The organism is Mesorhizobium sp. M6A.T.Cr.TU.017.01.1.1, assembly GCF_004023115.1.
GTDB classification, from domain to species: Bacteria; Pseudomonadota; Alphaproteobacteria; order Rhizobiales; family Rhizobiaceae; genus Mesorhizobium; species Mesorhizobium mediterraneum.
In genome coordinates, this window is the sequence record NZ_RZTA01000017.1 from 26,924 (window position 1) to 82,889 (window position 55,966).

Consider the following 55,966-nt stretch of genomic DNA (forward strand, 5'->3'; position numbering starts at 1 on the left):
TCGCCGTGGGGGCGGTCTTCGCCCCTTTGGAGCCAAAAGCACCGCCGATATAGGGACTGACGATCCGTACATTGGCCGGGTCGATCTTCAGTTGCCGTGCCAGTTCGGTCTTCCAGCCGGTGACGTTCTGACTTGGCTCGTGCACGGTGAGTTGGTCGCCCTGCCACCACGCCGTCGTGGAAAACAGCTCGATCGGATTGTGGTGCTGGGTCGGCGTCGAGTATTTCTGGTCGATCTTCACCGCAGCCGCAGCATAGGCCGCGTCGAAATCGCCGGCTTTAAGGTTCTCCTTGTACATCGGACTTTTGCCGGCGGCAGGCTCGATCCTGGTTCCCCGGGAATCGAAGCTGGCGCTGGGTGTTTCTTGCGCATAGTCGGCGCGGATCAGCATAGCTGCCTCCGCCGCCGCCTCGAATGTCTCGGCAACCACCAGAGCGATGATCTGGCCGTCATGGAAGATGGTCTTGTCGTGCAGCGGAGCGATCGAGCTTGCGCCGGTATTGCCGAATTCTGGCTTGTCGACCTCATCCATATCACCGACGCTGACGATATCGAGGACGCCGGGCACCGCACGGGCCCTCTCGAGCCGGAGGGCGGAAATGCTGCCCTTGGCGATGGTGCTGGTGGCAAGCACGCCATAGGCGACATTCGCGGTCGCAAGGTCGGCTGGGTAACCAGCCTGGCCGGTAACCTTCAGGCGGGCATCGATCCGGGGAACGGGATTTCCCATATTCTCTTTCGGCGCGGGGGCAGCTTGGTTCATGATGGGACCTTCATGTCGCGTGTTTCGAGCAAGGCTCGCACCAGAGTGCGTTTGCCGAGTGGCACCTTGAATGCATTGTGTTCCCTTGGCTTCGCCTCGGCGAATGCGATCTCGGCGGCGGCCTCGGCTGCATCGCGATCGAGCACCTTGCCGTGCAATGCCTCTTCAGCCGCCCTTGCGCGCCAAGGCACGGTCGCCACGCCGCCAAGCGCTATGCGTGCTTGCCTGACCTTGTCACCGTCCATATCGAGAGCGACGGCCGCCGAGGCCAGCGCAAACGCATAGGATTCGCGATCGCGGATCTTCAGGAAGCGCGAGCGGTGGCTCCAGGCCCTGATTGGAACATCGATGGCTACGATGACTTCGTCGGCTGCCAGATCTGTCTCTATGTTGGGCGTATCGCCGGGCAGGTGGTGCAGCTTGGCGAAAGGTATCCTGCGCAAGCCCTTCCTCCCCTCGGCTTCGATGACGGCGTCGAGCGCGATCAGGGCCTGGGCGAAATCGCCGTGATAGGTAGCTATACAGGTGTCGCTGGTGCCGAGGACCGCATGCTGCCGGTTCAAGCCTTCCAGCGCAGCGCAACCGGATCCCGGCTCGCGCTTGTTGCACGGCCAGGATGTCTCGCGAAAATACTCGCACCGCGTCCGCTGCAGCACATTGCCGGCCAGGCTGGCCATGTTGCGGATCTGGCCGCTGGCCGCCAATTTCAGGCTTTCGGCAAGCAGCGGGCAACGGCGCTTGATCTCGGCCCTGTCTGCCGCCTCGCCCATGCGAACCAGCGCGCCGAAACGGATGGTGTCGTCGCTGATCCTGATCTGCCGCAAGGCCGGTTCGGCCAGACCGTTGAGATCGAGCAGGCGCTCGGGCTGCGCCACGCCAAGCTTCATGTAATCGGCCATATTGGTGCCGCCGGCGATGAATTGGGCGTTGGCCTGTGTCGGGGGAACGCGCGCATCAGTAAAATGCGAGGCGGCGGCGACGGCCGCGGAAACGTTGGTCGGTCTTTCGTAAGCGAAGGGGCGCATCTCAGGCCCTCCTGGTCTCGTCTCGCGCCTGGACAATGGCGGCGACAATGTTCGGATAGGCGGCGCACCGGCATAGATTACCGCTCATATATTCGCGGATGTCGTCTTCCGAACCGGCGTGGCCCTCGTTGACGCAGCCGATGGCTGACATGATCTGGCCCGGCGTGCAGTAGCCGCACTGGAAAGCATCGTTGTCGATGAAAGCCTGCTGCATCGGGTGCAGACTCCCGTCGACGGAAGCGATCCCCTCCACGGTCGTGATTTCACGACCTTCATTCATGATGGCGAAGCTCAGGCAGGAAAGCACACGCTTGCCATCGACAAGCACAGTGCAAGCCCCGCACTGGCCGTGGTCACAACCCTTCTTTGTGCCCGTCAGGCCGACATGATCGCGCAGCGCGTCAAGCAGGCTCGTGCGATTGTCGAGGGCGAGATTGTAGGCTTGCCTGTTGATGCGAATCGAAATCGTCGACAGATCGCGCGGCCCGGCCAAACTTGCGGTTGATTGTTCAGCCGCTTTCACCGACTTCGCCAGCAGCGGCGCAGCCGCGGCCGCCGAAACGGATCCGGTCATGAAGCCGCGTCGGCTGAGGACGGGCAATGTGGGTTTGCTGGGGGATTTGGCATCGGACATGGCTGGCTCCAGGCTGGCTGCGTCTCAAGCCGGCCAAACCATCCGCTGAAGCCAAGGTTCCCTCCCTCACGCGCCTGTGATCGCGTCTCCTCCAGACGCGCGGTCCAATCGCCAGCTTCGAATTGGCATTCGGAACTCTCCAGCCGTCATTTCGTTCAAACTCAGTCGACTGAAAAGACGACAACGCAAAAGCCGACATGGCGTCTGGAGTGAAACCATGAAATCGCAGCTCGTCGCCGAAAGCGCCGGACAAAGGACATTCGTGGTGGTGCTTGATCCTGGCGAGGAAGCGTTCGCAGCGCTTACCTCTTTCGCGGTCGATCAGGACATCGGCGGCGCCTCGCTGACCGCGCTCGGCGCCTTCGAAAGGGCGACTGTCGGCTGGTTCGACCCCAGGGAAAAGACCTATCGGAAAATCCCGGTGCTGGAACAGTGCGAGGTGCTCAGCGCGATCGGCGATATTGCGATCGGCGACGACGGCAAGCCCAGCCTTCACGTTCACGCGGTGCTCGGGTTGCGCGACGGCAGCACGAAGGGCGGACATCTGCTCGAAGGCATCGTTCAGCCGACACTCGAAGTCACTTTGGTGGAAGCGCCTGGGCATCTGCACCGCAGGAAACGCCCGGAACTCGGTATCGCCTTGATCGACCTGGACGCCTGAAGCCGAATGCGGATCAGGCCAGGTCCGCTGAATTGCGATTCGGCCCGATTATCCCTTTTGTTTGACTTGCCTGACGTCCGCGGGCGCCTCGGGTGCGGGCTCCCAGCCGAACACGCTGCGACCGCCGAGCAGATGCGATTGGTCGAACTCTCCGGCAATAATTTCCTTCAGGCTGGGGCCCGTGACATAGCGCTCAACCTGCCGCGATTGGTCGTCCAGCCGCTTCAAGGCACCTATTTCTTCGTCGCGGCCGAGCCTGGCCTTGTGGACGGCGGACTTCAGCACGCCGATCGTCTCGTCATAGACCTTCAGCGGCACAGGAAACGGATGCCTGTCCTTGCCGCCATGCGCCAGCGAGAAGCGGCCGGGATCGGAAAACCGGCATGGCGCGCCATGCAGAACCTCGGCCACCAGCGCCAGCGCCCGCACCGTGCGCGCGCCGACGCCGGGGACTAGGAGAAGCTCGGAGAAATCAGCGGGGCCACGCTCCGCAGCCGCCGCCATGTTCCCATGAAGACGGTGCATGACGACATCGCTTTCGCGAACGTCGTGGTGTGCCGGCATGACGAGGTGCGGCAGCATTGGCTGGTCCGGTTCCGGCGCCGTAGCCACGTCACGCTCGAGCGCGGCGAATTCCCTCAGAATGCGATCCGGTCCGAGGTCCTGCAGGAGCTCCAGCTGCCCCTTGCGCGATGCGTGGGCCCGGCGGTCGGTCAGGTTGACGATCTCGCCCTGGTTGGCGCCCTCGATGGCGGCATGCGGCTGGTCGACGAAGCTCTTCAGGCCTTCGGACAGCCAATGATAGCGGCGCGCCACCTTGCTGTCGCCATTCATCCCCTGCTGGACCACGACCCAGTCGCCGTCATCGGTCACGATGAAGCCATGCAGATAGAGATCGAAGCCGTCCTGAACGGCGGCACTGTCAACCTTGGCGACGAGCCGGCTGGCCGTTGCCAGGCCTGCTCCGTCGAAGCCGACGCGCTCGCCGATGACCGCAAGCTCGTGCGGGGTCTTGCGCGAATGCGAGCCGCGGCCGCCGCACACGTGAATGCCGAGTTCGCCGGAGAGCGGCGCCAACCCGCGTTTCAAGGCGCCGATGACGCTGGTCGTGATGCCGGAGGAATGCCAGTCCATTCCCATCACGGCGCCAAACGACTGGAACCAGAAGGGATGCGCCAACCGGCGCAGCACTGCCCCGGCGAAGAATGGCGCCGCCGCCGATGAAGCCGACGCCTGTCAACACGCCCAAGGGAAAGCGCAGCACGTCCATCCGGGCAAAGGAATCCGGATCTTTGCCGCCGACCCCCAGCAGAATAGTGGCCTGTGTCATTGCGATCGCGGCGGCCAGCCCGACCAGGATCGTCGTCCTGAGGCCCGCCGCTTGTCCGCGCGCCTCCCGGTCGAGGCCGATCAGTGAACCGGCGAGCACGGTCAGAAGCAAGCGTGCCGCGATGTCTTGCCAAACCGGGATAAGAGACATCGGTAAACCCTGATCGCCGCTGGTGTTTGGATTACGAGCTGATCGCAATTCAATTCGGCTAGGGTCATTCGGGTTCCATCGGCGGCGTTTTGCCGGTTACCGATCGGCTGGATTTCCGATCGCCGGATCGCGCCGCCTTGAATATCTTTCCACACGCGGCAGATCGTCGGGAAATTCCACCCACGGCAGCTTCATGTCCCAATAGGCGTGAGCCTGCGGCGCAAAGCGTTCGGGGTGGTCGAAGAAGCCGATCGTCAGATAGAGTTCTTCGGGAAGCCCTTGGTCGAGATAGGCTATGGATGTGCCGCAATCGGCGCAGAAGGTGCGGAGCACGCCTTCAGTCCTTGAGAACGTCTTCGGCGCGCCGGTCAGCAATCTGAATTGCGCCGGTCGATAGCCGACCCAGACGGTCAGCGGGCTCCCTATGGCCTTGCGGCAATCGTCGTCGTGATCGGAGCAAATCCAGAACGGGTCGCCATGCATCTCAGCCGTTATCGAACCGCAAAAACAGGAGCCGGTCTCGATCCTTGTCATCGAACCACCCCTTTCGACGGAAGCGAACGTTGCGGCCGCAGGCTCCGCAAGGTGATCGAATAGCGGTGCGCGGCAACCGGAGGGATGCTGTGCTCCCATTCGGTGCGCGCCGGGCCCGTCATCAGGTAAGCAGACCTTGGCTCGACGATGATGGTCTCGCGATCCCATCTCGTGCCGTTCTTCCGGCGCAGCCGAAAGCTGCATGGCGCAAGAAGGGAAACGCCGGCCACGGCATCGAAATGCGGCTTGTCGCGATGCCATCCGATACCGGCGCCGGGTCGGTACTCGTTGATCAAGACCTGCACGAAAGCGTCGACGGGCAGCCGCGCAAATGCTGCCGCCTTCTCCCTAAGCGGCATCAGAAAAGCCGGGATCGGCGGCGCCGCGACGACTTTGCGTTGGTCGAAATCGTAGCGCAGGCCAAAACCGGCGACGCGCCGGTTTGCGAGGTGGCCATGAAAGTCGAAAGGCTGGAAGGCGAGACTTTCGAGCTGCCGCACCAGCTCAGCCTCTTCCTCCGCCGTGATCAACTCCGGCTGGTAGTGAAATCCCTCCGGCAGATCGTCGAGCGCACGAAAATCGGGCGCGCCAAACAGGTCGCCTTGGCCGGCGATTTCCGGTTGCTTGGTTTTGAGCGGTGGCATCAATCCTAATTGGTGAAGCCGCCCGGTGGCGGCAAGGTCTTGGAGGCGCCGAGCCGGCCGGATCATCGCCTCCTATCTTTACGAGGCGGAACCTGGATCGCCGGGGCGGGTTATTGCCCAGACGCGTCGAGTGTTGGGAAATGCCTTCAACTGCTATCCAAAGCATCAATTACGATCCGGCGACGAGGACCCTCTCCGTATGGTTTGTTCCAAGTGGGAATCGCTACGATTACGACGACGTGCCGCCGCAGACTTACACTGAATTCCGCAAAGCCCCGTCAAAAGGCCGCTTCTTCAACGCGTTCATTCGAGATCGGTATAGCTACCATTTGGTCGAGCAGAGCCGGTCGGGTTGAAACCCGGCGCCCTTGCGTCGAGAATGCATCCGGGAAGAGACGGCTTCCTCGTAGAACCGGTCGGTTGACCGGTTTCATTGCGCCGGCGGCGTACCGGGTTGATCGCCGCCCGTCGACGACTTGGGCGTAGGATCTTTGTCGACCTCGGGACTTTGCTCGACGGTGTTGGTGTTGCTCTGAGTCGGTTCAGTGCTGCTGGTGCTGCCCTGTGTCGGTTCGGCCTCGTTGCTGCAGCCCGCTAAAGCCAGAGCCGCAACCAGAGCCGACAAAAACGACAGTCTCGTCAATGATAGTCTCGCCATGGCCAACCGCTCCCTTCCTGCTCGACAACGGCGGGTCATGAATTTGGTTGCAGCGGAACGGTTTGTCTGTAGGCCAGGCATCCGATCATCGCCGTGTAGGCACCAAGGAACAAATCTGCGCGCCGCCACGTTGCATTTCCAGTGCAAACGCTTGTGACAGTGAGGCTGTTGTCTTGGCGCCGAGAGCAAATTGGAAGGGCTTCCTGAAAATTGGAGAACTTAGCTGTCCGGTGGCGCTCTATACGGCTGCCTCGACTTCAGAACGGATCGCCTTCCACACGGTAAACCGCGCCACGGGACATAGGGTGCATCGCGCGTTCGTCGACAGCGATAGCGGCAAATCCGTCGAGAAGGACGATCAGGTCAAAGGCTATGAGATCAGCGCGGGTGACTACGTCGTGCTCGAACCCGATGAGGTCGCAGCCGCCGTCCCCGAGAGCGACAAAACGTTGTCCGTCTCGGCCTTCATCGGCTGTTCCGATGTCGACGACGTGTATTTCGACAAGCCGTATTATCTGGCCCCGCCGGACAAACACGCGGAAGAAGCATTTGGGCTGATCCGCGAAGGCATGCGCAGGAAGAAAGTCGCCGCGATCGCCCAGACCGTCCTGTTCCGGCGCGTCCGGACCTTGCTCATCCGGGCCTATGACGAAGGGCTGGTCGCAACGACGCTGAATTTCGACTACGAGGTGCGCTCGGCAGAGGAGGCCTTCGACAACGTGCCCGACATGAAGATCACGGGTGAGATGCTCGAACTGGCCGAACACATCATCAAGACCAAGAAGGGCAAATTCGATCCGACCAAATTCGACGACCGTTATGAGGCAGCGCTGGCCGAGCTTGTGAAGGCAAAGCTCGAAGGCAAGAAGATCGCAGTTCCGAAGCAGCCCAAGCGGGAAAAGGTCGTCGATCTTATGGACGCGCTGCGCCAGAGTGCCGGCGGTGGCGGCAAGCCGCCCTCGACCAGAAAACCCGCGGCAAAATCAAAGCCGGCTCGTCACGCGAAGCCGAAGCAGACAGCGCCGCGTCGGAAGGCCGGCTGACCGATGGCGCTCGAGACCTACCGCAAGAAGCGCGATTTTTCCGTCACCCCGGAGCCGCAGGGCCGCAAGGCGCCGAGGACGGGGAACAGCTTCGTCATACAGAAGCATGATGCGACGCGGCTCCACTATGATTTCCGTTTGGAAATGGACGGCGTCCTGAAGAGCTGGGCCGTCACCAAAGGGCCGAGCCTGATCCCCGGCGAGAAGCGCCTTGCCGTTCATGTCGAGGATCATCCCTTGGAATATGGCGGTTTCGAAGGCACCATCCCGAAGGGCGAATATGGCGGCGGCACCGTCATCCTGTGGGACAGAGGCACCTGGACGACGATCGGCGACGCGCATCGCGGCTATGCAAAAGGCCATCTCGATTTCGAACTTCACGGGGAGAAGCTTGGCGGCCGCTGGCATCTTGTGCGGATGGCCGGAAAGCCGCGGGAGAAGCGCGAGAACTGGCTGCTGATCAAGGGCGACGATGACGCCGCGCGCACGGAAGGCGATCCTGACATTCTGGACGAGCGGCCGGAATCCGTCGCCACCGGCCGCAAGATCGAGGATGTCGCCGGAGAAGCGCCCGGCTGGTCGTCGAAGACGGGGCGCATTGGCAAGCACCGCGGCCGCACGAGGGCCGCTTCCCCGGAAGAGCAGCCCGCCACCGTTGGCGTTCCGGAGCCGTCAAAGATCAAGGGTGCCAAGAAGGCAGCGCTTCCCGATTTCGTCGAGCCGACGCTGGCGACCCTCGTTTCGTCCGCGCCGTCCGGAGAACGCTGGCTGCACGAAATCAAATTCGACGGCTACCGGCTGCAGGCACGGATCGAAGCCGGGCGCGTCAAACTGTTGACGCGCAGCGGTCTCGACTGGACGAAGAAGTTCGGAAAGGCGGTCATTTCGGCGCTGGCCGATATACCTGTCGGGACGGCGCTGATCGATGGTGAACTCGTGGTCGAGACATCCGCCGGCGCGTCGGATTTTTCCGCGTTGCAAGCCGACCTCAGCGAGGGCCGCAGCGATCGCTTTCGCTTCTACGTCTTCGACCTGCTTCATCTCGACGGGTACGATCTGCGCGACGTTGCGTTGATCACGCGCAAGCAATTGCTGGAAAAGGTCATTGGTAGTGATAACGGCATCATCAGCTACAGCGGACATTTTGAGGAGGATGGCACGCTGGTCCTGCGACACGCCTGCCGGCTGAGCCTGGAAGGTGTTGTCTCCAAGCTTCGCGATGCGCCTTACCGCGCGGGCCGCAGCAAGAACTGGGTGAAATCGAAATGCTCGGCGCGACAGGAATTTGTCGTGGCCGGCTACGTCCCCTCGACAACCTCGCGCAATGCGATCGGCTCGCTCGTCCTGGGTGTCTATGACGATGGTAAGCTTCATCATGTCGGACGCGTCGGCACCGGCTACACGGCAGCAGTCGCACAGGACCTGTTCAAGAAGCTCGAGCGGATACGCATTCCGTCAAGCCCGTTCGATGAGCGGCTGAGCGCCGAGGAGGCTCGGCAAGCCCGCTATGTCAGGCCTGAACTCGTCGCCGAAGTCGAGTTCCGGGCCTGGACCGCCGACGGCAATCTGCGCCACGCCTCGTTCCGCGGATTGCGAGAAGACAAACCGGCGAAGGAGATCATCCGCGAAACGCCGAAGACGAACAAGGCAGCACCCAAACCTCAGCGCCGGACCGTCAAGCTCACCCATCCCGACCGCCTCTATTGGCCTGACCAGGGCGTGACCAAGGAAGGTCTCGCCGACTATTATGCCGAAGTCTGGCGCCATGCATCGCCCTACATCGTCGGCCGGGCGTTAGCGCTGGTGCGATGCCCAAGCGGCATTTCGGGCGAGCAGTTCTTCCAGAAGCATGCCTGGAAGGGTCTCAATCCCAACATCGTGCTGGTCCACGATCCCAAGGACCCGCCCGACGAGCGGCTGATCAGCATCAATGATCTCGATGGGCTGATCGGCCTTGTCCAGTCGGCGGCGCTGGAGATCCACCCCTGGGGCTCGTTGGTGAGCGATTGGGAGCGTCCAGACACGATCATCATGGACCTCGATCCTGGCGAGGGCGTGAGCTGGGAGGCGGTGATCGAAGCCGCCGTCGAGACGCGCGACCGGCTGAAGGATGCAGGGCTTGTCCCCTTCATCAAGACCTCCGGCGGCAAGGGCCTTCACGTCGTGGCGCCAGTGAAGCCGAAAGCGCAATGGCCTGTCGTAAAGGCCTTCACCAAGGCGATTGCCGACTCCATGGCGTCCGACAGCCCAGGCCGTTACGTCTCGACCATCACCAAGTCCAAACGACGCGGAAAAATTCTCGTCGACTATCTGCGCAACCAGCGCGGTGCGACCGCAGTCGCCCCCTATTCGACAAGAGCACGACCGGGTGCGTCGGTGTCGATGCCGCTTGCCTGGGACGAACTCGGCCCCGGCATCGGACCGGCCTATTTTACGGTCGAGAACACACCAACCCGGCTTGCCTCGCTGTCGTCGGATCCCTGGCAGGATTTTCGAGCAGCAGCAGCGCCGATCGAAGAACCGGGAAGCCGGCGCAAGAAAGCGGCTTGAAAACCGTATACGGAGAGCACGCGCCGCAGGGACTCAGGCGATCTGCTCAAACGTGCATTGCTCCGGAGCCTTGTCCGGCCGCCAGCGCAGGAACTTGGTGCCGTGCCGGAAACGGTCGCCGGTGACATGATCGAAGCGTACTTCGACCACCAATTCGGGCCGGACCGGCTCCCATTCGCCGCTGCGCTCGGTGCTCCAGCGGCTCGGCCCGCCCGGCGCCTTTCCGGTGAAGCCGGGTGGCTCGCGCATGGCTTCGAGTTTGCGGGTAAGTTCGGCCCTGTCGTCCTTGGCGATGGTCGAGGTGAAGCCGACGTGATCGAGCTTGCCGGCCTCGTTGTACAGACCCAGCAGCAGAGAGCCGACCTGCCGGCTGTTGCTGAGATAACGAAAGCCGCCGACCACGCAATCGGCCGACCGCAACCGCTTTACCTTCACCATCGCGCGCACCCCCGGTTGGTACGGACCGTCCAGCCGCTTGGCGACCACGCCGTCTGTCGCCCCATGTCCGGCAGCCCCTAGCCAGGAGCGGGCTTCTTTCACATCGCGCGTACAGTGCGAAAGCACGATGTTCCTGCGGTTTGCCGAAGCGACGAAAGCCTCAAGGATCGCTCGCCGTTTTTTCAGGGTGCGCGCCAACCAGACGGTTCCGTGCTCGTCGCAGAGCATATCGAACAGGACGATGTGCGCCGGGGTTTCCGCAGACAGCTTGCGGATCCTGCTCTCGGCGGGATGAAGCCGCATCTGGAGGGCGTCGAACGATGGCTTGCCGTCGACCGAGATGACGATTTCACCGTCGACGACAAAACGGCGCGACGGCAGTTCCTTCAATGTCGCGACTAGTTCGGGAAAATAGCGTCCGAGCGGCTTGCCTGACTTTGCGCGCAACTCCACCGCATCATCCTGCCGGAACGCCAGGCAGCGAAAACCGTCCCATTTGCGCTCGTATTGCCATCCGTCTCCTTCGGGAATCGCATCAGCCGCCTTGGCTTCCATCGGAGGCGTGTCGAGCGGCAGGGGGAAGCCGCCGTCGCGGGGGATGACCTTCATTGTGCTGCCTTTGTCCCCCCCGACCAAGCCTGCTCCCAGGCACTATTTTCGCTTTCCGCCCTCCGAGCCGATGCTCTTGCGCAGCGCATCCATGATGTTGATCACGTTGCTGGGCGGTTGCTCGGCCTTGGCCTTGGCCGGACGCTTCTTGCCCTTCTTCTTCGAGGCAATGATCTCCAGCAGCCGCGCCTGGACGGGATCTCCGGTCATGGCGGGATCCCACTGCTTGGTTCGCTCATCGATCAGGGTCGAGACCAAATCCATCATTTTCGAGTCGGGTTTGGCTTCGCTGATCTTGCCAAAATAGTCCTCGGGATCGCGAACCTCGTCGCCATAGCGCAGTGTCCACAGCACGATGCCCTTGCCTCGTGGTTCAAGCATGACGGCGCGCTCGCGGCGATACATGACCAGTCGCGATATTCCGACTGTCCCTGTCGACTGCATGGCGTCGCGAATGACCGAGAATGCCTCCTCTCCGACCGGGTCGTCAGGAGTGAGATAATGGGGCTTGTCGTACCAAATCCAGCCGATGCTGTCGGCAGTGACGAACATATCGATGTCGATGGTGCGCGTGCTCTCCAGCCCGACCGCGTCGATCTCATCGTCCTCGAGCAGCACGTATTCGTCCTCACCGCGCTGATACCCCTTCACCTCGTCGTCTTCAGCAACGGGCTTGCCGCTAACGGCGTCGACATATTGGCTGACGACCCGATGCCCGCTCTTGCGATTGAGCGTGTGGAACCGGACCTTTTCGCTCTCGGTGGTTGCGGGCGTCATCGCGACCGGACAGGTCACCAGCGAAAGCTTCAGATAGCCTTTCCAAAAAGGACGTGGCGCCATCAAGGACCCCCGGGGCAGGTGTAAAACAGTCGAACGCGCCAGGGCGATCGATTGTTCCAGCAGCGTTTTTTTCGCGCGCCCAAGACTCGCCAGCAAGAATCCATCATTTTTCCGGCTCGAGACGGAACCGATGAGCGCAAGCGCAGTTCGGAACAGACAAACAGCTCGGCCTCAGCAAGGACCATTTCAATGTCGGAAGCGATCCGGATCGCAATCGGCGCTCCATTGTCGGGAAATGCCGCAGCGCTTGGCGCCGAGATGAAGCAGGCGATCGAGCTCGCGGTCGAGGAGCAGAACGCGGACGGTGGCATTGCAGGCCTTCCCATCATGGTTGAGGGTGCGGACGATCAGGGAAAGGTCGAGACCGGACGGCAAGTCGCGGACGACTTTTGCAACCGGTCGGATCTGCTTGGCGTCGTTGGCCACTACAACAGCAATGTCACCATCGCTGCGGCGGAGATCTATGCCGCCCACGACCTCCCGATGATCACGCCGATCGCTTCCGACACGGCGCTCACCGAGCGCTCTCTTCCGAATGTCTTTCGCTTCACCAACCGGGACGACCAGACCGGAGCAGCCATTGCCCGTCATCTCTACGACGTCTTGGGCAAGCGCCGCGCCGTCCTGGCCGAAACCGAAACCATGTACGGCCACAGCATGGGCATCGCTTTTTCGCGGGCATTTCTGTCGCTCGGAGGCCGCATCGCCGAGCGGCGAACGGTTCGCGAAGGCAGTCGCGATTTTGACCCGCTGGTCGCATCCCTGCGGGCCGATTTCGATCTGTTGTTCTACGGCGGGAGTTTCGAGGGTGCTTTCATTCTGCGAGCGATGCGGCGCGCGGGTCTCCATCAGCTTTTTGCGAGCGGTGACGGCTGTTGGGACGCGGTGAATTTCCTTGAGCCTGCGGGCGAAACGGCGACATTGGGTGAAGGCGTTCTCGTGCTGTCCGCCACGCCCGAAGTGGGTAGGGTCGCTGGTTCAAGCGATTTCGCCGCGCGCTATGCCGCGCGGTTTGGACCGATCGGCAACTATGCCGTGAATTCCTACGATTCAGCCCGCGTGCTGATCGCCGCAATCAAAAACGCGATCGCTGAATCCAAAGGAAATCCGAGCCGGCGCGACGTTCTGACTGCGATGCGAAAGCTACGCTTCAAAGGCATTGCGTATGGCGATCCCGTGCAGTGGGACAAAAAAGGCGACAACCTGGCCGCCGTCACGGCGCTCCATGTGGTGGAGAATGGCCGATTTCGACAAGTTGCCGAAATCCCGCAGATGCAAAGGGCCCGATAGACGCGGCTTCACGACGGCCGCGGCAATTTTTACCAAGGTGAGACGAAACAATTGCCTCCGATCGCCGTTTCGCCAGCAAGGTGAATTTTGGGCGAGGATGATGAGTGCAACCGGCCCGGATGTTTTCGACAAGACGCAGCAGACCGCGAACATCTAGACACGAGCTCTGCACTGATCCCAGGTCCCGTCCTTGGAAAGGTGAAGACAATGATCTTCGACGCGCCAAAATTCAGGGATCGAACGGATGCGGGGCGCCAGCTTGCCGCCGCTTTGACCGGGTTTGCGGCAAGCGATCCGCTGGTGCTGGCGCTGCCGCGCGGCGGAGTGCCGGTTGGCTTCGAAGTGGCGAAGGCACTCCGTGCCCGGCTCGACGTGCTGCTTGTGCGCAAGATCGGCGCGCCGGGCCATTCCGAATATGGCATCGGCGCGGTCGTCGACGGGGAGAATCCGCAGCTCGTCCTCAACGAGGAGGCGATGGCTCTGATCCAGCCGTCAGACGAATACGTCGAGGCGGAGAAACAACGGCAACTGCTTGAAATCGAGCGCCGCAGAAAGCTCTATCTCGGCAGCAGGCCCGCGGCTTCGGTGCTGGGCCGGACAGTCATCGTTGTCGATGACGGCATAGCGACCGGAGGAACGGTCCGAGTGGCGCTCAAGGCGCTAAGGAAGGATCGCGCCGCGCATGTTGTCTTGGCCGTTCCGGTAGCACCCCAGGACACGCTGGATCTGATAAATGCCGATGTCGACGAAGTGGTCTGTCTCGCCACGCCCGAGCCGTTCGGCGCCGTGAGCCAGTACTATGAGGATTTCGCGCAGACCACGGACGTGGAGGTGGTCCGGCTGCTGCAGCAGGCAGAGCAGTTCGAGAGGAAATCGTCAATGCGATCAGCCGGTTAGAGCGGGATGCCTTAGCTGGACCGGGCATCCCGCTCTAACCGTTTGTTTAGCCGCATTTCTGCGACGCCAGCCCTAGCTCATCGCCACCAGCCGAAGGAGCACGCCATGGCCAGCAAGGACCGACAACAGATGGAGATCGTCGAGCGCGGCGATATTTTCTTTCTCTACCGGCCCAGGGTGGGCCAAACCGATCCAGAAAGTCTTTCCGACGTGCAGCGCTTCTTCGTCGTGCTGCGGCCGGAGCACGCGACGAAGGCGCGGCTTCTCGTTGTCGGGCGCAAGCGGCTGCCCGATGCGCATGAGCACGAGCGTAACTGGGGTTTCGTCGGCGCGATTGCAGGTTCCGCCGCCGCGTTGGAAAAGGACCTTCGCGAAGAGAGGTATGACACCAAGACGCGCGGCCGCCAGCGCCTGCCCGCAGCACGCCCGGCGGGCGAAGGCCGTTATCTTGTCGCGCTGCTCAATGGACAATTGCATCTCAGCTACGCACTCGAGCTTCCAGAGCGACCATCCGAGGTGCAACGCGCCTTCAAGATCGCACCGCAGGCAAGCTTCGCGCTTTCGGTGAAGAATCCCGAAAAGCCGAGCCCTCCCGGTTTTGGATTGGGACAGGCTCAGGAGCCGGACTATCCAGACAGGCTTCAGCGGGAATTCCGCGGCCGCAGATTCGCTCGCGAGGACATAACGCTGCTCGACGTGCAGGGCGCCGAATTCATACTTGTCGGCGCGCGAACCGATCCGGAAAAGGCATACAATGTCGAGCTCGACGTCGAGAAGGAGGACGAGCGCCATTCAGAGATGCTGCGCGAACTCAAAATGGCCAAATCTCGCCATCCGCTAGAGCCGCTTTTCAGTGGCGAATGGGCCTGAACCGCACGGTTACCGTGCCCTCCCCTGGAGGGCAGACGACCGCGCCACACGGCGGATCAGCCGTCAGTCCCGCAAACGATTGGCAGCGTGATCCTGGCGCTGCTCAGTCGCGACCTGCTTGGAATCCAGACCGCGTTCCTTTGTGTGCTGGGCCTTGTCCCGGTTGGACAGGACTTGGTTTTCCTCGATCTTATCCTTGGGGGCCGTGGTCATGGCACCTGTACCAGAACCCTTCCCCTGCGAACCCACTCCGATGTGCTTCTTGCTACCTTTTGCCATGGGCTTTCTCCAATTCGTGTGAGACGACGCAGTGGCTAGCCGTCGGGGGTCAGTCCTCGGGACTCAGTCGTCGGGGCGGTTCTTGTGATGAACGCTCTCCTGATTTCTTCCGCGAAGGATGTTGCGGTCGTCAGGATCGACAAGATCGGGTGTGTCGGGCCTGATTTCCGATCCCTTGCGCAACGCTTCACGTTCTTCTGGCGATCGCTTCAGATCCGCCTCTGCGTCGAAATCCTTGTCGGCGCCCTTCGTGTTCTCCCGCTTTTCAATGATGCGCAATTGCTGCTCATGGGTTCTGCGTCCAGCCATTGGTTCCTCCAAAGTGCCTTGCGTTCGTTTTGATGCCCAGATCGCTGGCGGCAATCGTCGCTTTCCTGGTGATTACAGGCGCCACGGTCTTTGCCGAAGCGGACCAATCGGAGGCCGTCATAATCCGAGCCTGTCCTTATGGCGATAATGGCAGGGTGACGGGATCGTTCCGAAATGGCGGTCAAATAAAACTGTCCATTGCATATCGGCTCCAGTTGCTTATCCGCACCTGCCATGGTCCGTCAGTCTTCCTCCTCGCGGTACAAGCGCTCGGTCGCCTGCTTGCTCTCCCTACGTTCTGCGGGACCGCGGCGGCGTCGCGTGACGAGTGCGTAGGCGAGCAGGATTGCCAGTATCAGGGGCCCGCCTGCAACGACGAGCAACCACATGCTGTTCTCAAACATGGACCATCTCCTTTCCCTCACAACCGAGAAGGCGCCATAACCGTTCCTGGGTTCTGTGAAATGGCACGATGTTCGCTGCGGACGACGCTCGACAGGCGCAAGCAGAGAACGTGCACTCGGCCAAGGATAAGATGAGGAACGGGCCAAAACCGAAGCGATTGCCTGCGTTGCGAGCTCGCGGTTCGTTGCTTTGTGACGGCAGTTATGCTAGTAATTTGGCCATGGTGCTGATTTGCGCCAGCGACCCGCCGCCAGGCGGGTTTTTTGTTTCGGCGCCATCCCTCACAGTCTGCGAGTAGCCGTTGACGGCGCGACTTGGTCTCGCCGGGCAACTTCCGATCCGCTTCAGCTGCCCGGCTCGCAACGGCTGTCGTTCCGATGGAACAACAAGACATCTCCGTCGTTCGGCACTGATCGCCAATATCCACGTCTGACGCCCGACGCCGCAGCGAGAGCGTAAAGCCGCAGGCCCAGGACAAAAGCATACCAAACACAGGAGGCAACCATGCCCAACACTGCCGAGATCCTTGTCGACACATTGATCGCCTGGGACGTGCGCGTGATCTTCGGCCTGCCGGGGGACGGCATAAACGGCATTATGGAGGCGCTGCGCACAAGGCAGGACAAGATCCGCTTCGTACAGGTGCGGCACGAGGAATCCGCGGCTTTCATGGCGACAGCCTATGCCAAGTGGACCGGCAAGCTCGGTGTCTGCCTCGCCACCTCTGGGCCAGGAGGCACGCACCTGCTCACCGGTCTCTACGATGCAAAGCTCGACCAGGCGCCCGTCCTTGCCATAACCGGCATGCAATTCCACGACCTGATCGAGACGTTCACGCAGCAGGATGTCGATCTCACCCGCGTCTTCAACGACGTCGCCATCTTCAACACTCAGGTGACCGACGCAGCGCATATGGAAAACGTTGCCGGCCTCGCCTGTCGTTCCGCGCTTGCGGGACGCGGCGTTTCCCATCTCTCGATAGCCAGCGACGTGCAGGAGCAGACGTCGGCAAAGCGCTCGCTCCGCAACCTTCCAAAACATACGCCCGAACGGTGGTTCGAAGGGGACAAGCGACCCGACGAAGCCCAGCTCGCTCTTGCAGCGGACATCCTCAACACGGCCTCAAAGGTGGCGATACTCGCCGGGCGCGGCGCGCTGCATGCGAAGGCCGAACTCGAGAGAACGGCGGAGCTTCTCGCCGCGCCTGTTGCCAAGGCCTTGCTCGGCAAAGCCGTCCTGCCGGACGATCACCCGCACATCATGGGCGGAATAGGAATATTGGGCACGCTGGCCTCGCAGGAGATCATGGAGGAATGTGAGGCGCTGCTGATCGTCGGCTCGACCTTCCCCTACATCGAGTACTACCCCAAGCCCGGCAAGGCGCGCGGCGTGCAAATCGACCGCAACGCGCAGCGCATCGGCCTTCGCAGTCCCGTCGAGGCCGGTCTTGTCGGCGATGCGGCCATCACCTTGCAATTGCTCAGTGAAAGACTGAGGCCAAAGCAGGACAGATCATTTCTCGAGAACGCGCAGCAAAGTATGCAGCGCTGGCGCAAGATGATGGCCGAGGCGGAAAGCAGGGACGACGTGCCGCTCAAGCCGCAGCGCGTCGTCAGGGCATTCGGCGACCGAATGCCGGCCAACGCCATCCTCACTACCGATTCCGGTCAGAATACAGAACTTGCCGCCCGTCATATCGATATCAAGGCTGGACAGGATTTCGCCGTCTCCGGCTCGCTGGCATCGATGGCCTGCGGGCTGCCATATGCGATTGCCGGCGGGATTGCCTTCCCGGGCCGGCCGGTTTTCGCGGTGGTGGGCGATGGCGGACTGGCGATGCAGCTTGGCGAATTTTCCACCGCCGTGCGTTACAAGATTCCGCTCAAGCTTCTGGTGATCAAGAACAACATGCTCAACCAGATCGCCTGGGAGCAAATGATGTTCCTCGGCAACCCGCAATTCGCCTGCGAACTCCAGCCGATCGATTTCGCCATGGCCGCCGAAGCTATGGGAGGCATCGGCTACAGCGTCACGCGACCTGAGGACGTCGATGGGGTTCTTGACGCCGCCTTTGCCGCGGAAGGTCCGGTGATCATAGAGGCGGTCGTCGACGCGTATGAACCTATGCTACCGCCGCGCATGCCGGACGAATATCGCAAGAACATGCGCACAGCGCTGCGGCAAACGCCGGGCCGCAAGGAGATCGAGGCGAACCTCGCTCAGGAGCCGCTGAAGACGATGATGGGCTGACTGCAGGTTCCCTGGCCGGTCAGTCCTTGACGTAGGCGCCTGGCTGGCGGCCGCTCTTCGGAGCCTTGGCATCCTTGGAACGCTCGGCGATCGATGGCCCGGCGCCGGACGTCTTTTCTGTCGAGGCACTGGGGGTGGACTGTCCGGGCGGATTTTTCCCTTCGGACTGATGGGTTTTGTCCTCCACCTCGTCCCTTGACCGTGTCAGGCCCATCCCGCCGGCAGGTTTCTTGTTGCCGGCCGCCTCCTGGGAGAATTGATCCGACGCGTCCGCATCTTTCTTGGCCGGGTACTTGGTTGCGCCATGTTCATAACGGGTCTCGTTTTCAGTCATAGCGTCTCTCCGATTGCCTCATGCATGGCGGTTAAACATTCCTGCGACGGTTCCAACCGCCGCTAGCGCTCCAGACGGACGCCATATGCGACGCGCGCGGCACCGTGCCGTCAAACGGATGCCGCGCCCGCTGGCGCGGCAACGCTCAGGCGTCTCGCCAGTCAGGCCTCTTGCCATGGCGTGTGCAGGATGTCGGCGCCCGGCTGCTCGTCGAACAGGACCGCGCAGCCGCGCCCTAGCGCCACCGGCGACAGGGCATTGGCCACGGTTTCGTCCGGCGAGATGAAATCACCGGTCAGCACCCGCAACTCTTCCACGGCTTTGGCCATCGACACCAATCGCCCTGCGGCGCGGCCGGTCGTGCAGGCGTCGATGACAGAAATGAGATCGATCATATCGAAGTGGCCCATCATAGGCCTCCGCAAACAGCGTCCCTTCCCGGCTATGAACGCCGCAGCGATCGACAATGTTCCCGGCCGGGCCGAATAGAGTGAGCATTCCGAACTTGCCGTCAACCATTCGGCTTCAAGCGCGGTGCATCACATCGCCTTTCAGAATTGCCCGCGCATACGCTAAATCTGGTCTATCCCGTCCTTGAGCTTGCTCAGGAATGCCACCAGGGCATCCTCCGGCCGATCGGCCTCCTCGGTCAGCATGTCGATGCCCCAGCGTCCGAGAACGGCTTCCTGGACGACGCTCGGTTGCGGCATGAAGACGAACGATTTCGGACGGCTCTTCTCATAACCAGATCGGCGCCAGGTTTCCCAGAGCCGATACAGCAACAGACGGATGTTCATATCCGACATGCTGTAACCGATGAACAGGATAGTGCGCCCCAGCGCGTCAGCGCGAAATTTTACATCCAGCGGGGAATCGAACGACAGCCGCTCGAAATACTCGGACTCCGCCAGAACCAGCGATGCGTCGTCGTCGAAATCGCCGTGGTATTTGATGATCTGGGTCACCTCGTCGCTCGCCTTGGCGATGTCCTTGGCATTGGCCACTTTTACGAACGGGCGGTCGTGGATTTCGAACGCCACCTCAAGATTCCGATCATAATTGGTGGTGTAGATGATCGGGAAATCGAGCGCCACGATCAGCTTGTGGATCGCCGAACCCTTCACTTTGTCCCGCGAGACGCTCCATTCGCGATCCATCCAGCTGCGCAAGCGGCCGAGACTGCCATGCTTTAGCCGGCAATATTCGGCAAGCGCCTGGTAGCTGGATTCAGGCGTGTCGACCGTGTCGCGGTCGAGGCCGAGTTCATCCACCATATGTTCGATGAGCTTCTCCCAGGATGGCAGGCCGACGCTCATCGATACTCCCGCCCCAACGAACAAGATCGCTCGTCGCTCTTTCACGGATTGAGCCAGTTGTTCGAGGGCAGACGGCATGGCCAACTCACCAGGCAATGATCCAACACAACTGTCAAAAGCGTCCTCCGTTCCGGAGAGGCCAGGATCACCGCCAAATGTGTTCAGCAAATCAGGTGTGAGTTCAACAAATCGGGCGCAGACTGGAACCGCTGAGGCAGATCGAAGTTTGGTTGCCAGGGAGACCCGTGATGGCCGCACAACCAGATCAGACGCCTGCTAAGGCGAGAGGCGATATCCAGGCCGGGGCGACGCAGGATAAAACCCCGGGGTTCGACCCTGCCGCCGCACCTGAAGAGACCGACGCCGAAGCGGCAGATGTGCCAAATCCTGTCGCCGAGGCTCGTTCTCGTCGACAGCCAGAGTTCACGAATGAAGCCAGCTTCGCCGATGCAATGCGGCCGGTAGAAAGCGAGCCTGATCTTCAGCCTCGCAGGAGTTGGCCGGTGTTGGTGATCGCCGCAGTCGTTCTCGTAGCGGCCGCGGTTTTCGTGATAGCGGCCATGCTGCGCTAGCGAGGCACGTTTCCAGCGCTTATCGGCCCTCGAACATGAAACGGGCACAGATGTACGTGAGCCATCCCCCGTGAACTTCCGTAAGGATCTGGCCGGATCCCCGCGCTGCCATGTCACGCCCAAAAGCATAGCCCAGTTCGGTGAACGCCGTGATGAACCTAGCCGATCTTGCCGAAGATCAAGCCGATGATGCCGCAGGACAGCAGGTAGATGCCGAACAGCGCCGAGGCCATCACGTGGATGGCACCCAAATAAATCGACTCGGCGCTTCACACGCCACTCATAATCATTTTCCCGACCGCCAACTCGCTCGCGAGATAGCCGCTGTATTTGGGCACGCTATCGGGCATGTCCAGCACGCGACGGTGATAGAACATGTCGATCCGAACCGGCGGCAGCCGGGCCTCGGGCTCGAAATTGCTGGCCGGGATGAACATCACTTTGAACGGCCCGAAGCCGGCAACCTCCACAACCGGCTTGCCGCAGGTCCGGCAGACCCCGCGATTGAAGTTCGGCGGCGGGCGGTATTTCTTGAATGAGATGTTGCCGGCGTTTTTCAGCACGACATCCCTGCCACGAACGGCGACCACATCCGCGAACGGTTTGCCGTTGAACGCCTGGCAGATCAGGCAGTGGCACCGGAATCTGCCCTTTGGCGAAGTATGCACCTCGAACGAGCAGGCCCCGCATTCGCAGGAGCCGCGTAGCGGCAACGACGTGTCAGTGGTCATGTGCTGATACTCCTGAGCTGGATTTGATGACGGCATGCCGATCACCGGAGCATCATGTTGAGGATGGTATCGATCGGCTGTTTGAAGGGCGCGCGCAGAAGGTTTGATAGGTTCCAACGGCCCTGCTCATAGATCCCCTTGGCATGGCTGAGGGTACGGAAACCCTCGACGCCGTGGTAAGCGCCCATGCCGCTGGCCCCGACGCCACCGAAGGGCAAGTCATCCTGGGCGATGTGCATGATCGTCCCGTTGATAGTGACGTTGCCTGAGGTTGTTCGGCTCAGCACCATGCGTCGGTCTTCATCATCGGCTCCGAAATAGTAGAGCGCGAGCGGCCGGGGCCGGACGTTCACATAGGCGATCGCTTCTTCGATGTCGCGGTAGGGAAAAATCGGCAGGATCGGGCCGAAGATCTCCTCATGAGCGATGCGCATGTCTTCTGTGACGCCGAGGACGACGGTTGGCGGCAGCGTGTTGGCGCGCATAGACGCCTCACCGGGCCGATTGCCGACCTCGATGATCCGCGCTCCCTTGGCACTAGCATCCTCGATCAGGCCCTGAAGCCGGGCGTGGTGCCGCTCGTTGATGATGGAAGTATAGTGTTCACTCGTCGGCCCGTCCGCATAGAAGGACGTCACTTTCCGCCCATACGTTCCGACAAACGAGTCGACGTCGTTTTCGTGGACGAGTGCATAATCGGGGGCGATGCACGTTTGACCGGCGTTGAGCAGCTTACCGAAAGCAATGGACGCCGCCGCCCGGTCGAGGGAGTGGCCTTTGGCGACGATGACCGGTGATTTGCCGCCCAGTTCAAGGGTGACCGGTACAAGGTTATCGCTAGCGGCCCTCATCACCGACCGGCCCACCGCGGTGCTGCCCGTGAAGACGAGATGGTCGAACGGCAAGGCAGAGAATGCCGCCCCTGCGGCCGCATCGCCGGTCACGATCGCGAACTGGTCCTCGGGGAAGACCTCGGCCAGCATCTTCGCGAGCAGCGAATTGGTGACGGGTGTAAACTCCGAAGGTTTCAGCATCACCCGGTTTCCGGCGGCGATGGCCGTTACGACCGGCATTAGCGCGAGGTTCACCGGATAGTTCCACGGCGACATCACGCCGACGACGCCAAGCGGCTGATATTCGATGCGGGCGTTGCCGATCCGCATGTGCAGAGCAACGTGGCGGCGGGTCGGCGCCATGAATTTGCGGAGATTGCGGATCAGATACTTCGTGCCCTCGGCGACCGCTGCAACCTCCATGATCGCCGTTTCGTGCCTCGAGCGATGCCCGAAATCGGCATTGATGGCATCTTCGATCGTTTTGCGGTGCCCGATTATCGAGGCCCTGAACTTCGCCAGATCAGCGCGTCGCTGCGCCAGCGAAGGCGCTCCGTCATGCAGGAAGGCAGCGCGCTGGGCCGCGAGGAGACTGCCCAGCCGATCAGCGTCGGTAATTTTTGCGATTGCGTTCATGGTCCGCTCCGATGTAGACAGGAGAAACTTACGCCCTCGACATAGCCCCTTAAGTAGCCACTGTCAACAATGTATTCACAAGAAACTTTGAGGTACCATGCAGGATGCACCCAACCGCCCCTATCACCACGGTGATCTCCGTCGTGCGGTTATCGAGACGGCGTTGGATATGCTTCGGGAGGAGAAAGGCTGGCAGTTCACGCTGCGGGAAGTCGCCCGCCGGGCTGGCGTAAGCCACGCGGCACCCTACAAGCACTTCCCCGATAAGGCGGCGCTGCTTGCGGAGATCGCCATGATTGGGTTCGACCGGTTGCGCGCGTCCCTAGCGGCTGCGACGCCAAAGGCGGCCAAAACCCTGCGCGACGAAATTGCTCCGATAGCTCGTGCCTACGTCGCGTTCGGAACGGACAACCCCGCTCTCTACCGCCTGATGTTTAGCGCGGACGAGGGGAAAGCGGTGGGAATGCATCTCAATGAGCGGGCGCTGGCGGTATTCGATATTCTCCTCGAAATCCTCCGACGCGGCCAGGCCGCGGGGAGCATTCGCAAGCGGCCTATAGAAGGTCAGGCGGCAGCCGGCTGGGGGCTCATCCACGGCATGACCATGCTTGCGATCGATGGGCTCCTGGTGCCCGAGAAGGTGGGATCGGCCCCCTTGGATGCGGCATTGAGCACGCTGGTGGAAGGGCTGGGGAACCCAGCAACATGACACTAGCTGGCGCCATCCCGTTCGACCTATAATCCGCCTACCATACATCTGTGCCCCTTTATTCGTACCCGAGGGCAAAATCATTGTGAGCATCGGTCGCGGCTATCGCAGCCTGGCCGAAAGCCACTGCGATCTGGTTCAGGGCCTTGACGAGGTCGCCGATGGCATACACCCCCTCGACCGAGGTCCGCTGATGCTTGTCGACGACGACGTAGCCGTCGTCGCAGCATTTGACGCCCATTGCCAGCGCGAGTTCGGAACGCACTTGGCATCCCATCGCCGGATAGATGACGTCAAAATGGCGCACCTCGCCATCCTCGAGGAGGGCGTCGTAGCCGCTGTCGGCAGGAACAAACCTTTCGAACGCATCGCAAATGGCAATGTGTTCTTCCATCGCCACACGCCGTGTGCTGACGGAAAAATCGGGAAGGTAGCGAGCGAGCATTGTGACGTGCTGCGTATACTGCTTGAGGAACATGGCCTCTCGCAGTGCCTTCGCCTCCTCTCCGATGACAGCGATCCGGTGATCGATCACCTCGTAGCCGTCGCAAACCGGGCATAGGCGTACGCTGCCTCCGGCGATGGCCTCGCGCAGACCCGGAATTGCAGGCACAAGGTCGACGATACCCGTCGCCAGGAATATCTTGCGGGCGACGATCCGCCCTGTGTTTGTCTCGGCGCCAAACCCGCCCACGGTCGGCTCGATCGACGACACCTGACCCTGCACCAGTGTCGCTCCGTATTTGTCGGCCTGCGCACGAAGCCGGCGCAGAAGATCGGCGCCGCTGATCCCTTCCGGAAATCCCGGACAGTTGCGGCTTTCCCCAATCAGCATGGCGCGCGCCTCATTCGCGTCCACCACGAGGACCCGATGGCGGAACCTGCCGAGATAGATCGCGGCCGCCAGTCCGGCAGGTCCGCCGCCAACGATGAGAACATCCGCGTCAGTCACGGATGAGGCTGAATGTCGGCGTTTTCGCACGGATTGATCCATCCGCGCCGAACGGACTCATGGGATAGAAGTTCCAGCGCGGAAATCGAAAGCTGCGCGACATGTGCCGCGGCAAGGCGTTACCACTCGATCGTCGGTCGCGCGATCATCAGCCAGAAAATCCCGAGAACGGCAGCAAAGGCGGGAAAGCCAAAGGCGAACCACAGCCAGAAAAGCCTGATATACCGGGCCGGCAGCGGGTCCCCTGCTTTGGCGGCTTCGGACGCCAGATTGCGCATCTCCATCTGCATCCATACCACCGGCAGCCAGAACACACCGGTGAGGATGTAGAGCGCGATGGAAAGCACGATCCAGCCTTCGGAGAGCGAGTAACCCGCCAGCCAGGCGAGCGCGACGCCGGTTATCGGCTGCGCCACGACGGCGGTCGCCGTGAAGAGAAAATCGGCGATCACCACAATGCGCGCCACTGCCGCAATCGTTGCCGTGTTGCCGGTCCTGTGGGCGAGAAGCATGAAGAAGGCGATGCCGGCGCCGGTGCCAAGCAGCACGCTGGCTCCGATGACATGCAGGTACTTCAGCACGAAATAGAGCATCAGCGCTCCTCCAGGATCGCCAGGGCAACAAAATGAAGGACGATGATCGGCAAGACCTTCAGGAATGGCCCAAGCGGTTCGTTCCACAGGTCCGGGCGCAGGAAAGTGCCCACGATCAGATAGAACAGCGAGAGCGCAATACCAGCGTAGAGGCCTTTTCGCGCCGTTGGCCGCCAGGCTATGAGTGCGCCGACGACGATGTCGGCGAGAGCGCCGGCGACCACGGTTGGCACCGACAACATACCAGCCCCTGTGCTTTGCATGAGGCTGATGCCGTTGCCGAAGCCAGTGGTCAGCGACACAATCCCCGTCATGATCCAGAAGAAGGGCAGGACGACGAAAATCGCAGGCTTGGCGATATAAAGCCCGGCAAACCATTTTTCCTGTACCGTTGCCGGATTGAGCGCGAGGAATTGCGCCAAGCTCTGTGGCTGTATGCCGGTCAAGGAAATCCAGTCCGAGGGATCTCCGAGCGCCCCTCGTGTGATCTCCCTGGCGGCGTTTGTGCGCATTGGAGGCCGCCAGCCGAGCATCGCGGCAAGATCGCCGAGGCGGTAGACAAGCCGCGCAACCCATCCCGGCAAGACAAATCTGGCCGCTGGAGCCCAGCCGAGCCAGCTGCGGAAAGTGCCGACAATCTCGTCCATGCTCAGCTGTTGGGGACCTGCAAGTTCCAGCGCGATACGGGACGGACTGCCGGGATTGAGAAAGAAGAGGACCGTCGAGACCACATCCTCGAGCTGCACGACCTGTAGCCTGCCGGTATCGGGCATTGACGGCAGGATCGGCAGCGAGGCCAAACCGCGAAACAATGCACTGGCCCCAAACACAGGCCGGCCAAGCACCACGGACGGGCGAAGGATTATCCAGTCCAGATCAAGTGCCATCAGGGCCTGATCGCCGGCATATTTCGTCGCCGAGAATGACGACGGCTGTGCCCGATCCACACCCATTGCCGAGAAGTGGATCACCTTGGCAACGCCGGCCCGCGCGCAGGCGAGAAAAAGAGCCGCCGCCGCATCGCCATGAACTTGCCCCGTTTTTTCGCGAGGGCTGTCCTGCAAAACGCCGGCACAGTTCACGATGGCATCGATGCCGGCCAGATGCGGCAACCAATCTTCAGGGCGGAGCGCGGTCGCCACGTCCAGCACCAATGTCTGGCAATTGCGGGCCTCATTTGCCCGAGGGGTACGGACGACGCCGACCACCTCATGTCCTTCGGAAACGATGCGGGCGCAGACCGAAGCGCCGATCAGGCCGGTGGCGCCAACAACAAGGACTCTCATGGGATTCCGATCTCGGGTGCTGGAGGCATATTGTTCATTCTACTGTCCGGCAGCGCGGAACAAACCATCGATCGCGGGATTAGGACAGCACCAGGAGGTCTATCATGGACAGGGAAGAGCGTATCAGGCGGCGAGCCCATGAAATCTGGGAGCGAGAAGGCCGGCCGCAAGGGCGGGAGCGCGAACATTGGGATCAGGCCGTGCAAGAGATCGAGGCAGAGGGTTCCGAAACAGAACGTGGTCCGGTCGTTCCCGACCCGACCGCTGGAGCCGGCTCCGATCCTGCACGGGCGACGCCAATTCCCGGAGCTAACGGCAAGCCGAAATCTTGACCGGTTGCTCGGCACGGAAAGGAAAATGCCCATGCCTCGTCTTATCGCCTTGGGCGTGATCGTAGTGGCGGTACTCTTCATCGTTTGGCTATGGGTCGACCAGACCGGCCGGACCAGCGACGGGACACAGCCTGCGCCCCATGCAATAGACCAAGACGGATGACGACGGTACTCCATTCCGAACAGGACCTGCTAGGTTCGCAATTAACGCGATCCTCGCCTAGTTCGAGGGCGCTGGATCCTCATTCCTGTACTCGTGAATGAGGCCAAGGATTTGCGACCGGACCAACTCACGAGCCTCGGGCTGAACGAACGGCATCAAGAGTTCGACCCGCTCCTCGATCCTCTCGGGAAGATCCGCAGCAGGATCGATGAGGTCGTTACCGTGCGCGTAAAGATTGTCCGTCAGCTTTTTGTCGAGATCGGAAAAAATGCCCATTCATCTGCTCCAAGCAGCTTCTCTGCGTCAATTGATAGGCTGACGATTAGTTCCCGGGGTGGCCGGTAACAAAGCTGTTTCTCCGACCGAAACGCTGGGGCTAGAGCGACAGAATTGCTCCTGAGCTATTCGAAGGAATAGGTGAAACCTCCTTCGGAGGCTCCGACAGTCACCTTCGTCATCTTTTCGCCCTCGAGCGACCGGTTCAGCACGCCGCGGCTCAATTCCGGCAGAAGCGTGTTTGTCAGAATGGCGTCGATCATCCGCCCGCCGGATTCGATCTCGGTGCAGCGAGCCTTGACCAGATCCATGACACCGTCACCGATCACCAGCTCGGCATCGTTGCTTAAGCGCAGCCGGCGGGCGATCTTGGCGAACTGATGGCGGGTGATCGCTTCGATCATCGTGTCCGAGAGCGGGTAGTAAGGGATGGTTACCACCCGGCCAAGGAAGGCCGCGGGGAAAACCTTCAACAGCGGGGCGCGCAATGCCGTGTCGAGATCGTCGAGCCCCGCCCGTATGGTGCCGCTGCTGGTCCGGTCCATGATGACCTCGGAGCCAACGTTCGAGGTGAGCAGGATCAGCGTGTTTTTGAAATCGATCCGCCGGCCTTCACTGTCGTCCATCATTCCCTTGTCGAAGACCTGGAAGAAGATCTCGTGAACGTCGGGATGCGCCTTCTCGACCTCATCAAGCAGGATCACCGAATAAGGCTTGCGCCGGACCGCCTCGGTCAGGATGCCGCCCTTGCCGTAGCCGACATATCCGGGTGGCGCGCCCTTCAAGGTAGAGACCGTATGCGCCTCCTGGAACTCCGACATATTGATCGAAATGAGGTTCTGCTCGCCTCCATAGAGCGTCTCGGCCAGGGCCAGCGCGGTTTCGGTCTTGCCTACCCCGGAGGGACCGCAGAGCAGAAAAACCCCCACTGGTTTTTCGGGCGCGCCGAGCCCGGCCCGGCTGGTCTGCACGCGCTTGGCAATCATTTCCATGGCGTGATCCTGACCGACCACGCGTTCGGACAGAGTGGCGGCGAGCCGCAGCGCCTTTTCGGTCTGGCTCGACAGCATCCGGCCAGTGGGGATGCCAGTCCAGTCCTGCACCACGGCAGCCACGGCGTTGCGGTCGACGGAAGGCAGGATCAGCGGCGTCTCGCCTTGCGCTTCTGCGAGTTCGGCCATCAGCTCCCGCAGCCGCGCGAGATCGGCAGCCGGATCGGGTGGAGAAGGATCGGCAGTGGCCGTTGCGTCCGCATCGGTTTCCGGCGCTTTGGTCTCAGGTACATCGGCGCCTGCGGTTTCGGCGACCGCCTCCGGAGGCTCCACGGCATCGAGCGGCACACCCTCGCCGCGCAGCCTGGCGCGCAATTCGAGTATCTCGCCTACCAGCGCCTTTTCCCGATCCCAACGCTCCTGCGCGGCAGCAAGCGTGAGTTCGGTCTCGGCAAGGCCGGTTTCGACCCGAGCCTGCCGGTCGGCCACGCCGATGCCGATCGCTGCCTCGCGGCCGATGATGGCGCGCTCGACCTCCAACGCCTGGCGGCGGCGCATAATGTCCTCGACCTCGGCCGGGGTGGCATGCTGCGAAATGGCGACACGGGCGCAGGCGGTGTCGAGAAGGCTCACGGCCTTGTCGGGCAGTTGCCGCGCCGGGATATAGCGGTGGGACAGGCTGACCGCCGCCTCGATCGCCTCATCGAGGATCTGCACCTTGTGGTGCTGCTCGAGCTTATCGGCGACACCGCGCAGCATGAGAACGGCCACCGCTTCCGACGGCTCATCTATCTTGACGACCTGGAAGCGGCGGGTGAGTGCCGGATCTTTCTCGATGTGCTGCTTGTATTCGGCCCAGGTCGTTGCCGCGATCGTGCGAAGCTCACCGCGTGCTAGCGCCGGCTTCAGCAAATTGGCCGCATCGCCCGTTCCTGCGGCGCCGCCGGCGCCGATCAATGTGTGAGCTTCGTCAATGAAGAGGATGACCCGCGTTTCGGAGGATTGGACCTCGTCAATGACCGCCTTCAGCCGTTTTTCGAATTCGCCCTTTACGCTTGCGCCCGCTTGCATCAGGCCGACATCGAGCATGCGCACGCTGACGCCCTGCAGCGTCGGTGGCACGTCGCCCTCGGCGATGCGCAACGCAAAACCCTCGACGACCGCGGTTTTGCCGACCCCGGCCTCGCCCGTCAGGATCGGGTTGTTTTGCCGGCGTCGCATCAGGATATCGACGATCTGCCTGATCTCGGGATCGCGCCCGACGACCGGATCGATCTTGCCGTCGCGGGCGCGCTGGGTCAGGTCGGTCGCATACTTCGCCAGCGCCGAATCCCCGCCCTGAGCCCGCCGCGGTGTTTCGGCGGCGGGAGCTGCCGCGGGGGACCCGGCCTCGAGCGATCCCCCCGTCACCTCGGCGAAGCGCGCGATGACCGCGTCGGCATCGATCTTGTCGAACTCGCCGCTGATTTGCGATAGCAGGCCGTCCAGCACTGGCGTCTTCCGGCAGGCCAGGATGATATGGGCGCTGCGGACCTCCTCTACGCGGAACTCAAGCGTCGCCAGAGTCCAGGCTTCCTGGATGGCGTGAAAGATATGATCGGAAAATTCCTTAATCGAGGTGGCGCCATAAGGCAGCTTGTCGACGGCGCGGGGCATGTCGGCCGATAGCCGGCTCAGATCCACTCCGGCGTCGGCCAGTATCAGTTGCAAATCCGAGCGCTCGGAAAGCACCAGTTGTTCGACGAAGTGAACGAGTTCGATGTAGGGATTGCCGCGCAGTTTGGCGGCGTCGGCCGCAGCCTTAAAGGCGCGCAAGCAGACAGGATTGAGTTTAGCGACCAGCTCCTTGCGTTTGACGCTCTGCGACGACCGGCGCTGTTCCATCGAACTTGCTCCTGCGATCTGCCAGTCAATAACCTGCCACATAAGCAGCAACTTGACAAAGCGCGTTATCGACGGGGCGAGTGGGTGTTCGATTCGGTGGACTTCTTCCGTCCCAGCAACAGCCCACGCCATCGGCTACAAACAGCTATGGAATGCCCACTTCTTTGCGATGCATCCAGATAAACGGTTCGATAACTGCGCCACCGATTTCGAGCTCAGGACCCGGCTTGCGAGCTCCCATTATGATTGAGCAGCAACTAAATTGTGGTAAAGTGTCGCAGTGTGATAACGTGGGCACGCACGGCCGAAAGAGCCGCTCGCTGGGGGTTGGTGTGATTGATCTCGCACTCTGGCTGAATCCGCTGGACGGTGAAAATCCGTCAGGGGAGGATTTGCGCAACGATCCAGCCTTTCATGAGCTGGAACGTCTCACGGAACCCCAGGTCAAGGTCGTCCATGACGGGCATAACAAGCCCTCGTCGCAAAGCACCATTCCGGTCGACTGGCCTGCCGTCCTCGACAAGGCAGAGGAGTTGCGTGCACACGGCCGGGATCTGCGCCTGCTTGTCATTGTCACACGTGCGCTGGCCAATGAGCAGGGGCTCGCCGGGCTCGCGCATGGTCTGACCCTTATTGCGCGGACCTTCGATCAGCATTGGGAGGCCATGCATCCGGCCCTGCGGCCCAATGCTGCACCACGCGACGCCGCCTTGCGTCGTATCAACGCACTGCTCGACCTCCAGAATGGCCAAGACGGGCTGTTAGCCAATTTGCGGCAAATGACGTTCTTCGCACCGCGCACGATCGGAGCGATCAGCGGGCGCGATCTGGAACAAGGCGCGCTCGACGAACGTGTCATGCTTCTGGAAGCGGCTTCAGGATTGAATGCAGCCGAAAAGGCAGCGCTGGTCAGCGCGCACGGTCAACTTCTGAACCGGGTGCATAGTGGATGCAAGGCGCAGGCCGATCAAGCCAATGCGGAGATGATGTCGCTCATCGCCGATGCTCAAGCGGCGATCACGGCTCTTGATGCGGTCGAAACGGCTCTCAACACTCGTCTTGAGGGCGGCGGCGCCGCTGTCCCGGAATTAAAACGGTTTCTGCAGCGGCTGCTGTCGACCCTCGAACGGAATTCGGTAATCGAGGCTGCGACGAACGGCGCGGCGAAGCCGGCCCCCACGACAGCAGATCCCGAAATGCCTGCTCGAAACGGTCACGGAGCCGATCCTATGGCAAGTATGGCAGGTTACGTGGAACCGAGCACCGGGCTCCCTGATCGGATTTCCTCACGCGACGACGTCGTGAAATGCCTCGACCTCGTCGTCGCCTTCTACGACCGCACCGAACCGTCGAGCCCGATCCCGCACCTCGCCCGCCGCGTGCGCCGGATGGTGCATATGGATTTTGTTGAACTGATGGAAGATCTCGCCCCGTCGGGACTGAAGGAATTCCGGCTTCTTGCCGGCGTTCCCGATGCCAAGAAGACGGCCCAGAAGGATGAAAGGTAACGAGCCATGGCAGCCGAAAGCAAAGCGAAGGTCATCGAACGGAATCGCGCACCGCGCGTGCAGATCGCCTATGACGTGGAAACCTACGGCAGCCCGACGACGATCGAATTGCCGTTCGTCATGGGCGTGATGGCCGACCTTTCCGGCGCTTCACAGACCAGGGAAGCGATGAAGTCGGTACTGGACCGCTCCTTTGTCGAGACCGACGCGAACCGCTTCCCCCGTTTCATGGAGGCGCTCGGACCGCGCGTCAAAGCCCGGGTGAAGAACACGCTGCCGCAGGCAGAGGGTGCCGAGCGCGACGAGGAACTGGCCCTTGATCTCACCTTCACCAAGATGGGCGATTTCGCCCCGGACAAGATTGCCGAGCAGGTTCCGCAATTGGCCGAAATCCTCAAGATGCGTCGTCAGCTCGAGGAACTGCTTGGCTTCATGGATGGCCGTGTCGACGCCGAAAAGCGCATCGCGCAACTTCTGAACAACGAGCCGCTGCTCGGCAAGATCGCCAACCAGGCATTATCCGACGACGATAAGGTTGAGGAGTAAGTCATGGCCGAACAGCAAAAGACCGCAGCCGTCACCGCCGAGGCGGAAGCCATCGACCTCGGAGAATTCAGCGGGCTCCTCGAGAAGGATTTCAAGGTCAAGAAGGACGACAGCGAGAAGCTGCAGCAACTCGTCCGCAATCTCGCGCTGGCGGCGCAGTCCCGTTCCGACACCACGACCATCTCGTCCAACGCGATCAAGTCGATCAAGTCGCTGATCGCAGGCATCGACAAGATGCTGACGACGCAGGTCAACGAGATCCTGCACGCGCCGGAAGTGCGCGAAATGGAAGGTACATGGCGCGGCCTGTGGTATCTCGTCAACAACACCGAAACGGATCAGAAACTGAAGATCCGGGTGATGAACATTTCCAAAGAGCAGCTCGCCGACACGCTGGAAGACTATGAAGGCCAGATGTGGGATCAAAGCCCGATCTTCAAGAAGGTCTACACGGACGAGTATTCGATGCTGGGCGGCGAGCCGATCGGCTGCCTGGTCGGCGCCTACGAATTCTCGAACCATCCGCGCGACGTCGGCCTGCTGCGCAATATGTCGGGTGTCTGCGCCTCCGCGCATACGCCGTTCATTGCCGCCGCTTCGCCGCGCCTGTTCCGCATGGACAGCTGGCAGGAACTGCCGAACCCGCAGGACCTGCAGATGATCGTATCGAACCCGGCCTATGCCTCGTGGCAATCGCTGCGCGAGAGCGAGGACGCGCGCTATATCGGCCTCACCATGCCGCGCGTGCTGGCCCGGCTGCCCTACGGCACCGACACCGTTCCGGTGAAGGGCTTCACCTTCGAGGAGGAGGTGGAGGGCGATCACAACAAATATGTCTGGATGAATGCCGCCTTCCCGATGGGCGTCAACATCAACCGCAGCCACAAGCTCTACGGCTGGGGCACACAGATCCGCGGCGTCGAGAACGGCGGCACGGTGCTCAACCTGCCGGTGCACAGCTTCCCGACCGATGACGGATCGATCGCGATGAAATGCCCGACGGAGGTCGCCATCGACGACCGGCGCGAGGCGGAACTCGCCAAGCTCGGCCTGATGCCCATCCTGCACCGGAAGAACACGGATCTCGCGGCGTTCATCGGCGCGCATTCGTTGCAAGACGACGAGACACGTGCCGGGCGGCTGGTCGATCCCGACGCACAGTCAAACGAGCGGCTAAGCGCCAACCTGCCCTATCTTTTCCCGGTTTCGCGCTTTGCGCATTACCTCAAGGCCATTGCGCGCGACAAGATAGGGTCGTTCAAGGAGCGGTCGGACATGCAGATCTGGTTGACCGAGTGGATCAACCGATACGTGTTGGCCAACCCGGCCTTTGCCGACGACAAGGCGCGCGCCAAGCGCCCGCTCGCTGCCGCGGAGGTCCAGGTGGACAGCGTGGAGGGGAGGCCGGGCTACTACAATGCTCGCTTCTATCTGCGCCCGCATTACCAGCTGGAGGGCATCAACGCGTCGCTCCGGCTGGTGTCGGAACTACCGTCCGTAAAGTCTTAATTTGCAGCAACATCATCTGTTTTGTTTGAAAGCGCTGGAGAAAGACAATGCCAACATCAGTGAAGATCGACGGCTTTCTAAAGGTTCCGGACATCAAAGGGCCAAGCGTTCGAGACGGCCACGAAGATGAAATCGAAGTCCATGGGGTCGATTACAAGATTGTCGCGCCATACGATCCGAATTCGCTCTCACGCCGCGGTCGTGTGTCCCTCGGCATGATCAAGTTCACCAAGCACTATGACAAGTCCTCGCCCTATCTGAAAAAGGCGCTGTTCGACAACAAGGCGCTGGACGAAGTGGTGTTCTCCGCACGCCGGACCATAGATGGCGAGACCAGCGACTACCTGGTCGTCACCCTGACCGACGCCTCGATCATGGAATACGACATGTCGCAGGCCGAGGACGAGGAAGACCTGATCCAGGAGGAGGTCAGCTTCGCCTACAAGAAGATTAAGTTCGTCTATGACAAGGACGACGAAATCGAAATGGATGTCTATGTCGGCAAGTGAGGCCCGGCGGCCCGGCGCGGACAAGCTGCAGGTTACCGGCAGTTCGCGAGCGAAACGCGAAGCGGTCCAGCCCTCTTTTTGGGACCGCCTCGTCAATGATCTGCCGGGCGTGACCTCGGAAATAGACGGGCTGCGCCAGGTCTTGCTCGACGAGCTTGGCGCGGACCGGCTGGACATCCTCGTCGCAAGTACCACGCGGATCATCGACGCCGACGCCGAGCTCACATCCGATCAGAAGCGGCGTCTGCACCGCCTGATCTTTCAAACCCAACACCGTGCGGAGATCGAAAGCCGCGGCGTGGTAGTGTCGGCCCGCGTGCTCAGGGAGGCCGTGCGACGCGACATCGAGGCGCTGTTCAACACCGAGCGCTTCGAGGCTGTTCCCCTTCTTTCCGATCTCGAGAACGAGCAGGCCGCCGACAACCCACCATCGCTTGCCGATTTTCCGGAGGTTCGCCGAAGTGTGGTCAACTATGGCGTGCCTTCGTTTTCAGGCCGATCCTCCCGCGACTTTGATCGCGAAACCCTGGCGCGCGAGATCCGTTCCATTCTCGCCACGTTCGAGCCACGTCTCAAGGAGGGCGCAACAAAGGTTACGGTGACCCTTGGCGACAGAACCGTGGGGCTGAAGATCGAGATAGACGCTGTGCTGATCATGACGCCGACGCCGGAACGCATGCGCCTGCGCACCACAATCAATCTCGATAACGGCTTGGCCCGGACCGAATTTAGGGAAAGCTGAGATGGATCGCGTCTTCGTAGAATATTACGAGGAGGAACTGTCCCATATTCGCGGACTCGCGGCAGAATTTGCCGACATGCATCCGGCGGTGGCGCGCAATCTCTCGCTCGATACGGTCCCCTGCCCGGATCCGTATGTGGAGCGGCTGCTTGACGGCGTCGCCTTTCTCGCTGCGCGCACCCGGTTGAAAGTCGATGCCGAGCGCTCGAGGTTTTCACGCAGCGTCCTGGATGTCCTTTATCCCGATCTGGTTACGCCGGCGCCGGCAACGGCGATGGCAGTGCTGAAACCCGGACAGCAGGTCCAGTCGATGGTTGCCGGCCATGTCGTCAGGCGGAACACGCGGCTGGTGTCCGGTCTGCAACCCGGCCTGTCGACGCGCTGCACCTTCACCACAGCGCAGGAAATGACGCTGTGGCCGATAACCATCAAGTCGGTTAGTTATTTCCAGGATCGCAGCGGGTTGGCAGCGGCCGGCATAACACCGATCGGCGGCGTAGGCGGCGAGGCGGCGCTGCGTATCACGCTTGGTCGGGCCGGAAAAGGCAAGCTCGACGAACTGGCGCTTGACCGGCTCGATTTCTATTTTGCTGGGCGCACCAAAGCGCCATTGCTGTTTGACGCAATTTTCGGCGTCTGCTCGGCCGTTGGTGCACGAGCCGAAGGCAAGGCCAACCCCCTATCGCCGTTGCCGGCACCCGAAATGGTCGGCATCAGCGACGACGAGGCGTTGATGCCTCGTACCCGGCCGACATTCGAAGGGTACCGTCTGCTGCGTGAATATTTCATGATGCCCGAGCGCTTTCACTACGTGCGGGTTTCAGGACTGCAACCGGTCGTGCGCAGATGCGACGCCGGGATCGAAATCATCTTCATGTTCCGGCGTCCAGCACCCGAACTTGCCGATGTGACGCCGGCGGATTTCGAACTTTTTGCGACGCCGATCATCAACCTCTTCGAGCGTGACTGCAACGTCATCGAGCTTGATCCCCGCAGAACGCGGCAAGTGCTGCATGCCGACCGCACGCGGGCGCGGGACTTCGAAATCTATCGGGTGACCCGCGTCGAGGACGCCGATTCCGAGGGCACCGACGCCGAAATTCCGGAGCTCTTCAGCCTGGGGCAAAATCGCAACAATGGCTGGGTCTTTTCCACCGAACGGCGCCCTCGCCGGGCCACCGAAGATGAACGGCGCGACGGGTTGACCCGCACCTCATACACTGGAGACGACGTTTTTCTATCGATTTCACGGCCGGTCGGAAGCCCGGCGAACCGACCGCTGAAGCGTGTCGACATCATGGCGCTTTGCACCAACCGCGATCTGCCGATCCTCGACGACAACCCTACCTTGACGCTGGAGACAGGCGATCCGGTCGAAACGGTCCGGCTTCTCGGTGCGCTGCGTCCGCCCCAGCCGGCTATCCCGGCCGCCCTGCCCGCGGGCGCCGAAGGCGAATCCCGAGCCGACAATCTCGCCTGGCGGCTCGTGGCGCAGCTGGCGCTCAACTTTCTCAGCCTTGCCAAGGAAGGTCGTGGTGTCGATCCGCTGCATGCGCTGCTCGATCTTTATGCCGACCGGGGAGATCCGAGCCTCGCACGCAATGTGCACTCGATCGTTCGTATTGACTCGCGGTCCGTCATCGAACGGCTGCAGATCGATGGGCCGATGTGCTTCGGAAGGGGCACGGAAGTGACATTGCATGTGGACCAGTCGGTCCTGGCAGGGCAAAGCACATTGCTGCTTTCAGCCTTGCTTGCGCGGCTGTTTGCCCGCCACGCAGGAATAAACGGCTTTGTGCGGACCCGCACGCGGCTGCTGCAGAAGCAGGAGGATGTGCCATGGCCGATGACGCCCGGCAATCGCCACCTGATCTAGGCGAACTCGACCTGAACCGGGTCGAGGGGCTGTCTGATACGTTCGACTTTTTCGAGCTTTTGCGCCGGCTCGAACGCAGGGGTGGGCTGTTCGGCTATTCCGGCCACGCGGATCGCGAGCCGGCAAGGCTCGGGCAGCACGTGCGTCTGAGCTTTTCCGCCAAGGACGTGGTTGAATTCCGCGAAGCGAAGGACAAGACGCCGGCCCGGGTCACGATCGCGAATCTCGGGCTGATGGGACCGGAAGGCCCCATGCCGCTTCATTTGACACGCTGGGTACTCGATCGTCTGTCGCAGCGCTGGTTCACCGGCGCTGACGCACGGCAGACCAGCGACACGACGTTCGTGGACTTCGTCAATATTCTCCAGCACCGCATGATCGCCCTGTACTATCGGGCCTGGGCGGATGCGCATCCGGCGGTACAGGTCGAACGTGCGGTCGGCGGCCGGGTAAGGGCCATGCTTGAAGCCATGGCGGGAATCGGACTGCCCGGCACCCACAATCCCGATCTCGACGCCGTGAAGCTTCGCCAGGCAGCATCGCTCGCCGGCCAGGTCGACGGCCCGGAGCGGCTGACGCTGTTCCTGGCGGAAGCGTTCAAGGTGCCGGTGCAGATCAAGGAGTTCGTTGCCACCTGGATGACCATACCGGCCACGCTTCAGACTGGCCTTGGCAAAGCCTACGCTGCGCTCGGTCGCGGGGCGACGATCGGCCCGCGCGTTTTCAGCCGCCAAAGCAGGATCGAACTCCGCGTCGGCCCGCTCGGGTATGAGGAGTTCAAAACGTTCCTGCCGGGCGGTCAACGTCTGAAAATGTTCAAACAGGCCGTTCGCGACATGGTTGGGGAATCGCTCGACGTCGATCTGCGGATCGTGCTCGCGCGTGAAGCCGTGCCGCAGCCCCGCATCGGAGCGGTACAGCTCGGCCGAACCACCTGGCTTGCGCGGCCTGCTGAAAGGGGCGATGCTGACGATATGCGGCTGCGGACAATTGTCGGATGGCGGCCGGAATTGGCGGGGGTCGCGGCATGAGCCTGCTGCTGACGCTGGAGCAAGGACCACGTACCCAGGCGGTAAGACAGACCCGGCTGGACGAGGGTGAGTTGGTGATCGGCCGCAGCGCCGACGCGGGCTGGCAGATCGACGATCCCGACATGTTCGTTTCGCGCGCCCATTGCAAGATCACTGGCGGGCGGGACGGATATTTCGTTACCGACACGTCGAGCAGCGGCTTGTTCATAAACGACTCCGACAGCCCGCTTGGCGCTGGCACGTCGGTCCGTCTTCAAAACGGGATGCGGCTGAGGCTGGGCGATTACGTCGTGTGCGTCGATCTGCAGACGCCGGCCGCTCAAGCACCGGAAGCCAGCCAATCGTTCGCGGAACGATCGCGGCCGGCATCGCGAGCGCCGGTAAGCATCGGCCGCGATGACTTCTTTTCAGCCACGGTCGAAGAAGAGCCGCGGGGACCACGTCCTGCCGATTTGCCGAGCCCTTTCGAGCAGCCAGTTCCAGGAGCGTTCGAGCGTGCCAACCAACGCAGTTCGCCTGCCTTCGACGACCCGTTTAGCCTCGACCCGGTAGCAACGCCGGCACCGAACGGCGCTGCCTATCCCGAACCACGTGGTGCGCCAGGCTCCTCGGACCCATTCAGCCTCGATCCCGTGCCTTCCCGCAACGGGGCAACCGAGTCCGCTCCAGGAAAATCATTCGAATTCGACGACGATTTTGGTTTCGGGCCGGCCGCGACGCCCGATTTGAGAAACGGCGCCGGCCCGGCCGGCCAACGCAAACATAGCGCCGGAGAGCCGCAGCCGGCCAATCCCTGGGATTTGCCTGGCCCTGCGGCAGCTATCCCTTCTCCGCCACGGGCTGGCGTTGCCCCTAGGCCCGCCCCCTCCCCGGCAGCGGCGCAACCGGCGAACACGGCCCTTCGCAGCGCGTTCCTGCGGGGCATGGGCATCGAGGAAGCCGAGTTTCCCGGACGCGACAGCGTCGCGGAAATGGAGAAGTTCGGTCGCGAGTATCGGCTGATGATGGAAGGCCTGATGCAGCTGCTGCGCAAGCGGGCCGAGGAAAAAGGAAACGCTCGCGTCGCCCAGACGGTGGTTGGGGCCTCTGAAGTCAATCCGCTCAAGTTTCTGCCGACGGTCGACGACGCCATTGTGACCATCATAGCGGAGCGCAGCCCCGGATTTCTGGCCGGCGAAGCGGCAATCGCGGATGCGGTCCGCGATCTCGCGCAACATCACGTGCGCGCCTGGCGAGGCGTGCAGTCCGCCTTGCGGCGAATGATTGACCGTTTTGACCCGGCGGCGATCGAGGAAGAGCTGAAATCGAATTCCGCGATCGGCACCCTGCTTTCAGGCGGGCGGGGCGCCAAGCTGTGGGAACTCTACCAGAAACGCCATCGTGAAATCGCCCAGAGCGCGGAGACGAGCTTTCTTGGTGAAATTGGCGCGGATTTTCGGGATGCATACGAGGAGGAGTGAAAAATGATCGATCGACGCGAATTTATCGTTGCCCTGGGCGCAACCGGGCTGCTTGCGGCTTGTCAGAGCGGTCCGCCAAAACCATCCGCGGTCACCGTCAACCTGACCGGCGCGGCCGGCATGAACCCGGGACCAGGTGGCGGCGACCGGCCCGTGACGGTCCTCGTGATGCGGCTGCGCAGCACCGGTAAATTCAACTCGGCCGATTATTTCGCGCTGCAGGGGGATGCCGGCTCCGCACTCGCAGGCGATCTCATTGGATCCGACCAGATCTCCGTCGGGCCGGGAAAAACCGCATCTAAAACCATCACCGTAGAGCCGGACGCGGCTGCGCTGGGCTTCGTTGCCCTCGTTCGCGAGCCCGGCGGCCGGACCTGGCGTACAACCAAATCGGTGTCGTCGGGATCAACAGTTACCGTCAACGTCACGCTTGGCAGCGGCGGCATTTCCGCCTAGCGGCCAGGGCAAGGGGTGCTCGATGCAGGAAGTAGCGGCATGAGCGATGCAAACAGAGTGCTGTGGTCCGAAGGCCTGTTTCTCCGGACCCAGCATTTTCAGCAGCAGGATCGTTTTTTCGAAGCGACCGTGCGCGGCGCGTTGCAGGCCGGGCAGCTCCATACATTCGGCTTTCAGCAGCTGACGCTGGACCAGGCAATGCTCGATGCCGGCCAGGTCTCGATCCTGTCGGCACGGGGCATCTTTCCGGATGGAACCCCCTTCTCCATCCCAGACATGATGGACGCGCCACGACCGCTGCCGGTCACCGCCGACACTGGCGCCGGACCGGTGCTGGTCGCGCTGCCGCTCGAGCCTGCTGGCGGTGTCGGCTTCGATCCGGCACACGCCGCATCCACCGGCGCGCGCTATCATGGGCGGATCGTTTCGGTCCGCGACGCCGTCCAGGGCGGTTCAGATCCTGAAGAAATCGAAATCGCACGTCCGCAGGCGCTGCTGCTTGCACCCGGAAAATCGGTTGGTGGCTACACCGCCCTGCCCATAGCCGACATCAAAGGGGTTCGAGCCGATGGCGGCGTCTCCCTGGATGAGACGTTCCTGCCGCCGACACTGGTTACCGGAGCAGTGGCCTGGTACCGGCAGTTGCTTTTGGAAGTCGTCACCGGCCTCGACCAAATCGCCGAGGCGCATGGCAAAATGGTCATGGGTGGGCCAGGGCGTAGCGTCGAAGACCTCTTGATGCTCAATCTCGCCAATGCGGCGCGTCCACGACTGGCGCACATCCTGGCGCAGGATGTTTTCCATCCGGCCGAGCTTTACCTGGAGCTTGCCGGTCTTGCCGGTTCGATGGCGACCTATGGCTCGAGCGCGCGACGGCTGAGCGAGTTGCCCGCCTACGATCACATGGCGCCCGGCCCCGCATATTCGGCGCTGGCGGACGCCTTGCGCTCACTCATCCTGAGCCTGCGTTACATCGAGCCTAAATCCCGCGCACTGCCGGTCATGCGGCATTCGACCAACGTCTGGAAAATCCGCATCGACAACCCGAAGCTGCTGGTGGCCAGCCGGATCGTTATCCGGGTCGGTTCCGAGCTGTCGGAAGATGCCTTGCGTAAGATTTTCGTCAACCAGGCGACTGTCGGTTCGGCCGATCAGTTCGAGGGTCTATGGAAATCCCGTCTACCCGGCATTCCACTGAAACCGCTTCATTCCCAGCCCCGCGAAATCCCCTACGATGGCGATCGGCTGTGCCTTGAACTGGATCAGAAAAGCGAGCACTGGGCCTCGCTGCTCGATGCCCCCGGCTTCGTTATTGGCGTGTCGGGTGTGCTGCCGAGCGAGCCGCAGGTGGACTGCTATTCGGTAAACAGGTGAGATCATGAGCCGGGATGATCCTTTCGGACTGTCGGAGGATCGCGAACGCACTCGCATACGGCTGACCGGCGCGCCGATGCCGCGACCGATGACGCCACTCCTGTCGGGCGCGCCAATGAAACGGTCGCGTACGCATCCCAACACCCTTGTCAACGCATTCGCGCCCTTGCTCGAGTTCGCGCCGGAGCTTGAAAGCGCGCTGCCACCGGAAAACCCGGAGGCGATGCGCACCCGGTTGCTCGAAGAGCTGGTTCGGGCACGCGACGCGGCAATGTCGGCGGGATCCTCGCTGGAGCGCGCCGACCAGGCAGCCTGGGTGGTGGCGGCGTTGCTCGATGATCTGGCCTTGAACACGCCATGGGGCGGTGCCAGCGCATGGCCGCGCCAGCCGCTTGTGGTGATGCTTCGAGGCGATGTCGATGCCGGCACGCAGTTCTTCACGCGTCTCGACGAACTGGAGCGCCACCCGAACCGGGATCGTGAACTGCTGGAATTGCAATATCATTGCCTGGCGCTCGGCTTCCGCGGCAAATATCGTGTGCCCGGCCGGTCGGGCGACCGCTCGCTCAATGCCGTTCGCGTTGCTGCGGCGCGCTTCCTGCGCGATGCCGACGCCGACGGCGCGCCACTGTCGCCGAACTGGAAAGGCGTGATCGCATCCGACGAGCCGCAGCGCTTCATCGTTCCGATCTGGGTAATGGCGCTCGGTGCGGCGGTTATCGCCACGGCAATCTATCTCGGGCTGTCGATGGGACTGAGCAGTCAGGCAGTCGAGCTTTCTACGCTCGTTCGTGCTCTGCCGCCACCCACGCGCGGCGATATCAGCCGCACATCGCCTCAGGTCGAAGCGCCGCCGCCGGAGGCCGTGGATTTCGCGCTGGTGCCGGAGTTTCAGGCCGGAGCGCCGGCGAATCTCAGGGCCGCGCTAAGCGGCACCGAGAGCGTTTCGCTGGCCAGGCTGATCATTCAGGCCTCCAACCCCGAACTGTTCCAGTCGTCGCGGCCGACACTGACGGAAGGCTTCGAGCCGCTGATTGGTTCGATCGCCAAAGTGATCTTGGCCAATCAGGAACTGATCGGAAATATCACCGTGGTCGGCCATACCGACAGTGTTCCTTTGCAACGGTCCAATCCGCTTTCCACCAACCAGAGGTTGTCCGAAGCGCGTGCAGCGACGATTGCCGACATGCTGGTCCAGAACGGTGTGCCGCAGGACCGCATTCGCTTCGAAGGACGTGCAGCTACCAATCCAGTGGCCGACGATAGCACGCGCGCGGGACGGGCCTTGAACCGCCGCGTCGAGGTGCTGGTCGAAAAGAGGCTGTGAGATGTTCATCCTGCGCTTCCTCTGGGCGGTTCTGACATCGCGCTGGCTCTGGACGCTGATCGGCATCACGCTGCTTTCTCTGGTCATCTGGGTGTTCGGCCCGATCGTCAGGGTTGGCGTTTACGAACCCTTCGCCTCGGAAAATGTGCGCATCGTCATCATTGCGCTGCTGGTCATCTTCTGGCTGATCTGGCTGATCGTCGCGCAGCGCCGGGCGATTCGAGCCAACCGCATGTTCGTCGCCGAAATCGCTGCGCCTGTGGTGGAAAAACCGCTTAGCCCCGGCGAAGAGAACGTCGCCGCCGTCGGTGCCAAGTTCGCCGAGGTTCTGGGCGAATTGAAGCGCCGCAAACTCGGCGGACGCAAGTTCCTGCGCGAGATGCCCTGGTACGTGATCGTCGGGCCGCCGGCCACCGGCAAGACCACTGCCTTGCGCCAGTCCGGCCTGAACTTTCCGATCGATCTCACCGACGACCTGCAGGGGGTTGGCGGCACGCGCAACTGCGACTGGTTTTTCTCCGAAAACGCGGTTCTGATCGACACGGCGGGCCGCTATGTGCAGCAGGAGAGCCAGCCGGACGTCGATGCGGCTGAATGGCTGGGCTTCCTCGACCTGTTGAAGAAGCACCGCGGCCGCCGTGCCCTCAACGGCGTGATCGTCGCGCTGTCTATCGACGTGCTTTCAGAGGGCGACGAAGCCATCAAGGCTCATGGCCGCAAGATCCGCCGTCGCCTGGCCGAGCTCAACGACCGGCTCGAAATCCGCCTTCCAGTCTATCTGATGCTGACCAAGGCCGATCTGATCAAGGGTTTCGAGGCTTTCTTCGGGGGGCTATCGACGGCCTCGCGCGAGCAGGTGTGGGGCACGACCTTCGCGCTGGATGCGCGTGTCGACGCAAAGACAATAGAGCGGGAAATCGCCACCCTTGCGACGCAACTCGAGCGGCGGCTGGTGCCGCGCCTGGAGGACGAGGACAAACTCGCTGCCCGCGCCGAGATCTTCAGATTTCCCGCCCAGCTCACAAGCCTGTCTGAACCTATCCAGGTGCTGATCGAGGCAATGTTCGGTGAAAGCCGGTACGAAGAAGCTGCCTGGCTGCGCGGCCTCTATCTGACGTCAGCGACCCAGGAAGGGGCGCCTATCGACCGGCTGACCGCGGCGCTGTCGTCATCCTTCGGTCTTCCACCGCGGCGGGCCATGCCGGCGCCGCGCGTTGAAAAACGCAGCTTTTTCCTGAAGAATCTGCTGACCGATGTCATCTTCCGGGAAGCAGGCCTAGGAACGTTCGATGCGCTGGCGCAGCGCCGCCGCGCCTGGATCTGGCGTGGCGCCGCCGCCGCCTGTGCCGCCGTGGCCTTGTTGGCCGGTGCGATGTTCACCTGGTCCTACTATGACAACCGCAATGCGATCACAGCGCAGGCGAGCCAGTTCGAAGCGCTGCAGGCGCCACTGACCGCGGCAGCCGCGAACCCGGCATCGGTGGAGCGGCCCGCCATCGATGGCGCGCTCAACGCGATGGCCGAGGTCGCAAATGCCCGTACGGCACCGCCGAGCAGTGCCCAGGATCTGCTGGGGCCATCGGCCTCGGCTGAACTGCTGCGGGCGCAGGCCGACACTTACGACCACGCTCTGCGCAACGTTCTCGAGCCGCACATGGTCGCTCTGCTCGAGGCGACCATGTGGCGGCAGATCCGCGATCCGGATTTCATGCTGGGGGCGCTAAAGACCTATCGCATGATGACGGGCCTGTCGCAGATGGACGCTGATTTTGTCCAGAACTGGTGGGTCAGTGATTTGCCGGAATTCGCACCGGCGGCACCCTTTCCGACCGCCGACGCGGAAGAGCACCAGCTTGCCGCGATCCGTCGCATGGCGGTCGACGACAGCTACATCGCCCCGGATCAGGCGCTGGTTGCCGAGGCGCTGAAAACAGTTTGCACGATTTCGCTGCCGGCGCGTGGCTACAGACAGTTGCTGGCCGATCCGGCGGTGGCCAGCCTCAAGGAATGGATCCCGGCGAATTTCGCCGGTCCCAATGGCGCCAAGGTTTTTGCACGGCGTTCCGACAAGACGCTGCGCGTCGGCATTTCGGGGGCGTTCACCTATTCCGGCTTCCACGATGCCATTCTCGACCGGATCGAGGATGTCGCCGCGCAGGCGGCGCTGGATCGCGCGGTCTTCGCCGGAGGCTGTTCGGAAAATTCCGAAACCTCGGTCTCGGCGCTGTCGGAGGATATTCTAAAACTCTATTACGAAGACTACATCGCACAATGGGACAGCATCCTGCGCGATATCAGGCTCGCGCCATTGGCCGACCTGAATGTCGCCAGCGAGAACCTCAAGGACCTTTCGAGTGCCGATTCCGCGCTGAAGCGCCTGCTTACGGCGGTCGTTCAGGAGACCGAGCTTACCCGATCCGATGAAGCGCCGGCCGATAACAAGGCAGCAGCCAAGGGCGGCTCGAAACTGCTCAGCAAACTCGGCAAGCTCGGCAAGCTGGCCAAGACAGGGGCAAAACTGCTGCCGCGCGCAGGCTCCGCCAACGAGGTGGACCTTACCGGCAATCTGGTGGCCGAACACTTCAAGCCGCTCAAGGGCGCCATCGCCGAGGTTGACGGCCAGCCGCCGGCGCTCGACGCCGCGGTGGTGGCGCTGACCGCACTTTCGAACGTACTGCAGACGGTCACGGCCAATCCCGACCCTCAGGACGCCATCAAGAAACAGGGCGGCCTCGCCGAACTGACCGGAGCGGTCGCCAGGCAAGCGCAGATCCTGCCCGATCCGGTCGACGACTGGCTCGGCGGCATCGCCGGCGACACCAGCGGCCTGACCCAGAAGGCGGTCACCTCGGAGCTTAACGCCATCTGGCGCGCCGACATCCTGCCATTCTGCCAGGCGGCGCTCAACGACCGCTATCCGTTCAGCCCCGAAAGCGCCGTGGACGTCAATGTCCGCGATTTCGCCCGCCTGTTCGGGCCGGCCGGGATGATCGACGCCTTCATCAACGATCACCTGATCAGCTATGTCGACACCGCCACCCAGCCATGGAAATGGCGCGCCGATTTTGGGCTCGACGCGGCGGCTCTGGCGGCGTTCGAACAGGCCAGGCGGATCCGAGACGATCTCTTTCCAGGCGGTACCGGCCCAGTGATGAGCTTCACGCTCGAACCGAAGGACCTGTCTCCCAACGTCACGCGCGTGACGCTCAACCTCGATGGCCAGACCCTCGTCTATTACAACAACGCGACGCGGCCGCAACCGATGACTTGGCCCGGCAAGGACGGCACCGGCGTCATCTCGCTCGCCTTCCAGCCGATCGACGGCTCGCCCGAAATCATGCTCAACGAGACCGGGAGCTGGGCGTGGCTGAGGATGCTGCGCAGCGGCCGTTTCACCGGCACCTCACTGTCCGATGTCTACAGCCTGCGCCTGGGGACGAAAGGCATGTACGCCGACTTCGAGCTCAAGGCCGCGAGCGTCGAGAACCCTTACAATTTGCAAATGTTCAAGAAATTCTCATGTCCGCCGCAGATATGATCCTGCCTGGCTTTTACGGCAAAATGCCTGCAACCGGCGATTTCGTCAGCCGGCGGCTGCCGGGGGATTTTGTGCGCGTCTGGGACCGCTGGCTGGCACAGCACATCGTGCCGCTGATCGGCTCGGAAACCTGGCCGCGCACCACCGCGCTGCGCTTCCTGGCCGGCCCGGCTTCCTTCGGCGCATCGGCAGGCATTATTCTGCAGAGCGCCGACAGGGTCGGCCGGCAGTTCCCTCTCAGCGTCGTTTCGCAGCTTCCTGACGCTTCTATTCAATTGGCTCGCGCCGATGCGTGGTTTTCCGGGATCGAAGATGCGGCCATCGCCGCCCAGCAGGGCGAGCTGACGCCTGACGAACTGGATGGCGCTTTGGCCGCACTGCCGGTGCCGCCTGTCGAGGCAGGCGACGAGATCGTCAGCGATATGGTGATGTGGACCGCCCGCTCGGACATATTCGATGTTGATCCGCTATCGCCGCAAGCGACACTGGAGCAGATCTTTGCCGCAAGCTGGGAGACCAGCTGATGCAGATCTGGAACCAGATGGGGTATCCGCATCAATTCACCATGGGCATGGACAAAGCCGGCCATGAGTGGATCGTCGTGGTGGTCAAAGGCACGTTCGACTTTCCCGCGACACCTGGCGAACTGGTGCAAAAATCGGCGGAACAGGTTCCCCTAGTCATGGCCGATACGCACACCGGCGCGCCGGGCTATTCGGCCACGCTGTGGGAAACAGATTTCGCTTTCCGCAAGCCGCGCTGTGACGTGATTGCCAATGGCTTTGCGTACGCGCCCGGAGGACGTCCGGCGGAGCGCGTACCGGTCGGCATCAAGGTGGGCAATTGGTCGAAGCTTTTCGAGGTGGTGGGCACGCGTGAATGGCGCGCCATCGGGCCAGTATTCACTGCCACCGCACCACAGCCTTTCCTGCGCATGCCGATTTCCTACGACGTTGCCTGGGGTGGCGTCGACCGACTGGATCCGGAGGACAAGCTCCCCGCCAGCTATAAATACAATCCCGTCGGAACCGGCTGGTCGCGCACCAAAAACCAGCGCCTCATTCCCGGCCTGCGGCTACCGAATACGCAAGCTGTCGGCGAAGAAATCCGCTCGCCCTTTGGCGACTACAAGCCGATGAGTTTCGGGCCAATGGGCCGCGGTTGGCCCGGCCGGATCGAATACGGCGGCACCTATGACGACAACTGGACGAAGAACATATTCCCCTTCCTGCCCCCTGATTTTGATGAACGCTATTTCCAGATGGCGCCGCCCGACCAGCAGATCGACCTGCCGAGAGGCGTCGAAGAGGTGCAACTGGTCAACCTTACGCCTGAAGGCCGGGTGAGCTTTCGTCTGCCACAGACTGCATTGCCGATGACACTGTTCAAAGGGCGAGAAAAGTCTTTCGACGCAAACATCTACCCAGACACAGTCCTCTTCGACCCGGAGAACCGTCGCTTCTCGCTGGTGTGGCGCGTGTCGCAGCGCATCCATCGGACCATTCTCGATTTCAGCGAATGCTGGATCGGCCCACCGACGGAGTCGATGCTTCGAGCGCGCGCCACTGGACGTGCCTTCGTCCGGGCCAACCTGACTGTTCCCCAAGACGAGGCTGAAGACGCATGAGCACAGCGATCGACATCGCGTCGATTGGCATGGTAACCGCCGTTGGCCTTGACGCGCCGTCCGCCTGTGCGGCAATGCGCGCTCGGCTCGACGGTTTTCAGGAAACTCGTTTCCTCGGGCCAAACGGTGAATGGCTGATAGGTGCGCCGGTATCGCTGCCGCGAAACTGGATCGGCGAGAAGCGCATCGCCCATCTCGCAGCCGGCGCAATCTGCGAGGCCTTCGAGGCAATTCCTCAGGCGCGCGGCCAGACCGCTCTTATCCTTTGTCTGGCTGAGGAGGATCGGCCGGGCCGGCCAGTGGGTGACAGCCCCAGACTCCTGCGCCGCATTGCAGAGATCGTTGAAATAGAACCCCATGTACGTTCCCGCGTGGTCGCGCATGATCGTCCCTCCGGACATGTCGCGCTGGACCAGGCACGCAGGATAATCGGGTCGGGTGAAGCCCCTTACGTCATGATTGCCGGAGTAGACAGCTATCTGACGGCACCGGCAATTGAACACTATCAAAAGAACAAGCGCCTTCTGACACTTGAAAATCCGAACGGCTTTATCCCGGGCGAAGCAGCCGCTGCGGTTTTGTGTACACGGTCGGAACGGGGCGGTTTTCGCCTGCATGGGCTTGGTCTCTCGCGCGAGGCAGCATCGATCTACAACACGCAGGATCTACCGCTGCGAGGCGACGGCATGACAGCGGCCTACAATACAGCTTTCCGGGAAACTGGCATTGAAATGAACCGGCTCGGCTACCGCATCGCCGACCTGATCGGCGAGCAATACTGGTTCAAGCAGAGCGCGCTGGCAGCTCTGCGGCTCTTGCGCGGCCGTCACGATTTTCAGGATATCTGGTCGCCGGGTGAATCGCTCGGCAATATCGGCGCCGCCGTGGTTCCGTTGATGATCGGCATGGCCTGGACCGCGGCACGCAAAGGCTATGCGGCGGGAAACCCCGTTCTCATCGAGTCCTCCAACGACGCCGGTGCCTGCGGTGCTGCGCTTCTCGCGGCGAGGGTTGCCTGATGGGTAATGTCTTCGCAAATGGCCTTGAGATTTCAGGCAAGGACGTAAACGCCAAGACCATCGCGGCTTTTCCCGACGTTTGCTTTACGCCACCGGAGAACCCGGCCACACCGCCGGGCGTTCCCATTCCCTATCCTAGTTTTGGCCTGGCCGACGACACCGAACAAGGCACTGGCACCGTCAAGATCGGCGGCAAGACGGTGAACATCAAAAACAAGTCCGACCTTTCCAAAACGAGCGGTACGGAGGCCGGCGCTGCCGCCAAGAAGGGCGTCATTACTTCGAAGAACACCGGCAAGGAGTACTTCAACTCCTGGTCCAACAACGTGAAATTCGATGGCGAGCCGGTCATCCGCATGACGGATCTCGCTACCAACAACCACGCCTCCCCTATCGGCAATACCCCACCCTGGATCCATATCGCGGCGCTGACTGTTGGTGGTCAGAACTGCCTTACCTTGCTGGCTTCGATCGATATTCATGTGCACCCCTACGACGAAGCAGACAATCACTGCACGAAGGGCAAACAGCAATCAGATCACGTCATCCAGAATGCTTTTTTTGAGCCGGTGCGGGGTGGCGGGCCGATAGGCGCGTTCCCGCGTTACACCGAAGGTGACGCGCCGTGTATCTGCTTGAACGATGGCAAAAAGAAAACCACCCAGCACGGCAAGAAATCGCGCAAACAGATCAAGCGGGCAACGGCGCAGCGGCGAGCGGTGAGCGCCGGCAAGGCTGGACCCTGCTCCCAGAGCTACGCGTCCGCCCGCGACGCCGAACTCCAACATACAGCCGAGAGTCTGCCAAAACTGGCGGCCAGCCCGGACGCGCAGGAATGCCTCAAGGCCATTTGCGACACCTATTTCAAATGGGCCACCAGGAAGCGCAGTCAGGATCGGCTCGATGAAGTTCAATGCGACGTACCAAAGGTGTGAAAAATGGAATGTATCGACGCTCAGATCGCCGTGGGGGACAGCTTTTACTGCCTTTTCTACGAAGAGAATGGACCCGGCAACCACCTTTCCCGCATCTATCACTTCAGCGGGCGCAGCGCCCCGCAGGTACGCCTGGTCGCCGAGATACGCGAATGGGTGGCGTCTATTTGGGCCAACCGTGCGGCCCGGCTTTTCGGAGCGGTCTGGGATGGTCAAATCCTCTCGATCGGCGATACGGTCGAGCCCTTCGGCAGCGTCGATCTGCTCGGGACGATCAAACTGACGGGTTTCGCGGACGAACCACAGTTCATTATGGGCGAGGATGGCCTCATCTTTGAGAACCGGCGTGGCGCCTGGCAGCGGGTTCCGTTCCGAGGCAAACAGGACGTATATTCGGTCGCGCGCAGGGAGGCGGATACATATGTGTTTGCCGCGTCTACCGGCCGGGTGATCACCTATGCCGGCGGCACAGCCACCGTTGAGCACCTCCCGACAAATGTAGATCTGCATGGGATCGCCTTCACCACCCCGGAGAATGGCGTGGTCGTTGGAGACGAGGGGGTCGCTTTCCTGTACAGTTCAGGCGCTTGGAGGGATATTTCCGAAGATCGCCCCAGCCTGCAGGATGCTCACGCTTTCAAAGGCCGGCTCCTGACTTCACTCGAGGCCGAGGCCATCGACGAGATTGCCGGTGATGGCACTTTCTCTGCTCTCTACGATCGTCCGGGCTACTACTTCTCCTCGAACGAAGATTTCTGTGTCACCTTTGACGATGAAGCCGCACACGTATTCGACGGCAAGCGATGGACCTCGGTTCAGTTCGCAGGCTTGGTGCCTCTGTAGGCCGCCGACAGTCCCGTCGAGGACGTTGGAGACAGGCAGAACAGCTGAGGGTTGCTTGTTCAAGACAACTGTTGGTTGGCGGAAATCCACGCCCGAACTTTCGCAGGGTCCAGATTTACGATCCGCAGCGAGTCTGCCGCCGACAGCATGCGTATGACGAACAATTCTCCGGGTTCCGGATATTCGGCATAACGCTCTTGTGCAATTTCGCGTCCGATGTTGCCTGCGACCCTCAAGCCATCAAGATGCGCCTCAAGCCTCTCGACAAGGCGTGCGACGCGCTCTTCATCCATGTCCGGGTTTTCTTCCGGATAGAGCAGGTGGCGATCATAGACGGTCCACAGGAACGCTGCCATCTCAGCGTGCTGACGGATGATTTCACGGAGAACGGGCGCGGGCATTAGTTCAAGTTGACCGAACCGCCGCGGATGCGGTTGGCAGCGCTGGCATGGCTTGTCAGATAGGTGCCGCGGATGGTGATGCGGCCGTCCTTCTCCATGATGATCGTGGCCTTGCCGCAGCGAAGCTCGATGCGCTCGTTCGCGGTAATTCGCACCTGTTCACCGTCCCGAACAATCTGCGGAACATTTGAGTTGCGTGCAGGATCAACAATACGGCCGACAATGAGAGGCCGCCCAGGATCGCCATCCTGAAAAAGAAGCGCCACTTCGGCGCCGATCATGTCCGAAGTGAGTTCAGCAAGGCTTCGGGCTGAAACAGCAGTTTCCTGTGGATTGCCGGGAAAGACCACGAGGGGTGAATCTTCTCCGAAGCCCAAAAAAATGCCGATCACAACTCCTTCAATTCGCTTCTTTGTCGTTGTCATCGCCCGTCCTTAGTTCTGTTTTATCTCCGAGCCCTTCATCGTGATGTCGCTGGAGGCTTTGACGTTGATCTTGCCAGAACCCTTGATGGTGATGTCCTTGCCTTCAATCGCAATCGTGCCGTCCTTCTTCATCGCGATCGCCGCCGAGCCGCATTTGATGATGATGGAGTCGCCGGCCTCGATAACGAGATCCTTGCCGATTTTCATCGCGCCGTCTTCACCAATTTCGACGACGCTGCCTTTGCCGATCTTAAGTGCGCGCGAACCGGTCACCTGTGTCGCATCATCTTTGGCAACCTTGGTGCTGCGGCCCTTGCCGATTTCTGAAGTCTGTCCACCGCCGATCTTGAAACTCTGATCAGCGCCGATCTGAACGCTCTGGCCGGCCGCAATCGTCCAGCTGTCGCTCGCTCCTATACTGTGGTCCTGCGCCGCCCCAACCGTCACCGACCGTGTCGCACCGATTGTATTCGATTGCGGGCCACCCACGGTTCGGGTCTCGGATGCCCCGACACTGTCGACCCTAGCCGCGCCGACAGTGATCGTTTGCACCGCGCCCACCGTCTGTGTGTGCGCGATGCCGATCGTTTCAGTGGAGTTTGACCCAATGCCGATCGTCTCATTCGACCCCACCGTCAGCGAGCGGTTGACCCCAACCGTCTCGGTGTCGTTGTTGCCGATATCCGTGGTCTGGTCGACGCCGACCTTGACCGTCTTGTTGTTGCCGACGTCCTCGTCGAGGTTGTGGCCGACGGAGTGCTTGGCGTCGTGGTCTATGCGGTCCGACTGGTCGTGCTGGACCAGCTTGGTGCGGTCGTTCTTGATCAGAAGGTTGTGGTCCTTCTGTGCCTGGAAATTGACCAGTTCGGAGCCGGCCTTATCCTCGAACATCAGTTCGTTGTAACCGCCGCCGCCTTTCGAAGAGTCGGATTTCCAGCCGGATTGCGTGGCGCTGCCCGGCAGTCCGTAGGGCGGCATCTGCGAGGCATTGTAGACCCGGCCGGTGATGATCGGCAGATCCGGATCGCCTTCAATGAAATCGACAATGACCTCCTGGCCGATGCGCGGTATCTGGATGAAACCCCAGCCGCTGCCGGCCCAGGTCTGCGAGACCCGCACGAAACAGGAGCTGTTCTGATCCTTCTTGCCCAGACGGTCCCAGTGGAACTGGACCTTCACCCGGGCATATTTGTCGGTGAATATCTCCTCGCCTGATGGACCGACCACCGTCGCCGTCTGTGGGCCGCGCATGATCGGTCGTGGCGTGATCCGTGGCGGGCGATAGGCCAAGGCGGTCGGCGCCACGCCGAGGATCACCTTGAAGTTCTCGCTTTCGACGTCGGCAAGAGCTCTGTAGCCGGGATCGAACAGCCTGTATTCGGCGCTGACCACCAGATATTCCTGGTTCTGGTCTTCTCTTGGGAAGCCGTCCAGCTTGAATGTGCAGCCCGAATACAACCCGCGCACGGTGCCGACAGCGGTAATGCGCTGGTGCACGGCCTGGATCTCCTCGCGCCGGATCGCGGCGAGGCTGTCGCCGCGACCGACTTCAAGATGCGCCCCCGGCTGGCGGTAGTTCTCGCCAGCGGCCAGCTTGTGGCCGAACGGCTGGGCCGACTTGGCCATGAGGTCGGCGCCCGGCTTCTTGAAATCATAGTCGGTGTGGACATAGGCGCCCGGCCGCACCGAGCTGCCTGGAATCCATTCGGTGATGTATTCGACATCGCGCCGGGAGCCCTGCCCTTCGAAGTGATATGGCACCTTTTCGTAGCCCGGCGCGGGCTTCAGCTTGTTCATGGCATCGACCAGCACAAGCGTGTGTTTGCCCTCGTCATGTTCGAAAAAATACAAGATGCCTTCGTGCTCCAGCAGCCGCTGCACGAAATCGAGATCGGTCTCGTCGTACTGCACGCAGTACTCGCGCGGCGGATAAGAACCCTGCAGGCGTTTCTCGAATTTCGCCGTGCTGTATTTCGAGAAAACCTCTTCGACGATTTCGATGACGCTCATGTTCTGGAAAATGCGGCAGTCGGTCGTATTGCCGAGAAACCAGAGCCAGGGCCTGATGGCTGCTTCGTAGTACGCTAGGCGGTCCTCGATCCGGGTGAGCCGAAACTCGGACACAAGCCCGCTGAACCAGCGTTTCGGATCGGATTCACCTTCGATCGATACGGCACCGCCCAGCATCTTCAGCGGATCGATATCGGGGCTGCTGCTCACGAACCCGACCGTATAGGCCAAACAACGACTGATCTCATCGCGCCCGACAAGATGCGTGAAGGTCAACAGGTCAGCGCCAAGCGGCGTCTGCACAACCGTGGCGCGTTCGTCCGGCATGGGTCTTGCCCCTCCCGCCGCTCGTTTCTGCTTGAGCCTAGCACATGTCTTCCAGCGACCAAAGGGGACCGGATCGGTGGCTGCGGCGTGTCACCTCTCGAATCATCGACTTGAAAGCTTCGTAACGCCGCGCTCGTGATTTTGCTGGTATAATGGAAGTCCTGGGTGAGTGTCCCGACAGGCGATCGACGGCGATTTTTGAATGTTCATCAGGCTGCAGATCAACAATGCCGATTCCCTGCCGGCCGGTATTTCGACCGGCTACTCAGCTCGTGATCGCAGCTTCGAAATCGGGCGCGAGGCCTGCGACTGGACCTTGCCCGATCCCGACAAGTTCATCTCCGGCCGACACTGCGACGTTCGATACGAGGCAGGCGCGTTTTGGCTGCACGATGTCTCGCGCAATGGAACCTTCATAAACGGGTCGACCCATCGCATGGCCGGCCCGCATCGGCTTGACCATGGAGACCGGTTGCTGATCGGCCGCTACGTCATCTTGGTATCGATTGACGACGAGCGCACCACGGAGGGTCATCCTCAAAGCAGGCACGGTTCGACGCAACGAGAAATGCCGATCACGTCAGGTCGGCCGCTGGACTTCGGAGGCGAGCCCTTCTTCAATCCGGTAGAGCACCGAGCACCGGTGTCGACGTCTTCGCCGCCCGCGCCTCTCCCTTCGACGAGGGACGAGGTGCTGCGGGAAATCGCGATCGGAGCTGGCATCTCTGCGGAATTGCTCCAATCGCGTGATCCGCATGAAGTCGCTGCCGAAATCGGCGCGGTGCTGCGGACGGTTGTCGAGGAACTGGCCTTGTTGCTGAAGGCACGTGCGGCTGCGAAAATACTGGCCAAGAGCACACATCGGACGATGATCAGCGCTGCCGATAACAATCCCTTGAAGTTCGTCCCGGGAACCGACGACATCCTTGAAATCATGTTTGCACGACGCAGAGCCGGCTATCTTGATGCCAGGCACAGTATCGAAGACGCATTCCGCGATCTCAAGACGCATGAATTTGCTACCTACGCAGCCATGCAAGCTGCGCTCTCCCGGCTGCTTGACGACCTGTCGCCCGAGGCGATCGGCAAGAAACTTCCGCCAGCGTCATTCACTTCGAAGAAGAGCTTGGCTTGGGACGCCTTTGTCGCCAAATGGCGGACCATGGAAGAAACACACGAAAACGGAATGCTGGACATATTCCTGGCTTATTTCAGCGAAGCCTATGCCAAAGCCGCCAAGCAAAAATAGGCTGAGAAGACTGAACCTGGCGCATTCCCGGAAGCCGGATCGGTTTTGCTGTGCTGATCTTCAGTTGCGGAACGGACCACATGCCAACTGGAAAATATTAGAGCGTCCTTTGCGGTTTCAAAGGACACGGCGCTGCCGCTGGCGGAAGAAAAATCCTTTCGCAGCACTGCATCCTGTTCCAATCGACAGCTTCTGAGATTACGATCACATACGACAGTTCGCCAGCGGGTAAGGCTGATTGACCCGGGGGTCTGCGGCAAATGTCATGTTACGGCGGGATAGAATTTTGTAGCCGACCTTCCTCCAGACACTGCCCTTGTCAGCAGCGCCTGCATTTCCTGTGCCTGACCAGGGACCGTTTTACCCGGTTCTGGCGCACACGCAGCAACCAGGTGTGGACGGACGTTTGGCGATGAGCTCGAAGGACGATCCGTTCGGCCCAGCGGGCAAGACCGTCATTCGCGCACCGCGCCCCGCTGAAAAATCAGCGCCAACTCCTCAAGGGCCTGTTCCTGATAGCAGGCAGCCCGGTCCTTCGCGGGCTAAGGATTCAACGGTTTTCGATCCGGGTGTCGGTCAGCACACGCCGCCGGGCTGGACATCCGGAACCGTGATTTATCAGGGTGCAGATCCCGGCGCAGCGACCGGAAGCGGTTCCTTTGCGGCGACGCCGAAGCCAGCCATCCAGCAGGAAATCCTGCTGAATGCCACGGATGGCGTCAGATATTCAGCAGCGAACCCGATCCTCGCCGCGGCGGCGCCTTTGCTGATGCTGTTCGGCCAGCTCAGGCTCATGCCCGTCGAAAGACAGGCGGAACAACTAGCGGAACATGTCGCTGAGGCGATCGAAAAATTCGACCGGACAATGCAGAAAGCTGGTGTTCCCGAAGCAGACGCCAGGATCGCAAAATTTGCCCTTTGCGAAACCGCTGACGATCTCATCGGCAACCTGCCTTGGCCCAAGCGAGACGCCTGGGCGCAGCACAGCATGCTGTCGCAGTTCTTTCACGTCGAGCCCACCGGCGCGGGCTTCTACGAAGCACTGAATAAGATATTGGCCGCGCCGGAGGCACACTACGACCTGCTTGAATTGATGCATGCCTGCCTGTCGCTTGGGTTCGAAGGCCAGTATCGGGGCCTCGCACGCGAGGACAACAATCTCGAGCGCGTTCGACGCGATGTATACGAGACGCTTCGCTATTTCAGGGCGCGCGCCGACGAAGACATCTCGCCTCACTGGCAGAGCTTGGCGGCATCAATCGCACAGTCGTCGGCCCGGTTGCCGCTCTGGGTCATTGCGGCCGCAGCGTCGGCGCTGCTGACGGCGGCATTCTTCGCTTTGCGGGTCTTCATCACCAATGAAGGCGACGCCCTTGCCGGCGGGTTGCTGGCGCTCAATCCATCGACGCAGATTGCCATCGAACGCGCCGGCGTGGTGCCGTCGGCTGTGCCGATGACAGTCACTC

At 61.6% G+C, this 55,966-nt stretch carries 54 protein-coding genes and 1 pseudogene; 30 read left to right on the forward strand and 25 right to left on the reverse strand.

What is annotated here, in order from left to right; translation table 11 throughout:
- From EOB36_RS34935 to EOB36_RS07995, 3 genes are all read right to left on the reverse strand, one after another.
- On the reverse strand, positions 1–763 hold a 763-nt coding region (locus EOB36_RS34935; protein ID WP_245467668.1), incomplete at its 3' end, for a molybdopterin cofactor-binding domain-containing protein.
- Positions 760–1,788 carry a xanthine dehydrogenase family protein subunit M gene (locus EOB36_RS07990; protein ID WP_095486463.1) on the reverse strand — a complete coding sequence of 343 codons (1,029 nt, stop codon included), beginning with the start codon at positions 1,786–1,788 and terminating at the stop codon, positions 760–762. The genes EOB36_RS34935 and EOB36_RS07990, both read right to left, overlap by 4 nt.
- A 1-nt stretch (position 1,789) precedes the next feature.
- The gene (locus EOB36_RS07995) at positions 1,790–2,422 is read right to left on the reverse strand and encodes a (2Fe-2S)-binding protein (RefSeq protein ID WP_095486462.1); all 633 of its coding nucleotides are present in this window, start codon (positions 2,420–2,422) and stop codon (positions 1,790–1,792) included.
- Between the two features lie 217 nt (positions 2,423–2,639).
- Here EOB36_RS07995 and EOB36_RS08000 point away from each other — a divergent pair, with 217 nt between their 5' ends.
- Positions 2,640–3,083, forward strand: a complete 444-nt coding sequence (locus EOB36_RS08000) for a PPC domain-containing DNA-binding protein (RefSeq protein ID WP_095486461.1) — start codon at positions 2,640–2,642, stop codon at positions 3,081–3,083.
- A 48-nt stretch (positions 3,084–3,131) separates the two neighbouring features.
- On the opposite strand, the gene EOB36_RS08005 is transcribed toward EOB36_RS08000, so the two are convergent.
- The 4 genes and pseudogenes from EOB36_RS08005 to EOB36_RS08020 form a co-directional block, all read right to left on the reverse strand.
- On the reverse strand, positions 3,132–4,274 hold the full coding sequence (locus EOB36_RS08005) for a DUF763 domain-containing protein (RefSeq protein ID WP_128284620.1): 1,143 nt from the start codon (positions 4,272–4,274) through the stop codon (positions 3,132–3,134).
- 61 nt (positions 4,275–4,335) lie between these two features.
- Positions 4,336–4,563, reverse strand: a pseudogene (locus tag EOB36_RS08010) (MgtC/SapB family protein); the annotation flags it as partial.
- Positions 4,564–4,659: 96 nt separating this feature from the next.
- Positions 4,660–5,097: a GFA family protein gene (locus tag EOB36_RS08015; RefSeq protein ID WP_126102989.1), complete on the reverse strand. Its 438-nt coding sequence runs from the start codon at positions 5,095–5,097 to the stop codon at positions 4,660–4,662.
- A complete protein-coding gene (locus EOB36_RS08020; RefSeq protein WP_095486457.1) occupies positions 5,094–5,741 on the reverse strand; it encodes an alpha-ketoglutarate-dependent dioxygenase AlkB in 648 nt (215 codons plus the stop codon). The genes EOB36_RS08015 and EOB36_RS08020 overlap by 4 nt, the downstream gene beginning before the upstream one ends.
- Positions 5,742–5,881: 140 nt before the next feature.
- On the opposite strand from EOB36_RS08020, the gene EOB36_RS08025 reads away from it, so the two are divergent.
- The 3 genes from EOB36_RS08025 (at position 5,882) to ligD (ending at position 9,992) form a co-directional block, all read left to right on the forward strand.
- Positions 5,882–6,097 carry a KTSC domain-containing protein gene (locus tag EOB36_RS08025; protein WP_095486456.1) on the forward strand — a complete coding sequence of 72 codons (216 nt, stop codon included), beginning with the start codon at positions 5,882–5,884 and terminating at the stop codon, positions 6,095–6,097.
- A gap of 475 nt (positions 6,098–6,572) precedes the next feature.
- On the forward strand, positions 6,573–7,442 hold the full coding sequence (locus EOB36_RS08035; protein WP_095486455.1) for a Ku protein: 870 nt from the start codon (positions 6,573–6,575) through the stop codon (positions 7,440–7,442).
- 3 nt (positions 7,443–7,445) lie between these two features.
- Positions 7,446–9,992 carry a DNA ligase D gene (gene ligD, locus EOB36_RS08040; RefSeq protein WP_128284622.1) on the forward strand — a complete coding sequence of 849 codons (2,547 nt, stop codon included), beginning with the start codon at positions 7,446–7,448 and terminating at the stop codon, positions 9,990–9,992.
- Positions 9,993–10,025: 33 nt separating this feature from the next.
- On the opposite strand, the gene EOB36_RS08045 is transcribed toward ligD, so the two are convergent.
- Both EOB36_RS08045 and EOB36_RS08050 read right to left on the reverse strand, forming a co-directional pair.
- Entirely contained in the window at positions 10,026–11,039 is a 1,014-nt protein-coding gene (locus tag EOB36_RS08045; protein WP_095486453.1) for an ATP-dependent DNA ligase, read from the reverse strand.
- Positions 11,040–11,081: 42 nt separating this feature from the next.
- Complete coding sequence (locus tag EOB36_RS08050) at positions 11,082–11,879, reverse strand: Ku protein (RefSeq protein WP_128284623.1); 798 nt, start codon at positions 11,877–11,879, stop codon at positions 11,082–11,084.
- Positions 11,880–12,068: 189 nt separating this feature from the next.
- On the opposite strand from EOB36_RS08050, the gene EOB36_RS08055 reads away from it, so the two are divergent.
- The 3 genes from EOB36_RS08055 (at position 12,069) to EOB36_RS08065 (ending at position 14,936) form a co-directional block, all read left to right on the forward strand.
- Complete coding sequence (locus tag EOB36_RS08055) at positions 12,069–13,169, forward strand: branched-chain amino acid ABC transporter substrate-binding protein (protein WP_128284624.1); 1,101 nt, start codon at positions 12,069–12,071, stop codon at positions 13,167–13,169.
- 207 nt (positions 13,170–13,376) lie between these two features.
- Positions 13,377–14,066, forward strand: a complete 690-nt coding sequence (locus EOB36_RS08060) for a phosphoribosyltransferase (protein WP_095486450.1) — start codon at positions 13,377–13,379, stop codon at positions 14,064–14,066.
- A 105-nt stretch (positions 14,067–14,171) separates the two neighbouring features.
- A complete protein-coding gene (locus EOB36_RS08065) occupies positions 14,172–14,936 on the forward strand; it encodes a hypothetical protein (RefSeq protein ID WP_126102994.1) in 765 nt (254 codons plus the stop codon).
- A gap of 63 nt (positions 14,937–14,999) precedes the next feature.
- On the opposite strand, the gene EOB36_RS08070 is transcribed toward EOB36_RS08065, so the two are convergent.
- The 3 genes from EOB36_RS08070 to EOB36_RS34315 all read right to left on the reverse strand — a co-directional run bounded on the left by EOB36_RS08070 (position 15,000) and on the right by EOB36_RS34315 (position 15,928).
- On the reverse strand, positions 15,000–15,215 hold the full coding sequence (locus tag EOB36_RS08070) for a hypothetical protein (protein WP_128284625.1): 216 nt from the start codon (positions 15,213–15,215) through the stop codon (positions 15,000–15,002).
- Positions 15,216–15,278: 63 nt separating this feature from the next.
- Positions 15,279–15,524, reverse strand: a complete 246-nt coding sequence (locus EOB36_RS08075; RefSeq protein WP_095486447.1) for a hypothetical protein — start codon at positions 15,522–15,524, stop codon at positions 15,279–15,281.
- A 242-nt stretch (positions 15,525–15,766) separates the two neighbouring features.
- Positions 15,767–15,928: a hypothetical protein gene (locus EOB36_RS34315; protein WP_095486446.1), complete on the reverse strand. Its 162-nt coding sequence runs from the start codon at positions 15,926–15,928 to the stop codon at positions 15,767–15,769.
- 505 nt (positions 15,929–16,433) lie between these two features.
- On the opposite strand from EOB36_RS34315, the gene EOB36_RS08080 reads away from it, so the two are divergent.
- Positions 16,434–18,179, forward strand: coding sequence for a thiamine pyrophosphate-dependent enzyme (locus EOB36_RS08080; protein WP_128284626.1), 1,746 nt, complete (start codon positions 16,434–16,436; stop codon positions 18,177–18,179).
- A 19-nt stretch (positions 18,180–18,198) separates the two neighbouring features.
- Here EOB36_RS08080 and EOB36_RS08085 read toward each other — a convergent pair whose 3' ends face one another.
- The 3 genes from EOB36_RS08085 to EOB36_RS08095 all read right to left on the reverse strand — a co-directional run bounded on the left by EOB36_RS08085 (position 18,199) and on the right by EOB36_RS08095 (position 19,829).
- Positions 18,199–18,513, reverse strand: coding sequence for a hypothetical protein (locus tag EOB36_RS08085; protein ID WP_095486444.1), 315 nt, complete (start codon positions 18,511–18,513; stop codon positions 18,199–18,201).
- Positions 18,514–18,674: 161 nt separating this feature from the next.
- Entirely contained in the window at positions 18,675–18,923 is a 249-nt protein-coding gene (locus tag EOB36_RS08090) for a hypothetical protein (protein ID WP_126107189.1), read from the reverse strand.
- Between the two features lie 162 nt (positions 18,924–19,085).
- Positions 19,086–19,829 (reverse strand): SIR2 family protein, encoded by a 744-nt coding sequence (locus EOB36_RS08095; protein WP_348631792.1) that lies wholly within the window; start codon positions 19,827–19,829, stop codon positions 19,086–19,088.
- A gap of 248 nt (positions 19,830–20,077) precedes the next feature.
- On the opposite strand from EOB36_RS08095, the gene EOB36_RS08100 reads away from it, so the two are divergent.
- A complete protein-coding gene (locus tag EOB36_RS08100) occupies positions 20,078–20,401 on the forward strand; it encodes a hypothetical protein (RefSeq protein ID WP_128284627.1) in 324 nt (107 codons plus the stop codon).
- Between the two features lie 269 nt (positions 20,402–20,670).
- Here the strand turns inward: EOB36_RS08100 and EOB36_RS08105 are convergent, their stop codons facing one another.
- Both EOB36_RS08105 and EOB36_RS08110 read right to left on the reverse strand, forming a co-directional pair.
- Complete coding sequence (locus EOB36_RS08105) at positions 20,671–21,168, reverse strand: GFA family protein (protein ID WP_245467680.1); 498 nt, start codon at positions 21,166–21,168, stop codon at positions 20,671–20,673.
- 5 nt (positions 21,169–21,173) lie between these two features.
- Positions 21,174–22,601 carry a coniferyl aldehyde dehydrogenase gene (locus tag EOB36_RS08110; protein WP_128284628.1) on the reverse strand — a complete coding sequence of 476 codons (1,428 nt, stop codon included), beginning with the start codon at positions 22,599–22,601 and terminating at the stop codon, positions 21,174–21,176.
- A 97-nt stretch (positions 22,602–22,698) separates the two neighbouring features.
- Here EOB36_RS08110 and EOB36_RS08115 point away from each other — a divergent pair, with 97 nt between their 5' ends.
- Positions 22,699–23,310, forward strand: coding sequence for a TetR/AcrR family transcriptional regulator (locus tag EOB36_RS08115; RefSeq protein WP_095486439.1), 612 nt, complete (start codon positions 22,699–22,701; stop codon positions 23,308–23,310).
- 58 nt (positions 23,311–23,368) lie between these two features.
- Here EOB36_RS08115 and EOB36_RS08120 read toward each other — a convergent pair whose 3' ends face one another.
- The 3 genes from EOB36_RS08120 to EOB36_RS08130 all read right to left on the reverse strand — a co-directional run bounded on the left by EOB36_RS08120 (position 23,369) and on the right by EOB36_RS08130 (position 26,141).
- On the reverse strand, positions 23,369–24,262 hold the full coding sequence (locus tag EOB36_RS08120; RefSeq protein WP_245467672.1) for an NAD(P)/FAD-dependent oxidoreductase: 894 nt from the start codon (positions 24,260–24,262) through the stop codon (positions 23,369–23,371).
- A 119-nt stretch (positions 24,263–24,381) separates the two neighbouring features.
- Positions 24,382–24,855 carry a DUF2269 family protein gene (locus tag EOB36_RS08125; RefSeq protein WP_128284630.1) on the reverse strand — a complete coding sequence of 158 codons (474 nt, stop codon included), beginning with the start codon at positions 24,853–24,855 and terminating at the stop codon, positions 24,382–24,384.
- Positions 24,855–26,141: an SDR family oxidoreductase gene (locus EOB36_RS08130; protein WP_128284631.1), complete on the reverse strand. Its 1,287-nt coding sequence runs from the start codon at positions 26,139–26,141 to the stop codon at positions 24,855–24,857. The genes EOB36_RS08125 and EOB36_RS08130 overlap by 1 nt, the downstream gene beginning before the upstream one ends.
- A gap of 104 nt (positions 26,142–26,245) precedes the next feature.
- Here EOB36_RS08130 and EOB36_RS08135 point away from each other — a divergent pair, with 104 nt between their 5' ends.
- Positions 26,246–26,473 carry a DUF2934 domain-containing protein gene (locus EOB36_RS08135; protein ID WP_128284632.1) on the forward strand — a complete coding sequence of 76 codons (228 nt, stop codon included), beginning with the start codon at positions 26,246–26,248 and terminating at the stop codon, positions 26,471–26,473.
- A 220-nt stretch (positions 26,474–26,693) separates the two neighbouring features.
- Here EOB36_RS08135 and EOB36_RS08140 read toward each other — a convergent pair whose 3' ends face one another.
- On the reverse strand, positions 26,694–26,912 hold the full coding sequence (locus EOB36_RS08140; protein WP_128284633.1) for a hypothetical protein: 219 nt from the start codon (positions 26,910–26,912) through the stop codon (positions 26,694–26,696).
- Between the two features lie 125 nt (positions 26,913–27,037).
- Positions 27,038–29,788: a type VI secretion system ATPase TssH gene (gene tssH / locus EOB36_RS08145; RefSeq protein WP_128284634.1), complete on the reverse strand. Its 2,751-nt coding sequence runs from the start codon at positions 29,786–29,788 to the stop codon at positions 27,038–27,040.
- A 332-nt stretch (positions 29,789–30,120) separates the two neighbouring features.
- Here tssH and tssA point away from each other — a divergent pair, with 332 nt between their 5' ends.
- From tssA to EOB36_RS08230, 17 genes are read left to right on the forward strand one after another with little or no spacing between them, the layout of a single operon-like run.
- The gene (gene tssA, locus EOB36_RS08150) at positions 30,121–31,296 is read left to right on the forward strand and encodes a type VI secretion system protein TssA (RefSeq protein WP_128284651.1); all 1,176 of its coding nucleotides are present in this window, start codon (positions 30,121–30,123) and stop codon (positions 31,294–31,296) included.
- 6 nt (positions 31,297–31,302) lie between these two features.
- Positions 31,303–31,842: a type VI secretion system contractile sheath small subunit gene (gene tssB, locus EOB36_RS08155; RefSeq protein WP_095486433.1), complete on the forward strand. Its 540-nt coding sequence runs from the start codon at positions 31,303–31,305 to the stop codon at positions 31,840–31,842.
- 3 nt (positions 31,843–31,845) lie between these two features.
- Positions 31,846–33,351 (forward strand): type VI secretion system contractile sheath large subunit, encoded by a 1,506-nt coding sequence (gene tssC, locus EOB36_RS08160; protein WP_095486432.1) that lies wholly within the window; start codon positions 31,846–31,848, stop codon positions 33,349–33,351.
- Positions 33,352–33,398: 47 nt separating this feature from the next.
- Positions 33,399–33,860, forward strand: coding sequence for an Hcp family type VI secretion system effector (locus tag EOB36_RS08165; protein WP_127203713.1), 462 nt, complete (start codon positions 33,399–33,401; stop codon positions 33,858–33,860).
- Positions 33,847–34,602 (forward strand): type VI secretion system baseplate subunit TssE, encoded by a 756-nt coding sequence (tssE, locus tag EOB36_RS08170; RefSeq protein ID WP_128284635.1) that lies wholly within the window; start codon positions 33,847–33,849, stop codon positions 34,600–34,602. Before EOB36_RS08165 ends, tssE begins: the two co-directional genes overlap by 14 nt.
- Before the next feature lies 1 nt (position 34,603).
- Positions 34,604–36,478 carry a type VI secretion system baseplate subunit TssF gene (gene tssF, locus EOB36_RS08175; RefSeq protein ID WP_127203712.1) on the forward strand — a complete coding sequence of 625 codons (1,875 nt, stop codon included), beginning with the start codon at positions 34,604–34,606 and terminating at the stop codon, positions 36,476–36,478.
- Entirely contained in the window at positions 36,442–37,509 is a 1,068-nt protein-coding gene (tssG, locus tag EOB36_RS08180) for a type VI secretion system baseplate subunit TssG (RefSeq protein ID WP_128284636.1), read from the forward strand. The genes tssF and tssG overlap by 37 nt, the downstream gene beginning before the upstream one ends.
- Positions 37,506–38,969, forward strand: coding sequence for a type VI secretion system-associated FHA domain protein TagH (gene tagH, locus EOB36_RS08185; RefSeq protein ID WP_128284637.1), 1,464 nt, complete (start codon positions 37,506–37,508; stop codon positions 38,967–38,969). Before tssG ends, tagH (EOB36_RS08185) begins: the two co-directional genes overlap by 4 nt.
- 3 nt (positions 38,970–38,972) lie before the next feature.
- Positions 38,973–39,425 carry a type VI secretion system lipoprotein TssJ gene (gene tssJ / locus EOB36_RS08190; protein ID WP_023801306.1) on the forward strand — a complete coding sequence of 151 codons (453 nt, stop codon included), beginning with the start codon at positions 38,973–38,975 and terminating at the stop codon, positions 39,423–39,425.
- A 39-nt stretch (positions 39,426–39,464) separates the two neighbouring features.
- Entirely contained in the window at positions 39,465–40,799 is a 1,335-nt protein-coding gene (gene tssK, locus EOB36_RS08195; protein WP_128284638.1) for a type VI secretion system baseplate subunit TssK, read from the forward strand.
- Between the two features lie 4 nt (positions 40,800–40,803).
- Positions 40,804–42,126, forward strand: coding sequence for a type IVB secretion system protein IcmH/DotU (gene icmH / locus EOB36_RS08200; protein ID WP_128284639.1), 1,323 nt, complete (start codon positions 40,804–40,806; stop codon positions 42,124–42,126).
- 1 nt (position 42,127) lies between these two features.
- Positions 42,128–45,664 carry a type VI secretion system membrane subunit TssM gene (gene tssM, locus EOB36_RS08205; RefSeq protein WP_128284640.1) on the forward strand — a complete coding sequence of 1,179 codons (3,537 nt, stop codon included), beginning with the start codon at positions 42,128–42,130 and terminating at the stop codon, positions 45,662–45,664.
- Entirely contained in the window at positions 45,646–46,188 is a 543-nt protein-coding gene (tagF, locus tag EOB36_RS08210; RefSeq protein WP_245467675.1) for a type VI secretion system-associated protein TagF, read from the forward strand. Before tssM ends, tagF begins: the two co-directional genes overlap by 19 nt.
- Positions 46,188–47,291, forward strand: a complete 1,104-nt coding sequence (locus tag EOB36_RS08215) for a DUF2169 domain-containing protein (protein WP_128284641.1) — start codon at positions 46,188–46,190, stop codon at positions 47,289–47,291. Before tagF ends, EOB36_RS08215 begins: the two co-directional genes overlap by 1 nt.
- Positions 47,288–48,310, forward strand: coding sequence for a 3-oxoacyl-ACP synthase (locus EOB36_RS08220; RefSeq protein ID WP_128284642.1), 1,023 nt, complete (start codon positions 47,288–47,290; stop codon positions 48,308–48,310). The genes EOB36_RS08215 and EOB36_RS08220 overlap by 4 nt, the downstream gene beginning before the upstream one ends.
- Positions 48,310–49,245, forward strand: a complete 936-nt coding sequence (locus tag EOB36_RS08225; protein WP_128284643.1) for a DUF4150 domain-containing protein — start codon at positions 48,310–48,312, stop codon at positions 49,243–49,245. The genes EOB36_RS08220 and EOB36_RS08225 overlap by 1 nt, the downstream gene beginning before the upstream one ends.
- Positions 49,246–49,248: 3 nt before the next feature.
- A complete protein-coding gene (locus EOB36_RS08230) occupies positions 49,249–50,088 on the forward strand; it encodes a hypothetical protein (protein ID WP_128284644.1) in 840 nt (279 codons plus the stop codon).
- A gap of 59 nt (positions 50,089–50,147) precedes the next feature.
- Here the strand turns inward: EOB36_RS08230 and EOB36_RS08235 are convergent, their stop codons facing one another.
- The 3 genes from EOB36_RS08235 to tssI are packed head-to-tail and all read right to left on the reverse strand — an operon-like array spanning position 50,148 to position 53,251.
- Positions 50,148–50,489 (reverse strand): hypothetical protein, encoded by a 342-nt coding sequence (locus tag EOB36_RS08235; RefSeq protein WP_128284645.1) that lies wholly within the window; start codon positions 50,487–50,489, stop codon positions 50,148–50,150.
- Positions 50,489–50,914, reverse strand: a complete 426-nt coding sequence (locus EOB36_RS08240; RefSeq protein WP_128284646.1) for a DUF6484 domain-containing protein — start codon at positions 50,912–50,914, stop codon at positions 50,489–50,491. The genes EOB36_RS08235 and EOB36_RS08240 overlap by 1 nt, the downstream gene beginning before the upstream one ends.
- Before the next feature lie 9 nt (positions 50,915–50,923).
- Positions 50,924–53,251 carry a type VI secretion system tip protein TssI/VgrG gene (gene tssI / locus EOB36_RS08245; RefSeq protein ID WP_128284647.1) on the reverse strand — a complete coding sequence of 776 codons (2,328 nt, stop codon included), beginning with the start codon at positions 53,249–53,251 and terminating at the stop codon, positions 50,924–50,926.
- Between the two features lie 202 nt (positions 53,252–53,453).
- Between tssI and tagH (EOB36_RS08250) the strand changes: the two genes are divergently transcribed.
- Together tagH (EOB36_RS08250) and icmH (EOB36_RS08255) are read left to right on the forward strand one after the other, a co-directional pair.
- Positions 53,454–54,500: a type VI secretion system-associated FHA domain protein TagH gene (gene tagH / locus EOB36_RS08250; RefSeq protein ID WP_128284648.1), complete on the forward strand. Its 1,047-nt coding sequence runs from the start codon at positions 53,454–53,456 to the stop codon at positions 54,498–54,500.
- Positions 54,501–54,912: 412 nt separating this feature from the next.
- Positions 54,913–55,966: type IVB secretion system protein IcmH/DotU (gene icmH / locus EOB36_RS08255; protein WP_164897474.1), on the forward strand; the 1,054-nt coding region annotated here is incomplete at its 3' end.

Excerpts from the sequence above, each read along its gene's own strand:
- EOB36_RS07990 (WP_095486463.1), bottom strand. The coding sequence starts at position 1,788 with ATGCGCCCCTTCGCTTACGAAAGACCGACCAACGTTTCCGCGGCCGTC.
- EOB36_RS07995 (WP_095486462.1), bottom strand. The coding sequence starts at position 2,422 with ATGTCCGATGCCAAATCCCCCAGCAAACCCACATTGCCCGTCCTCAGC.
- EOB36_RS08000 (WP_095486461.1), top strand. The coding sequence starts at position 2,640 with ATGAAATCGCAGCTCGTCGCCGAAAGCGCCGGACAAAGGACATTCGTG.
- EOB36_RS08015 (WP_126102989.1), bottom strand. The coding sequence starts at position 5,097 with ATGACAAGGATCGAGACCGGCTCCTGTTTTTGCGGTTCGATAACGGCT.
- EOB36_RS08020 (WP_095486457.1), bottom strand. The coding sequence starts at position 5,741 with ATGCCACCGCTCAAAACCAAGCAACCGGAAATCGCCGGCCAAGGCGAC.
- EOB36_RS08025 (WP_095486456.1), top strand. The coding sequence starts at position 5,882 with ATGCCTTCAACTGCTATCCAAAGCATCAATTACGATCCGGCGACGAGG.
- ligD (WP_128284622.1), top strand. The coding sequence starts at position 7,446 with ATGGCGCTCGAGACCTACCGCAAGAAGCGCGATTTTTCCGTCACCCCG.
- EOB36_RS08045 (WP_095486453.1), bottom strand. The coding sequence starts at position 11,039 with ATGAAGGTCATCCCCCGCGACGGCGGCTTCCCCCTGCCGCTCGACACG.
- EOB36_RS08050 (WP_128284623.1), bottom strand. The coding sequence starts at position 11,879 with ATGGCGCCACGTCCTTTTTGGAAAGGCTATCTGAAGCTTTCGCTGGTG.
- EOB36_RS08055 (WP_128284624.1), top strand. The coding sequence starts at position 12,069 with ATGTCGGAAGCGATCCGGATCGCAATCGGCGCTCCATTGTCGGGAAAT.
- EOB36_RS08060 (WP_095486450.1), top strand. The coding sequence starts at position 13,377 with ATGATCTTCGACGCGCCAAAATTCAGGGATCGAACGGATGCGGGGCGC.
- EOB36_RS08065 (WP_126102994.1), top strand. The coding sequence starts at position 14,172 with ATGGCCAGCAAGGACCGACAACAGATGGAGATCGTCGAGCGCGGCGAT.
- EOB36_RS08070 (WP_128284625.1), bottom strand. The coding sequence starts at position 15,215 with ATGGCAAAAGGTAGCAAGAAGCACATCGGAGTGGGTTCGCAGGGGAAG.
- EOB36_RS08075 (WP_095486447.1), bottom strand. The coding sequence starts at position 15,524 with ATGGCTGGACGCAGAACCCATGAGCAGCAATTGCGCATCATTGAAAAG.
- EOB36_RS34315 (WP_095486446.1), bottom strand. The coding sequence starts at position 15,928 with ATGTTTGAGAACAGCATGTGGTTGCTCGTCGTTGCAGGCGGGCCCCTG.
- EOB36_RS08080 (WP_128284626.1), top strand. The coding sequence starts at position 16,434 with ATGCCCAACACTGCCGAGATCCTTGTCGACACATTGATCGCCTGGGAC.
- EOB36_RS08085 (WP_095486444.1), bottom strand. The coding sequence starts at position 18,513 with ATGACTGAAAACGAGACCCGTTATGAACATGGCGCAACCAAGTACCCG.
- EOB36_RS08090 (WP_126107189.1), bottom strand. The coding sequence starts at position 18,923 with ATGGGCCACTTCGATATGATCGATCTCATTTCTGTCATCGACGCCTGC.
- EOB36_RS08095 (WP_348631792.1), bottom strand. The coding sequence starts at position 19,829 with ATGAGCGTCGGCCTGCCATCCTGGGAGAAGCTCATCGAACATATGGTG.
- EOB36_RS08100 (WP_128284627.1), top strand. The coding sequence starts at position 20,078 with ATGGCCGCACAACCAGATCAGACGCCTGCTAAGGCGAGAGGCGATATC.
- EOB36_RS08105 (WP_245467680.1), bottom strand. The coding sequence starts at position 21,168 with ATGCCGTCATCAAATCCAGCTCAGGAGTATCAGCACATGACCACTGAC.
- EOB36_RS08110 (WP_128284628.1), bottom strand. The coding sequence starts at position 22,601 with ATGAACGCAATCGCAAAAATTACCGACGCTGATCGGCTGGGCAGTCTC.
- EOB36_RS08115 (WP_095486439.1), top strand. The coding sequence starts at position 22,699 with ATGCAGGATGCACCCAACCGCCCCTATCACCACGGTGATCTCCGTCGT.
- EOB36_RS08125 (WP_128284630.1), bottom strand. The coding sequence starts at position 24,855 with ATGCTCTATTTCGTGCTGAAGTACCTGCATGTCATCGGAGCCAGCGTG.
- EOB36_RS08130 (WP_128284631.1), bottom strand. The coding sequence starts at position 26,141 with ATGAGAGTCCTTGTTGTTGGCGCCACCGGCCTGATCGGCGCTTCGGTC.
- EOB36_RS08135 (WP_128284632.1), top strand. The coding sequence starts at position 26,246 with ATGGACAGGGAAGAGCGTATCAGGCGGCGAGCCCATGAAATCTGGGAG.
- EOB36_RS08140 (WP_128284633.1), bottom strand. The coding sequence starts at position 26,912 with ATGGGCATTTTTTCCGATCTCGACAAAAAGCTGACGGACAATCTTTAC.
- tssH (WP_128284634.1), bottom strand. The coding sequence starts at position 29,788 with ATGGAACAGCGCCGGTCGTCGCAGAGCGTCAAACGCAAGGAGCTGGTC.
- tssB (WP_095486433.1), top strand. The coding sequence starts at position 31,303 with ATGGCAGCCGAAAGCAAAGCGAAGGTCATCGAACGGAATCGCGCACCG.
- tssC (WP_095486432.1), top strand. The coding sequence starts at position 31,846 with ATGGCCGAACAGCAAAAGACCGCAGCCGTCACCGCCGAGGCGGAAGCC.
- EOB36_RS08165 (WP_127203713.1), top strand. The coding sequence starts at position 33,399 with ATGCCAACATCAGTGAAGATCGACGGCTTTCTAAAGGTTCCGGACATC.
- tssE (WP_128284635.1), top strand. The coding sequence starts at position 33,847 with ATGTCGGCAAGTGAGGCCCGGCGGCCCGGCGCGGACAAGCTGCAGGTT.
- tssF (WP_127203712.1), top strand. The coding sequence starts at position 34,604 with ATGGATCGCGTCTTCGTAGAATATTACGAGGAGGAACTGTCCCATATT.
- tssG (WP_128284636.1), top strand. The coding sequence starts at position 36,442 with ATGGCCGATGACGCCCGGCAATCGCCACCTGATCTAGGCGAACTCGAC.
- tagH (WP_128284637.1), top strand. The coding sequence starts at position 37,506 with ATGAGCCTGCTGCTGACGCTGGAGCAAGGACCACGTACCCAGGCGGTA.
- tssJ (WP_023801306.1), top strand. The coding sequence starts at position 38,973 with ATGATCGATCGACGCGAATTTATCGTTGCCCTGGGCGCAACCGGGCTG.
- tssK (WP_128284638.1), top strand. The coding sequence starts at position 39,465 with ATGAGCGATGCAAACAGAGTGCTGTGGTCCGAAGGCCTGTTTCTCCGG.
- icmH (WP_128284639.1), top strand. The coding sequence starts at position 40,804 with ATGAGCCGGGATGATCCTTTCGGACTGTCGGAGGATCGCGAACGCACT.
- tssM (WP_128284640.1), top strand. The coding sequence starts at position 42,128 with ATGTTCATCCTGCGCTTCCTCTGGGCGGTTCTGACATCGCGCTGGCTC.
- tagF (WP_245467675.1), top strand. The coding sequence starts at position 45,646 with ATGTCCGCCGCAGATATGATCCTGCCTGGCTTTTACGGCAAAATGCCT.
- EOB36_RS08215 (WP_128284641.1), top strand. The coding sequence starts at position 46,188 with ATGCAGATCTGGAACCAGATGGGGTATCCGCATCAATTCACCATGGGC.
- EOB36_RS08220 (WP_128284642.1), top strand. The coding sequence starts at position 47,288 with ATGAGCACAGCGATCGACATCGCGTCGATTGGCATGGTAACCGCCGTT.
- EOB36_RS08225 (WP_128284643.1), top strand. The coding sequence starts at position 48,310 with ATGGGTAATGTCTTCGCAAATGGCCTTGAGATTTCAGGCAAGGACGTA.
- EOB36_RS08230 (WP_128284644.1), top strand. The coding sequence starts at position 49,249 with ATGGAATGTATCGACGCTCAGATCGCCGTGGGGGACAGCTTTTACTGC.
- EOB36_RS08235 (WP_128284645.1), bottom strand. The coding sequence starts at position 50,489 with ATGCCCGCGCCCGTTCTCCGTGAAATCATCCGTCAGCACGCTGAGATG.
- EOB36_RS08240 (WP_128284646.1), bottom strand. The coding sequence starts at position 50,914 with ATGACAACGACAAAGAAGCGAATTGAAGGAGTTGTGATCGGCATTTTT.
- tssI (WP_128284647.1), bottom strand. The coding sequence starts at position 53,251 with ATGCCGGACGAACGCGCCACGGTTGTGCAGACGCCGCTTGGCGCTGAC.
- tagH (WP_128284648.1), top strand. The coding sequence starts at position 53,454 with ATGTTCATCAGGCTGCAGATCAACAATGCCGATTCCCTGCCGGCCGGT.